Here is a 57671-nt window from a genome sequence, read left to right as displayed (position 1 = left end):
TTTGCTTTTGCTGTACTGAGAAGACTTTTCTGAATTTCTTCCTGTATAACATTAACCTCGGCTGTTTCTTTTGTAACATTAAGCAGTGTCAAATTATACTGAACTACTCTTTCATCGTGCAGGCTGACACTATCTAAGCGAATGCCTTCCTGAATTTTAAGCGGGCAGCTTTTATTATATTTTGCCACTAATTCTGTTACTTCAGTTTTTACCTCACTTGATTTTTCAGAAAGAAAAAATTGAAAAAAAACAGCCAGGAAAACCGCAGCTACAATTCCAATTAATAGTAAAATATTCTGTTTTCTCATACTTTGCTTTTTCTGCATTTAAAAAATTATTTTTCCTGATTTTTTTTCATTGCCTTAAAATACGCTGCACGGCTAAGCGGCTCATACTCTTCGGTTTCACCAAGCATTACCAGCTTATCATTATCGGTTTTTCTAAAGCTGTAATTGGCCAGGTTTCCGGTTCGTGTGCATACTGCGTGAACTTTTGTAACATATTCTGCTGTCGCCATAAGTGCCGGCATTGGACCAAAAGGATTTCCTTTAAAATCCATATCAAGTCCTGCAACGATTACACGAATTCCCTGATTGGCAAGATCATTACAAACCGTAACAATTTCATCATCAAAAAACTGAGCTTCATCTATCCCAATAACATCGCAGCCTTGTGCCAAAATAGCGATATTGGCTGCAGCCGGAACCGGCGTTGAACGAATTTCGTTAGCATCATGAGATACTACCAGTTCGTCATGATAACGGGTATCGATAGCGGGTTTAAAAATTTCGACTCTTTGTTTGGCAAACTGAGCGCGTTTTAATCTGCGGATTAATTCCTCGGTTTTACCCGAAAACATTGATCCACAAATAACTTCAATCCAACCAAATTGTTCTTTGTGATTTACTGTATTTTCGAGAAACATTTTGTATTTTTCTGCCTTTAAAAATGAATAGTTTTTATTACTTTGTACTGGTAATAAATCGACGTAAAAATGTGCTGTTTTACATTTTTTCAAAAGTAGAAAATTTTTATCAAATCGGAGATTGGCAGAAGCTTATTAACAGAAATAAAAAAATATCTGCCAGATTTCCTCAAGAATAAAGACATTCAGACATCAAATACACTAAAATACCTTATTCACTATAATTTCAACAGTTATGAAAAAAAAATTGGAAGCCGATTTAATCAGCATTGCACATCGAATTTTGAAGCTTAAAAATAAATCCGATATCAATCAATTATATCTTGAAACACAGAAATTATATGAGAAATTAGCTGTTTTAAAATTTGTAGAAGAAAATTTCGACGAGGTAAAACCAACAATCAGCCACAGCGACATCAGTTCTGAAATTGAAACTATTTTTGAGAAAGAAGAAACTCCGGAAGAAATTATTACAGAAACTCCTGCTGATACTGAAGAAGTAAAAGCGGTAGAAGAAACTCCTGAAGTTCCCGTTGAAAAAGAAGAAGCTGCTGAGATTCCACAAGTAACAATTACAGAAGCTCCGGAGGAAATAACAGAAACTCCTGTTGAAGCATTTGAAAAAGAAGAACCTGAAAACAAGCCAGAAGAACTTTCGTTTACGACTGTAAATGAATTAAAACCAATTCCCGATTTCAGGCCTGCTTTTGAATTAGACACAACAGAAATAAAAGAGGAAGTTAAAGAAGATCCTAAACCGGAATCCAAAGCTGCTCCAATTCCCATTTCATTTGAGGATTTTGGAATTAATTATGCTGATGCACAATTTGTAAAAGTAGACAGCTTCGACCCTGTTACCTCAGCAAATAAAGATTTGAATGAGAAAAAAGATATAGAAATTCCTGTTCTGGAAACATCAAAAGAGACAAAAGCTGTTTCTCTAAACGAGAAACTGGCAAAAGGTTTTCATATTGATCTGAATGACCGAATTGCTTTTACAAAAAATCTTTTCGGAAACAGCACTGAAGATTACAGCCGTGTTTTAAACCAATTATTGACTTTTGATTCTTTTGCAGAAGCAAACGATTTTATAGAAAATATGGTGAAACCGGATTACAACAACTGGGAAGGAAAAGACGATTACGCAGAACGTTTTCTTGGAATCATTGAGAAGAAATTTTCATAAAAATAAAATACCCATTATACGAATTAACGTACATTTTTCTCTGTGAAATTTGAAACACAAATTTCTGAAATTCGTGTTATAATATAAAAAATATGTCAAAATTATATATCGTTCCAACGCCAATTGGCAATCTTGAAGACATGACTTTTAGAGCCATTCGGGTTTTGAAAGAAGTCGATTTGATTTTGGCGGAAGATACGCGTACAAGCGGTAAATTGCTCAAGCATTTTGAAATTGGCACGCATATGCACAGTCATCATATGCACAACGAGCATAAAACGACTGAAAATTTAATTGCGCGTTTGAAAGCGGGCGAAACTATCGCTTTAATTTCAGACGCTGGAACTCCCGCAATTTCAGATCCCGGATTTTTATTGACCCGTGCCTGCGTTGAAAATAAAATTGAAGTAGAATGCCTTCCTGGCGCTACGGCATTTGTTCCGGCTTTGGTAAACAGTGGACTCCCAAATGATAAATTTGTTTTTGAAGGTTTTCTGCCTGATAAAAAAGGACGCCAGACTCGTTTTTTGGCTTTAGCCGAAGAAACCCGAACAATGATTTTATACGTTTCGCCTCATAAACTCGTTAAAACTTTGAGTGAGTTTGTGACGTATTTTGGAGAAGACAGACAAGTCTGCGTTTCAAGAGAATTATCAAAGTTACATGAAGAAAATGTCCGCGGAACTGCAAAAGAAGTTTTAGCTCACTTTGAAAAAACAGCACCAAGAGGAGAAATCGTCGTAGTCGTTGCCGGAAAAACAACCGAAAAAGAAGCTAAAAAAAGTAAATATTCGAAAGACGAAGAAGAATAAAAATATTTCAGCCACGACCAGAGCGATAGCGAACACGCGAAGCAATTTCACAAATTCCACTAATTAAAATTCGTGTAAATTCGTGTAATTCGCGGCAAAAAACAAATAAAAATTACCAAATAAAAGATCATGAGCATACAAGCCTTTTTAGAAAAACTAAGACAAAACCCAACTGAAAATACTTTCCCGGAAACAATTGCAGTAATTGAAGAAAATTACAACTTTACTCCAACTGCTTTTCAAAACGGAACACAACATAATGCTGCGGGCGAAAATTCTGGTTCTTGTAAATTATTTTCTTTCGCTAAATTGCAAAATTTAAGTAAAGAAGAAACTTTAGCTTGTTTTGGAGCTTTTTATTTTGAAGAAGTTTTGTGCGATCCAAACGGTACAAATCACCAGAATATTAGAAATTTCATCAACTCAGGCTGGGACGGAATTCAGTTTGAAGCAAATGCTTTGGAAGCAAAATAATTTTAGATTTCAGATTGTAGATTCTACATTATGAAACTAAATATTAAACCACGACCCGAGCGATAGCGAACAGGCGAAGCAATTTCACTAATTAAATTTGTGCTAATTCGTGAAATTAGCGGCAAAAAACACAGACTAAAAATCATTTTAATCCTTTTAGTCTGTGGCAAAAAAAAATATCAGTATAGATTAAACGATTTCCAAAATCTGAAATCTAAAATCTAAAATCTACAATTAAAAAATGCGTTGGACATTAAAACCAAAACCTTCTGAAGAGAAAGTCAAACATTTGGCACAAGCTTTAAATGTAGAAGATTTTGTAGCAGTACTTTTGATTCAGCGTGGCATTGAAACTTTTGAAGATGCCAGGAACTTCTTTCGTCCTTCTCTAGAACATCTTCATGATCCGTATTTAATGAAAGATATGGACAAGGCTGTTAATCGAATCGAAAAGGCAATTGAAAATCAGGAGAATATCCTGGTTTTTGGCGATTATGACGTCGACGGAACAACGGCAGTTTCCTTAGTTTCTTCTTATCTAAAATCACATTATCCGAATGTTGCGACTTATATTCCGGATCGTTATGACGAAGGTTACGGAATTTCATATAAAGGAATTGACTATGCAGACGATAATGGAATTTCATTAATTATTGCCCTGGATTGTGGTATTAAATCAATCGATCATATCGCTTATGCGAAAGCCAAAAACATTGATTTTATTGTTTGCGATCACCACCGTCCCGGAGAATTTCTTCCGGAAGCAGTTGCTGTTTTAGACCCAAAAAGAGAAGACTGTTCTTATCCTTATGATGAATTATGCGGCTGCGGTGTTGGTTTTAAACTGATTCAGGCTCTGGGCAAAAACAGAAATGAAACTATTGAGGATCTGATTCCATATCTGGATTTGGTTGCTACTGCAATTGCAGCAGACATTGTTCCCATAACGGGAGAAAACCGTGTTTTGGCTTATTTTGGTTTAAAAGTGATCAACAGCGAACCAAGACCGGGAATTAAGGCACTGGTGCCTCAGGTAAAAAAGAAAGTTTTAGATATTACAGATGTTGTTTTTATTATTTCTCCCCGAATTAATGCAGCAGGAAGAATCAAACACGGCAATCATGCTGTTGAATTATTGACGGAATTTGATTTTGAGCAGGCACAGCAATTTGCTTCAGAGATTGAACAATACAATGCCGACCGTAAAGATTTAGATAAAAAAATTACCAAAGAAGCGTTTCAGCAAATTCTGCAAAATAACGAAGAAGAGCGTTTTTCTACTGTTGTTTTTCAGGAAGACTGGCATAAAGGTGTTATCGGAATTGTAGCTTCAAGATTAATTGAAACTTATTACCGCCCTACTTTGGTTTTTACTAAAAGCGGCGATAAATATGCTGCTTCTGCCCGATCAGTAAAAGGATTTGATGTTTACAATGCACTCGATAACTGTTCAGAATATTTAGAACAATTTGGAGGTCATATGTATGCTGCCGGAATGACTCTGAAAGCCGAAAATTACCTGCTTTTTAAAGAAGCTTTTGAAAAATGCGTACAGGAAACCATTTCGCCCGAAATGCGAACTCCGGAAATCGAAATTGATGCAGAAATTAATTTTTCTGACATCACGCCAAAACTTATCCGGATTTTAAAACAATTCGAACCTTTTGGGCCGCAGAATATGACGCCTGTTTTTATGACTTCTGATATAAAAGACACCGGTTATGCTAAAACGCTGGGTGCAGAAGAAGAGCATTTAAGGCTTTTTGTCAAACAAGCTGACTCTGACGGAATAGCCGCAATTGGTTTCGGATTAGGAAAAAAATTAAACATAGCACAAAATCAAAATCTGTTTCAGCTGGCCTACACAATTGCCGAAAATGAATGGAACGGAACAGTTTCAACACAGCTTATGCTGAAAGACATTAGAACAAATGGAAGAAATTAAAGTAAATAAACGCGATCCTTATGAAGCGTTACGTTACAAAGAATTCAATGTATTTTTATTATTGCGTTTTGCCATGGTTTTTGCCTGGGCGATGCAGTTTATTGTAATCGAATGGGAAGTTTACAGTCTTACTAAAAATCCGCTTTCTCTTGGAATTATAGGTTTAATGGAAGTTATTCCGGCGGTTTCTATGGCATTATTTGCCGGACATATTGTCGATCAGAGAGAAAAGAAAGGTTTATTGGTAAAATGCATTTTAGGATTTTCTGTAATCAGTTTTGGACTGTTTTTATTGACCTGGCCTAAAATTGTCGGCGATTTATCTTCTAATGTAATCTTGTATTCTATTTATACTTTGGTATTTTTAGGCGGATTAGTTCGTGCTTTTCTTGGACCGACAATTTTCTCGCTGCTGTCCCTTATAATTCCGAAAAAAGTATATCCAAATGCTGCAACCTGGAGTAGTTCTGTATGGCAGATTGGTGCTGTAATGGGACCTGCGCTGGCTGGATTTTCAATTAACTGGATTGGAGTTCACTGGTCTATGTGTATCGTTTTTGGATTCTCAATTCTTTCTTTAATTGCATTATCACAAATCAGCACAAAACCAATTATAAATCCAAAAATTGGTGAATCTATAAAAGACAGTCTTACGGAAGGTTTAACATTTGTATTCAAAAACCAAATTGTTTTAGGAGCTTTATCTCTGGATATGATCGCCGTTCTTTTTGGAGGTGCAGTAGCGTTATTACCCGTTTTTGCGCAGGACATTTTAAAAGTGGGTGCAGAAGGATTTGGAATATTAAGAGCCGCTCCCGCAGTTGGATCCTTCATTACTATGATTGTTTCTGCTTATGTGCCTTTGTATAAAGATGCCGGAAAAAAGCTTTTAGTTGCCATATTTGTTTTTGGATTGTCTATTATTCTTTTTGGACTTTCAACATCGTTCTGGCTTTCTGTTTTTGCTTTATTTTTAAGCGGACTGGCAGACGGAATTTCCGTAGTAATCCGTCAGACTATTTTACAGCTTAAAACTCCGGATCATATGCGCGGACGCGTTGGCGCCGTAAATTCGATTTTTGTGGGATCTTCAAATGAATTAGGTGCTTTTGAAAGCGGTGCAACTGCCAAATTGATGGGAGCTGTAACGTCGGTTGTTTTTGGAGGAAGCGTCACACTTTTGACTGTTATTGTAACGGCATTAAAATCGCCGACTTTTAGAAATCTTGATCTTCATAAGGATATGGAAGATCATCAAAAATCAGAGTAATTCTATCGCAAACCGTATCAGTGATATAAGTTAATTTAATTGTTATTAAGCAAAAACTTAATTTTTTATATCACTGATAAGGGTTAAAATATTTTCTTTTTATGATTCTTTTATTTAGAATTAATATAAATAATATTTATATTTGTTGAAATAAAAGGATTTACAATGAGAGAAATAGAACAGATATACCATAATAATATTGGAATAGCCTTTTACTGGAAACAAAATAATCAAACTATTCTGAACAAAGTACAACTGGTTTTTAAAGAAACAGGTTTTTATTTTAGTGTTTCAGAGCTGAATCAGTTTTGTGATTTGATCGAAGACAGTTTAATCGAAAACGCTTGTTGTGAAGCCTGCGAAATGAAATATTCCTGCCACAAATTTTTATTGAAAACTCCCTGTTCTTCTATTGATCTGGCCGTTTCAATGAACGAATTAAAATCGATTAAAGATCTGATTGAAGGTTCATTATTCCGAATTGATTTAGACGAATATGTGTACGGAGCTGGATTAAACTAGAAGTCTTTTAAATATTTTAACACCATTTTTTCATTATTCAAATATATTTTGATTGTATTCAAAATAAAGTATATTTACAACAATGAAAAAAATTGGCTTTCTTTTTACTTTGGTTGTTTTAGCGGTTTGCTTTACAAACTGCAACAGCAAATCTGATGAATATATTGATCCGCGTGGTACAGATTACGCCGGTTCTGAAAGCTGCGTTCAGTGTCATCAGGTTCAGTATAATATGGCTTTACAAAGTTCTCATTTTAAAGCTACTGCTCCGGCAGTTCCGGGAAATGTTTTAGGTGATTTTGACGAAGATGACCATACTTTTATCTATGATAAAAATACCAGACTGGTCATGGAAAAACGAAACGACAGTCTTTATCAGGTCTTGTATAAAAACGGAAAAGAAGTCGAAGCGCACTGTTATGAGATTGTTTTTGGAATCAAACATGCCCAGACTTCTGTTTACTGGCGTGATAATAATACTTACGAATTACCTGTTTCTTTCTATAATTCTATAAATAACTGGGCCACAAGTCCCGGTTTTCCGGCAGACAAACCTTATTTTGACCGAATGGTGGTTAAGGATTGTTACTCCTGCCATGCATCAAACATTAGCAGCAGAAACGTTAACCAAAGTTCTGACCAGAAAAACTTCTTGTCTATGGAAGTAGAGGATATTATCGACAAAAAAACAATTGTTTACGGTATTGACTGCGAGCGCTGTCACGGCCCTGCAAAAAAACATGTCGAGTTTCATTTGAAAAATCCAAATGTAAAAACAGCAAACAGTATTACCAGTTTTAAAACTTTAAACAGACAGCAAAAACTAGATGCCTGTGCACTCTGCCATGCCGGAAATGACGGCATGAAAATGAAATCTCGTTTTGATTTTAAACCGGGAAATAATCTGAGTGATTTTTACAGAAATACCAGAAGTGTTACCGATACCGCTCAATTTGATGTTCACGGAAACCAATTTCGCTTAATGTCTCAAAGTAAATGTTTTATTAACAGCGAAAAAATGGACTGCATTACCTGCCATAATCCGCATGAAAATGCTTCAAAAAATATGGCGTCGTATTCTAAAATTTGCATGAGCTGTCATCAGGGCTTAAAACACAAAGAACAAACCCTCAAAATGATGCCGGAGAAATTAATGGCATCTAATTGCGTGGAATGTCACATGCCGAAAAAATCTTCAAACGCTATTAGTTTTCAGCTTTCGAACAGTAAACAGCTTTCAAATTATATTTTGCGAACACACAAAATTGGAATTTATCCGGCAAATAAAAAGTAATTACGATTCGAATTTCTGAAGCTCAAAAGTTTCGCCGTCAAAAACGCCGTACGTAAAATAGCCAATCCAGTCTCCAAGATTTACGTATTTTGAGTCCTCTCCTACCGGAATAATCATAGGCAGATGGCGGTGTCCAAAAATAAAATAATTATAATGTCTGGTTTCGAGTTTTCGTTTGGCATACAAAACCAGCCATTCGTTTTCTTCGCCTAGAAACTTAACATCTTCGTCTCCGGAAATTAATTTGTTTTTTACAGATAAATACTGCGCCAGACTCACTCCAACATCAGGATGCAGCCATCGGAAAAGCCATTTTGAAAACGGATTCGTAAATACCTTTTTCATTCTTTTATAGCCTTTATCTCCAGGGCCTTTTCCATCGCCGTGGCCAATTAAAAAAGTTTTTCCGTTAAAAGTAAATTCTTTATTGTCGTGATAGACCGGAATATTCAGTTCGGTCTGGAAATAATCATTCATCCATAAATCATGGTTTCCGACAAAAAAATGAATTGGGATTCCGCTGTCGCGAATTTCTGCCAGTTTTCCTAAAACGCGTACAAATCCTTTAGGTACAACCGTTTTATATTCAAACCAAAAGTCAAACAAATCACCCAATAAAAAAATCGCTTCGGCATCTTCTTTCACTTTATCCAGCCAGGCAACAAATTTTTGCTCACGAGGCAGGCTCAATTCAGGAGTTGGAGCACCAAAATGTTGATCTGAAGCAAAATATACTTTTTTCATAAGGAATTTTAGATTTTAGACTTTAGGTTTTAGATTCCCTGGAAAATTGGAATTTAAAAACTGAATTTTCCATTTAAAGATTATCACTCGCAAACCATTCTGCAAATGAAGATTCTGTTTCCTGTAGTTTAAGGGAGAAAAGTGAAATATCTTTTGGAAGTCTTGCTACAATTCTTTCTGCAAAATCGACTACCATGTTTTCGCTTGTTGGCTGATAATTTACTAAAATAACGTGATGCCCGCGGTTTTTTAATTCATTTGCCAATTCGATATGCGGCGTGGTTTCGTTAAAAACTGTTGCGTGGTCAAACTGATCGACGATTTCTTCTTTTACAATTTTCTTTAGGTCAGAAAAGTCAATTACCATTCCGAATTTCACATTAGACCGGTCTGTAATTGGCGAACCTATAACTGTTACCGATAATTTATAACTGTGCCCGTGAACGTTTTTACATTTTCCGTCGTAACCGTATAAAGCGTGTCCGGTTTCGAAACTAAATTGTTTTGTAATTCTGATTTTACTCATCGATATTAATTTTAGCTTGCAAATTTACAAATTAATAACCGTTTTCATCTCTTTTTTTAGCTCTGTTATACATCCAGTACGCAATTCCTATTAAAACGATAAATGGAATAAATGATCCAATGATTACACCTATTTGATAACTGCTGTCCGGCGCGTTTTTAATTTTCTCCGCTACATCGACTTTCTGAAGTAATGAAATGAGTTTCATTTTAAAATATTTAGTTGATTATTAGTCTGACAATTTTTGCCAAGGTTAAAACTTTGACAAAGGTGCATAAGCTTGGAGAGTTAAAATATGATATTTATTAGTTTAAAAGGCTGAAATTTAAACTCACAGAAACAGGTTTTCTGTTCTTCTAAAAGTTATTACAAAAATCTGCTTTCCTATAAATATATTGTTTGCCTTTACCACAGATTTCACAGATTAAAATGATTTTTAACTTCTTTGAATGTAAAATCTGCGGCAAAACTATTTTTTAAACTGCAGCAATGCCGATTTTGCAAAATCAGATAAAACCAGTTTTCCTGTAATGGCGGCTCTTTCAAAAAGCAGCGATTCCCAGGTTTCAGTACCTTCCCAGATGATTTTTTTCATTTCAGATAAAGCTTCGGGATTGTAGGAACTTAATTTTTGTGCAAAATTTAAAATAGCTGTATCCAGTTCTGCTGCACTATGAATTTCAGAATAAAGTCCGTTTTGGAGTGCCCACTCTGCAGATTTCCATTCGTGTGCTGCGAGGGTCATGCGGGTCATGGCGGTTTTACCAATTTTTCGTGAAACGGCCGGTTCAATTACAAAAGGCCCGATCCCAATGGCCAGTTCAGATAATTTTACAGCACTTTCCGGAGCTGCCAGAACATAATCGCAGGCAGCAATAATACCAACACCGCCGCCCACAGCTTTTCCCTGAACACGGCCTATTATAATTTTAGAACAGTTTCGCATCGCATTAAGCAAATGGGCAAAACCCGAGAAAAATTCTGTTCCCTGTTCTTCATTTTTTACTTCCAGAAGTTCATCAAACGAAGCACCTGCACAAAAAACTTTATTTCCTTCGCTTTGCAGAATAATAACCGAAACCGTTTCATTTCGGCTTAATGCATTGATTTCTGCGGTTAAGCGGTTGAGTAAATCCCTCGGAAAAGAATTCCCGGCCGAATGGCCAAATTGTACCGTTGCAATAGTATTGAAAAAAGAAGTTTCTAAACTTCCGTTTAAATTTTCTGAACTCATAAAATAGATTTTATCGTAAAGTTACGGTTTTGAAAAATAATTCTTTTGAAACTGTCAGAAATTTGTTTTTTGCCAATTAATTGACTTTATTTGCTAAACACTTTGGGGGATTAGCTCATTTGGCTAGAGTACTTGCCTGGCAGGCAAGGGGTGACCGGTTCGAATCCGGTATTCTCCACAAATTAAAAACCCTTGTAAAATATTTACAAGGGTTTTGTTTTTTTTATGCTCTGTCCTTATTTTATTTTGGAGCAAAAACTATATTCATATACGAATCGTAATTGGCATTTTTCAGTAATTTATACGTCATAACGCCATTTGCATCGATCCCGCTTATTTCTATTAAATCTGTATCGCAATAGGTTACATAATAACTAAGATCAGTAGGATTTGCAAAATACGGAATACTTGCAGGAGCTCCTGCGCTAGCCAGTTTTGGCGTACCAAACTCACTTACATATTGCGCATACAAATTTTTGGTTTGTGTTACGCCAATTAGAGCTGTGCTCGTTGGAATATTAATAGACGGCATGTAAAAAAACTTGCGGTTCAGTAATAAAGTACAGCCCCATGAAGGTGCAGCAGGCGTTCCGTTATTTACTGAGATGCAGTTTAAGTCTGTGTCGTATATCATTAAACCTGTGGCCGGAGTTGGCATGGTGTTTTTTTGTGCTGATGTAAGCTGCGGCATAAGCAGTCCTTTTGTTGTGCTGCTTATTTCTAGTGCTGCACTCGCATCTGGTGTCTGCGTACCGATACCTGTTTGTGCCTGAGCCGAAACAGCAGCCGCAAACAATACAACTGTCATTATACCTTTGCAGGCTGTTTTTAATAGTATTTTCATAATAATGATTTTTAAAATAAGTAGGTTATAAACCTAATGTATTTGTATTTTTCAAATCTACCCTAATCATCCTGTTTGTTTTTAACAAGCAGTCTACAGCTTCAGCCGAAAGTGTTGTAGGCGTTAAAGCAATATCTCCTGCTTTGAGCGGTGTGATTTTTACAGTATAAGTTCCCGGTAAGGCATAGGCGTGCGTAAAACTATAATCACTTTGTCCCGCTACAAGATTAATAACCTCAGTAGTGCTGTCTCCATAATCTACTGATAATTTTACAGGCACATCTGCACCTGCAGTTGTAACGGTTGTAGTAAATTTGTAATTATTTCCTGTACAGGCAAATGCGTGAGCAGTTGGCTTCATATCAAAAATAGACGCAGGAAAAGTTGGCAGACCCCATTTAGCAGTTCCACCCAAATAATTATTTAAAATATGTACTTTAACATTTGCCGCAACATCATTAGGATTTGGGATAATTCCTAAAGTTGTAGTACCATACTGAGATACATAAATTCTGCCGTCTGGCCCCAGCTGCATTGCCCCTCCAATATTATTTGATAGTAGTCTACCGGGTGCTGTCATAAAATCTGCAGTTGGCATTACCCATACTCCACTGCCCAGGTTCGATAAAAACAAATTTTTACCATCCGGAGAAAATTCTACACCATATAATTGTGCACCTGATATACTATAACTAAAAAATCGAATTTTCACATTATTTATTTTTCCGGTGGCATTGTCAAAATCTGCCAGCATTATTTCTTGTCCCCAAGCGTCGAGATTTGCATGACAGATAGTTTTACCATCCGAAGACATTTTCAAATATCCTTCGCTATAATCTCCTATTTTTTCTACAGCTCCTGGTATAGCGCTAACTACTGTTGGCGCACCATCTGCCGGAAATCCGTCTTTGGTAACCAGCCACGCCAACAAATAAGGGCCTGTACGATTTACCAGCCAATAGTCAATTCCGTTGGCATGACGCACAGCCATTGTATTCTCGTAAAGATTTGCTGTAGGCACATTTGTTCCACCATTTAAAGGAACATTTTTATTGGTAACAATTCCATTATTCCTATCCTCAAACACGCTGTAATATAATCCTCCATTATAATTTAAAAACTGACTATTTGAGATTATAAAGTAAAAATTAGGTTTTCCGGGCCAGGGCAGTAGGATTCCAGACTGTGCAGAGCTTGAATTACCATTAAGCCCAGTTGCGATTACGGCATTATTTTTATTATAAACTGCCATACCATCTGAATATACCATAGTTTCACCGGTAGTAGGATTAGAAAGCGCAAAACATCCCTCATTAGTACTCATCATACTTGTTATGTTTTTAGGAACATTAGGAACCGGAGTACCTGTCGCATCATTTACCGTTTGGGTTGCATTAAAAGTAAAACCAGCATAAGCGCCAAAATACCAGTTGTAGGCCTCTTTTTGTGCCTGAGCAGAAAAAGAGAATACCAGTATGGTTAAAAATAAAATAATTTTTTTCATGTCTTTTTTATTTTACTACAAAAACCACGTTCATAAATGAGCCATAGTCTGCTGCTTTAATAATATCATAATTTAAGATCCCGTCTGCCGTTATGCTGTTTACTTTAATTACAGTATCGTCGCAATTGGTTATATAGTAATACAAATCCGTCGCATTTGGAAAATAAGGAAGAGAAGCCGGTGCTCCGCTGCTTGCTTTTTTAGGAGTTAAAAACTGCGACTGGTACGTAGTATATAAATTAAGTGTTTTTCCTGTTGCCAATACCGAAGCATCTACCGCTACCGCAGGCATATAAAAGAAAGAAGTCAATAAGTCTTTACCCAGACAAATCCAGTTTGGTACAGCTGGTGTTCCTGCATTTTGAGAAACACATTTTTGTGTGGTATCATATACAATAAGTCCCGTTGCCGGAGTAGGAATTGCTGTTTTTTGAGCTGTTGTAACACGCGGAATCAACAATCCTTTTTTACCATCTGGAGATTTTACCTCGAGTGCAGCACTCACATCTGGTGTTTGTGTGTTGATCCCGGTTTGTGCATGCGTTTTACCTATACATGCAAAAAATAGTGCAGTACACAGTATTGTAATTAATTTTGATACTTTTTTCATGTCATGTTTAATTTATTTGTTAAGATTTTTCTGATATACATATAGCTGTTTAGAGCTAATAGAATTAACTAAACCAATACATTATCAGGATTTTGACAATTCGTAAAAAAGAATTGTATATAATTTTTATTTTATTCGGTTAGAGGGCGTTAAGTGGCTTTGCTCTCTGGTTTTTTTTAGAAACGCTATTGTGGTATTTGCGTCTTTCATTTCCAGCCTTAAAAGTCCGAATGATCAATGGTGAGATATTGAACAGGGCAGTAAATGAATATCTTTTGAAACTAATTAATGCTTGCTGCCTATAAGATTATTTTCTTTACAGAATTCTCTAATTATGTTATTAACAGCTTTCTCCATATTTTCATAATCTTTCTTAATATCGTCAGACTTAGGGCCGTGTGCATTTCCACTAAGGCACTTGCGTATGTAATATTTAGAAACCCGGTATTTCATAAACAAGGCTTCTAAAATATCCAGATTATAGGAGTTGTAAATATTTGTTTTTCTGGCGGCCATGATTACTTTGTTCTAAATTTGAAAGAATTACATGTCCCATTTTAGTCCCAAAACCTAAATTTTGGAAACTTACACTGACATTATTTGTTACTAAACAGCAATGGGCTTAATTTTTCTTCTTCATCTTCCTTTTTGTTTTTATTAAACATCATTTATCTATAATTTTAATGTCTTGTTCTTCAATTTTTTTTAACAAAGACAGCAATTTTTCATTTTTATGAAGCCTTTACAAAATATTCGCTTAAAAACATAGGTATTCATGCCCAGTTTGTATAATCTTTAGCACATATTGCTATAACTACACTAGGTTTTTCATATTTTTACCATCTTTTTCTTATAGGAAAATACGGCGCAAAGGTAGTAAGATATTTCTTAAATAAAAAATAAAAAGTAAGATTTTTTCTAAATAAAATGCTTTATGGCAGAGAATACAATACAGCGAATAAAAAAATACATTGACGCAAAGGGGATAAAGGTCAGTGTTTTGGAGCGGGAAGTGGGAATGTCGAATGGTTCTTTTGCCAGTCAGCTTAAAAACAATAAGACAATTGGTATTGATAAATTAGAAAATATTCTAAAAAAATATACCGATATTAATCTGGAATGGCTCTTAACCGGACAAGGAAGTATGTTAAAAATGAACACTTTGACCGAAAAAGACATCTCATATAAGCAGATCGAAAATTATAATCGCAATAAAACCTCAGAAAGTTTAGACATTCCGCTCTATGATATTAGCACAACGGAAGGAATTCAGGATTTATTTGGAGAAAATAAAAGCCAAAAACCGGTAGATTTTATCAGCATTTCTAAAATTTCCGATTATGACGGTGCTCTTTTTGTGGTTGGAGACAGTATGTACCCGTTATTGAGCAGCAGGGATATTGTAGTGTACAAAATAGTACATAATCCTGAAAATAATATTATTTGGGGCGAAATGTATTTAATTTATGTAAACAATGATGGAAATGAATTCTTTTTTACGCGTTTTTTAATACAGTCTAAGCGAAAATCTTACGTACAACTTGTTCCACACAACACGCATTACCAAATTATTGAGTTTCCTATAAGCAGTATAAAAGCATTGGCATTAGTAAAAGCGTCAGTACGGATTACTACGCAGTTTTAGGAGTTTAAATTTAATACAATTAAAAACCGCCAGCTCAAAAAATTTGAATTGAAAGGAAGCACAGCCCATTTGGTAATATAAAAACCTGTCATTGAGCCTCTGCGCAGAATGGCAGATGATATGGTTTTATCTGTATTTTTGATGGTTTCTTTCTTACATCCTGTTAATGCCAAAATGCAGATTATGAAAATACTGTACTTTATACTATTATTTTTAAGTTCCGTTTAATCCGTCATTTTTTACCGAATCGGTACAAAATTTTAATAAGCATTATTTTCTTTGTTATAAATTTCCTGCACAGAGACAGTAGATAAATACAAATAAATTTATTCTTTTGGAACCTTATAAGGATCAGGAGTTCCTGGTTTAATCAAAGGGTATTTCATAAGACTTTTTTCAAACTCTGCAATTATTTTCATCATAGACCCGGCTACCCAAGCGTTTGGGGTTAAACTTGAAGGATACTGCTCTTTAGGATCGGTATATAAATCGAATATCTGAGGCACACCAAGTTTAACCGGTGTGCTCCACCAATCTCTTTCTGACTGGTAAAAGGCAATCTTAAAATTTTTCCATTTAACTGCTTCCAGACGATCTGCAACAAATACCGGAAATCCATCACGGCCTGAAGGTTTTGTACCTAAGAAAAAATCTGTTTGATCTACACCATCAATCACGCGATCAGTAGGTTTCTGAGCACCGGCAATTCTTGCAAATGTTACAAAAGTATCTACCTCATGTATGATCTCATTGCTTACACGACCTGCAGGTATTTTTCCGGGCCATCGAATAATGAACGGTGTACGCAGTGACCCTTCCATATGAGTAAAATAGTAACCGCTCCAAGGACCAGATGAGCCTTGTGAAGGAGCTGTAGGATCAGGTCCGTTGTCACTGGTAAAAACAAAAATAGTGTTGTCCTGTATTCCCAGTCTGTCAACTGCATCAAGTATTTCACCTACATGGTTGTCCATTTCCGCCAGCGCATCGGGGAAATCGCCGTTTCCTGTTTTTCCGCTGAATACCGGATTTGGCAGAGCAGGAAAATGTACCAGTGTAAAAGGAACGTATGCATAAAATGGTTTCCCTGCCTGCACACTCCGCTGTATGAAATCAATAGTACGCTTCGTTATTTCAGCATCAATCAACCTGCGCTGCACGAGATCGTACACAGCCAGATTTTTACTTTTTTCTCCTTTACGGCCTTCCATTATCTGCATAAAATTTATTCCAGCCGCTTTTGCCCCCGCCTGTGAAGGAAACATTGACTCATCTGTAGTTCGCGGAATACCATACCACTCATCAAAACCCTGATTATTGGGCAGCCTTTCAGGATCGCTCCCTAAATGCCATTTACCAAAATGCGCGGTAGCATAACCTGCTGCTGATAATAATTCAGCAATCGTAATTTCCCATTGGGTAAGACCATCAGGAGAACCTGGCAGCGGCACGGAATGAGTTCCTGACCGTATAGCAAAACGACCTGTTAGTATAGCCGAACGGCTGGGTGTACATTGTGCCTCAACATTAAAATTTGTCAGGCGGGTACCCTCTGTTGCTAATTTATCTATACGTGGCGTTGGTGCTCCTCTTAATTCGCCTCCACCATAGCATCCTACTTCGCCGTAACCCAGATTGTCCATCAGGATAAAAATGATATTTGGTTTGTCATTAGATGAGGAAGATTTTTGCTGCGCACTGATTATTGAAAATCCTGCAAAAAATAAAATCAGGAAAATTTTAAAATCATTTTTATTTGTATTTGACATCTTAATTGATTTTAATTTAATGATGAATTGATTGTAAAAGCATTATATATAAATACTATTTTATTTTCTTAGGTTCAAAGAATTTTACACAAGGTGCCAGAGTAATAAAAAAAGAATTCCCCTGAGTGCGGTTTGAAGCTCCCAATTCACCAAGCCAGCGAAGTCCAATATTTGATTTTATAGAAGGTATGAATATATTTGCTTCTGCACCAAGAGCATAAATTTGATCCTTATTTGAGAGTTCAAACTGAGTATTGTTAATTTCGGGAAATGTCATTTTATCCTTAGTAGTTTTAAACTGCATATAATACACCATTCCTGCATTAATAATCATTGGCATGGCATTATCTTTTACCGTTTTCACCCAGGTTTTACCTATTCCTCCTTCAATGGTTAAAAGACTGCCCGGTTTTATTTCATTATTTCCCGTGTTCTTTTTTTTGCTATTAAGGGCATAGGAGAGTAATGCTGATGTGTTCCACTTTTTTTGTGCATCTAAATAATAAGTGCTCCCGGCTGAGAACTCATTTGAAAAAAGCCCTATTCCTGCATTGTTATCGCCTCCCAATTCATATTTCCCAGTTGGAAGATATATTGCATATCCAATCGTAAAGTCGGCTCTTTTTGTCTGCCATCCTAATTGCAAAGGCTGTATATACATGTCAGTAAAGGCAAGTGAGGATTTCGTCGAAATTAAATCGCCTTCAATTCTGCTCGATGCAAATGCAATTAAAACAGATCCCCCATAATTGGCACCAAGTATTTTGACATTAGTTACAAAATTTGCTCCAATACCCAAAAGAAACATATTAATATCAGGAATAGTAACTTTTTCTCCATCAGCCATAATAAGTTTTGAAGTTTGATAGTTATACAATGCAACAGCAGGCATAAAAGAGGGTGGCGGCTGGGTACCAGACTGAAGTCCCATATCTCCTAATAAATGGGTCCCTTTAAGCTGAGCATTTACTGAGTTAGTATATAATAAAAATCCGACACTCACACTAAAAAGAATTGCCTTACATTTTTTCAACCATGTTACAATATTAAGTGTGTTAGTACTATACAAAAGATATTTTTGTGCTTTTTTCATATTCATTTAATCTTAATATTTAACGTTATTTATTAACTGTCTTTAATATGACAATGCTAATGGGTTTTAATTCAAGATTTACTGTAAATTCATGTAATGATTTTAATAAACATTATTTATTACGCTGAAGTACTTAATTGAGCCTGAAAAGGAAACAAACCCAATGACTCTAAATTTTCAAATTAGAAATATAAGTGCTTATCAAATTTATTAAATCCATATTTTCTGATATTAATTTCGGGCACAAAGCGGTTGCATAATATAACTTGCAACAAGGTTTGTCGCAATACAGCCATTATTGAGGTGATGATAAAGACTTAAAAAACAAAAACCCTTGTAAATAATACAAGGGTTTTGTTTTTTTGAAATAAATTCAGCTTATTTTTCATTTGCTGCATCATCCGGAGCAGGTTCTTCTTCTTCGGCTTTCTTAAAATCATTATTCAGCAAATCTGTCAGTTTCTTTTTTTCTTTTTGATTTTTTCTAATTGTCAAAACAACTAAAATAATAACCAGCAGTGCCACAATTCCTATAACTGTCCAATTGATTTCCATAATTTTAATTTTAACTAAATTTAAAAATTATAAGTTTTTAACACATTATCAAAAGGTTAAGCTTTGCTTTCTTTAAATTTTATGAATTTAGTCCAATATTTCTTAAAAATGTTTTTTATTTTTGTGTGAGGCACAGCACTATTTTTCAATTTAAGAAATTAATATTACAGCCTCTTTTCGCTTGATGACATTACGATTTTCCAATTACAAATACTCACAATCCAAAAACTAGAAGATGTCTGAACTAAGTTCTTTATTATGTAAAGTAAAAATCACAAAACCGCAGCTGGAAAAGTTTTTAAACAGTCCGCTTGAAGAACCTCAGCTCAACAAAAATTGGCTTGAATGGTGGAACAGCCGCAAAATGTATTCTAAAATGGAATTAACGCCGGAACTCTTGCGTACCTATCATGATGACTGTAATGAAGAAGTTATTGAGGGCTGGATTGATTATCGCGAAGCCATGGCCTTTTCTGATTATGATGAAAGTACCGAAATATGGCATTGGGGCATGATGTTTTTCAGTCAGAATTTTACAGAAATGCTGCCCATGTTTGCGTTTATCATCAGCCTTGAAAAATTCGTAACCGAAAGCGAGGAGAACATGGCTATCGTTTTTCCTTTTTTCTGGGGAGATGATGCTGTTCATGCTTATATTACATTTGAAAATGGAAAAGGAATTTTGAGTACCGAAGCGCAAATCCTGAAAGACATAAACCCAAAGGTCATCGAAATGACAAAAAAATACCTCAATGAAAAATGGGAAGAACTGGCCAAAGAAATGAATATTGATAGTTTAGATTAATTCCTGAATGTTCAGGCTGAAAAAGATAAAGTTAAATATCCGGAGAAAATATTAAAGGGAAAACAACCTTTAAATTATAGATAATTAAAAAGCCATTTTTGAAAAGAAGTGGCTTTTTTTATGCAATAAGCCAATTCTTCTCACACTTTAAATTATAACTTATTTTAATGTAAGTATGTCTTTTGGCGGCTGTTACTGAGACAGCAAAGCTTTTATTTTGCAGAAATTTGCTATTAATCAGCAACTTAAAAAATATCATGCTAAAACAAAACTTTTATGTATCGCGAAAAAAAGTCCGAAGACATATAGCGCTCTGTCTTTTTTTCATTATTCCGCTTTTGTGGGCGATCTGGAGTACATCCGGTCATTTTTTTACAGAGGATAATTGTGAGTTTCCAATGACCGTTATAGTGCTGTTTTGCCTGATCGTGATTTCTGTAAAACTGCTGAAAGAAATACGATATTTAGCAAATCGTATGCCCTTTATTACAATTTCTAACGAAGGGATTGTTTTTGACGGAAAGTATTTTGACCAGATTGGACTTGTAGAATGGAAAAATATTGAAGGATGCGTTGATTGTGCAGAAAAGAATTTTTTCATGGAAAATTATTTACTGGTATTTGCAAGAAACCCTGAGTTTTACAATGAAAGAATTGAAGACGCCAAACAACGTGCCGCTTACTTAAAGGAAAGCAAAAATAAAGAATATGCCCTTTTATGGATGGAAATAAGCCGTCTGGATCTTGACATAGTTGAAGTAAAGAAAAGAATTTTTCAAATGATCGAAGCAAATAAAAAACACTAATAATACATTATCATGATTTACTATTATCAAATTGTAAGTAAGCCTATTGCACAAAAAATGCTGATTGGAGAAACCTGCCCCGTTTGTAACCAACAAAATACGTTACAGCTTACTTTATACATGAAGTATATTTCTGTTATAGTGCCAATTTTTGGAATGGGTCGTACTACTGGAGTGCACTGCACTGTCTGCAATCATATTGTAAAATCACAAGGTGCATCGGTTTTTGCAAAGAAAAATTATTCTCAAAATATTAAAAATGAGATTAAAAATTTGCGTGCCTCATACAAACGCACAATCTGGCAATTATTGTATCCATGGACAGGGACTTTATTATTTGCCGGACTTGTCGTTACCGGACTTATTATGACACGCGTAAAACAATTCCAAGACTCTAAAGTTGCAGAGATTTTAGCAAATCCGCAGGCTGGTGACACCTATAAAAGCGATTGGTATGTAAATAACACAAGAGACAAAGGCGCTTTGGTTAAAATTATCCGTATCAGCGGTGATACAATTGTTATTGTTCGCTCATCGCAGCTGCTTGATGGAGCTGATGTTTTCGGCAAAAGTCATTGGAACAAAATATCCGATGATGGATTTTCTCCTGAAGAATTTAAAATAAAATTATCGCGATTTTTAAAAGACAGGCAATTTGAAGAATTCCGTACCAGCGCAGAACATCCGTTGGGCAATGTTATGGGGTATGGAAATTCAAATTATGAATTTGATGTGGTAGAACGTAAATAAAATTTATTTAAGCAAAAAACCCAGTCTGATCGATCCAAAAAAATACCCCGTATTTGTATCGTTTACATCGCCTTCTAATTCTCGGCCTCTGTAAATAAAAGAATACGACATATTGAAATTGTTATGTCTGTATTTGAAACCAAACTCGGCATTAAAACGGAGCGGAACCAAATCAAAAGTAACCGGACTTGTATCATTAAACATACTGCCTTCTATTGTGGCATCATAAAACTGATAATTGACACTTGGCATGGCGTAGAAATAAAATTCCCGAATACCCGACTGCGCATTTGCACTTACAGAAGCATCATGAAGATTGGAATCGTAAACCGGAAGCAGTTTTTTAAACCCGATTCTCGTTAAAAATCCCGTTGAAACTCCTGTAAAAATAGTTCCCAAATTGGCTTCAGACTGAAAATGAAGATCAATAAAATCGTTGTGTCCGGACGGAAATAATTTCTTCGAATACATTACATGCGCCTGCACGGCAAAAGCATTATGAAGCTGATTTTCCCAGCCGTATACTTTTTTATAACCAATAAGGTTATGAAACCCAACTTGTGTTTCTTCTCCCAAGGCATTCGGCCCCATAAAACCCAATTGAAAATCAGTCTTTAAAACAGATTCACTTTGGTAAAAAAAGCTTCGGCCGGCTTCGGCAAAAAGATACGCCGTAAATGGGCGGTCGTTTACATCAACCGCTGCTTCATTAATAAATCTTGGGTTGTAAATATATTGTCCAATTCTAAATTCGGTAATTTTTTTATTGATTTTTTCGTTGTTATTTTTTGATAAAAAACGATAAAAAATCTCCAGGCCATTGGTGTAATACATATCGTTTTTAGACGAAGTGTATAAATCATTGTCTGTTATAAAACCTATTTCTTTTGTTTTTCCTTGTCCAAAAGTCAACGTTACAGTTAAAATCAGAAAAGCAAAAAGTGCTTTTTTACTTCCCATCATAATTTATTTTTCCAACGTAACGCATTTCACGAACAATTCTTTCTTTTCTTCTGTTAATATAACTTGACGAACCTGTAGCTTTAAATTTTCTCGGATTTGGCAGAATCGCCGCAATTCCCGCAGCCTGCATTGGCGTTAAGCTCGAAGCATCACGGCGGTACCAGTGTTCTGTCGCCGCATAAGCACCATAAACACCGTCGCCCATTTCGATACTATTGAGGTAGACTTCCATAATACGTTCCTTGCCCCAGATAATTTCAATTAAAACAGTAAAATATGCCTCAAGACCTTTACGGAAATAACTTTTCCCCTGCCATAAAAAAACGTTTTTGGCCGTTTGCTGCGAAATCGTACTTCCGCCGCGAATTCGGCGTCCGCGTTCATTACTTTTATAGGCTTTCTGAAGTGCTTTAAAATCAAAACCATTATGAGTTAAAAAAGTTCCGTCTTCACTGGCGATTACGGCTTTTTGCAAATTCATGGAAATTTTTTCAATTGGTTCCCAGTCATGGTCAAAATAAACTTCCTTCCCTCCCATTTTATTTTCGATTGCCCGAATAATCATTAAAGGGGTAAAAGGCACCGGAACATATTTAAAAACAATAACGGATCCTATTGAAAGTCCAAAAAACCACAACATTGTTTTTATTAAAAACCATTTTACTTTTTCGCCAAAAGAACGATTAGATTTCTTTGAAGACGTTTTGGCTTTTGGTTTACTTGCGGTTGTCTTTTTTGGTGCTGGTTTTTTGGGTGCTGCCATTATATTAAATCTGCTAATTCTGTTCCTACTAAACTGCCTATTGCGACGCCCATTCCGCCTAAACGCACTCCACAAAACACGTTTTCAGACAATTGGGACACAATAGGATTTTTACTGTTTCCGACTCCCATAATACCGCTCCATCGATGTGCGATCTGGAAATCCTGATTTGGTAAAATTACATTTTTCAGTAATTCTTCCAATTTATTTTGAACAATTTTCGTCTGACCAAATTCGGTTGTGGTTTCGGTTTCAAAATCAAGGTTTCGGCCTCCGCCAAATAAAATGCGGTCGCCAATATTTCTAAAATAATAATAACCCCGGTCTAAATGAAACGTTCCTTTTATGTCCAGATTTTTAATGGGTTCTGTAATTAAAACCTGAGCTCTGGCAGGTTTTACGGCGCCGCTTGTAAGAGTATTGGCAAAACCGTTTGTTGCAAAAAGTAATTTATGGGTTTTAAAACTAAAATCATTCACCACCACTTCGACATGATTCCCGGCATCTGAATAAGACGTTACCATTTGCTGATTGAGAATTAAAATATCTGCTGCAGCGGCCTGCTTTAGCAATTCCTGCATCATATTTCCGGTATCGATCTGGGCTTCAAACGGATTAAAAATTAAATAATCCTGAATATTGCCAAATCCGAACCGGTCTGTTTCTTTAGAAAAAACTTCGGCCCTAAAAAGCGGTTTTAAAATTTCATTTATAAAAGGAAGTTTCGAAATACATTCGTTAAACCCAAATTCATCATCTTTCAAAAACAATTCATATCCGCCGTGAGGTTTAAAATCGATTGCTGCATCTCCTAATCTTTTTCGAAGCAGCTGTAAACCTTTCCATCTTTTTTCAATAAGTGCCGCAACATCTTCTTCTGAATGCGTTTTTAAGTCGTCCATAATTTCAGATAAACTTCCGAAACAGGCAAAACCGGCATTTTTTGTACTCGCACCCTGCGGCAGCATTCCTCTTTCGAGAACCAGAATTTTTGCAGCAGGAAATCTTTCGCGTAAGCGTAAAGCTGTATGCAGACCCACAATTCCGCTGCCCACTATTGTGTAATCAACAGCTGTGAACCAGTTTTTTATTTCCCAATAACTTAATTCCATATCTTTATTAAATTCCAGTATTTAAATTCCAAATTCCAATCTTGGGTTAAATTACAAATTTTTAAATTCCAAATTCCAATTTTGGACTTCTTTTTGAATTTAAAATTATGTCAGGCTGAGCCAAGTCGAAGTCCTTGTTTCATTGGAGCGCCCTTCGACTTCGCTCAGCGTGACAAGCAGGATATTTAGCTTTGGAATTTGGAATTTTAACAATTATTGGGATTTGGAATTTCACTAATTGGAATTTAATTGTTGTATTTTTAGCGCACAAAAAAATAGAATTTTTATTATGAAAAAAGTATTATTAACAACCTTAATAATGATGAGTTTAAACGCTATCGGGCAGAATGTAATGTCACCGGAATTGTTATGGAAATTAGGAAGGGTAACTCCGCTTGGAATTTCTAAAGATGCAAAAAATGTGGTTTTTAAAGTTTCTACACCTTCTGTTGAAGAAAACAAATCGCATTCTAAATTTTATACCATTCCCGTAAACGGAGGAAATGCAGCTGAAATAAAAGACACCAAAGATATCCTGGCTGATAAAAATATTTCTCCCGATGGAAAATATGTTCTCTATAATGAAGAAGTAAAAATTGATAACGTTTTGGGTAAAGATTTTTATCAGAAATTAGATAAATCTGATGCTCAAATTTATGATGGTTTAGATTACCGTCATTGGGATACGTGGAACGAAGGAAAATTTAATCATGTTTTTTATAAAGAAAACAAAGACGGCGCAAAAGGTATTGACATTTTAAAAGGTGAAACTTTTGATTCTCCGCAAAAACCTTTTGGCGGCGACGAAGATTATATCTGGTCTCCTGACAGCAAAAGTATTTTTTATGTGTGCAAGAAAAAAGCAGGAACGGCGTATGCAATTTCTACTAACACCAACATTTATGAGTACAATTTAGAAACTCAAAAAACAACCAATAAAACCGAAGACAATTTAGGCTACGATACGGCACCGCAATTTTCTCCAACAGGAAATTTGTCCTGGCTGCAAATGAAACGCGACGGTTATGAGTCTGATAAAAACGATATTATTGTTGAGTTTAAAGGAATCAAAACAAACTTAACAGCAAACTGGGACGGAACGGTAGATAATTTTATCTGGAGCAAAGACGGAAAAACGGTTTTCTTCGTGGCTCCTGTTGATGGTACCAAACAACTTTTTTCTGTTAATTTTCCGGGCTTGACCAAAATTGCGATTACAGTACGCCAATTAACAAATGGTGATTTTGATGTGAATGACTTAGTTGGGTTTTCCGGTGATGATATTATCGTGACCAGAACGGACATGAACCATGCAGGAGAAATTTTTTCTTTTAATTTGAAGAAAAATACCTGGAAACAATTATCAAACATCAACACAGAAACCTACAAAACATTAGCATTAAGCAAAACAGAAAAACGCTACGTTACAACAACAGACGGTAAAAAAATGCTGGTTTGGGTAATTTTACCTCCAAACTTTGATGCTTCTAAAAAATATCCAACTTTACTATTTTGTCAGGGCGGACCTCAAAGTGCGCTTACACAATCGTATTCTTTCCGTTGGAATTTCTCTTTAATGGCCGCAAAAGGTTATGTAGTAGTAGCTCCAAACCGTCGCGGAATGCCGGGACATGGTGTTGAATGGAATGAACAAATCAGTAAAGACTGGGGCGGACAGGTAATGGACGATTACCTTTCTGCAATTGATGATGTTGCAAAAGAAAGCTATGTTGATAAAAGCCGCTTAGGCTGTGTTGGTGCAAGTTATGGAGGATATTCTGTGTTTTATTTAGCAGGAATCCACAAAAACCGTTTTAAAACTTTCATCGCCCATGATGGTGTTTTCAATACCGTGAGTATGCTGGGAACGACTGAAGAAGTTTTCTTTAATAACTGGGATTTTGGCGGACCATACTGGGAAAAAGATAATGCTGTGGCTCAAAAAGCTTACACTGTTTTTAATCCTGCATCTTTGGTTCAGAACTGGAACAAACCAATTTTAATTTTTCAGGGCGGAAAAGATTTCCGTGTGCCGATTGGGCAAGGACAAGAAGCTTTTCAGGCAGCTCAGTTAAGAGGAATCAAAAGCAGATTTGTTTATTTTCCAGATGAAAACCACTGGGTTTTAAAACCTCAAAACGCTCAGGTTTGGCAGGGAGAATTCTTTAAATGGTTAGAAGAGACACTTTAAATTCTAAACCTTAATAACAAAATCAGCCACAGTATTATTATATAATCTGTGGCTGATTTATTTTAAAAACTTTGAATTATATAAATTTTTGATTTGCTTTTCCTTTTCTTAAATGGAAATTTTAAATAAATTGCAGTGGATTCTAATATATAAAACTTTCTCAACGCCAAATAATACTCGAATAAAACACTATGGAAAGCAAAAAAAGTTACACAGCACTCAAAGTTTTATTAAGCTATGTAGCATTACTTGCCTTAGTTGTTACCGTAGGATGGTTTTTGTACTCTGAAAATGTTGTGTATAATAAGCTGGAAGATAAAATTGCTTATGAAAAAACTAAAATTCTGCGTGTAAGCAAATTGTTTTCGAATGTTTATAAAACAGAAAGTTTAGCGAGAAAAACAATTCAGACCAACTCAGAAAACGATTTTAAAAGTTACCTTATTGAAACCGATTCTTTGAAGGCAAGAATTGACACTTTGAAACAAATCGTGACAACAGAATACCAAAAAACGCTTTTGGACAGCGTGAATTATTTATTGTCTGAAAAAACAGAAAACATCAGACAATTAAAAACCATAAAAAACAAAGCCGAAGATGAAGTTTCTGTTAACAACGCTATTGACGAAATCACCAAAATGGAGTTTAACCTCCGAAAACTGGAACTTCAGGATTTTACCAAAAATCCAAATGAATTAGGGAATTACCAGCGAAATGTACTGCAAAAATATGTTGATTATCTAAACCAGAATATTCCGGATGACAGCACCAATACACTTAGTAAAAAAGCATCTGATTCTATTTTAGCCAATTCAAAAAAACTGCTCAGCAATGTAAAACTGAAAGCGGAGAAGAAAAAAGAAACACTGAATTTTGAAGAAAATAAACTGCTGAAGAATGAAATTGCCATTTCTGAGCAGCTGCGAAAAGTACTTCGAATTATCGAAAGGGAAATCATAATTAATTCGATAAAAAACAATTCACTAAAAGAAAAATCCCTTAAAAAAGTAAATGAAATTGTAACGGCATCGGCAATTACAGGTTTGATTTTAACCATCTTTTTTTCGATTTTAATTGTAAGTGATTATTCGAAATCGCAGCTTTATAAAAAACAACTAGAAATTGCCAATTTCAAGACCAAGAATTTATTAAAAAGCCGTGAGCAGTTGATCTCAACGGTAAGCCACGATTTAAAAACGCCTTTAAGTACGATTGTGGGATATTCAGAACTTTTGGGAAATTCTGAGATTAACACCAAACAGTCTTACTTCGTTAAAAACATTAAAAACTCATCCGAATATATTTCGCAGCTCGTTCAGGATTTACTGGATTTCTCCCGAATTGAAGCCGGGAAAATTACAGTAGAAAAAGTTCCGTTTTTTCTGCCTGAAATTATTGAAGACACTGCCAGAAACATTCAGACCGTTTACAAACAGAAAAATATTGATCTTATTATTAATGTTGACGACAAACTGAACACAAGAATTGTTGGAGATCCTTTCCGATTGAAACAAATTCTGACCAACATTATCGGAAACGCTTATAAATTTACTGAAGAAGGCCATATTAAAATCAGTTCGTACGTAACCGAAAATGAAAACTTTTTTATCATTACAATTGAAGATACCGGAATTGGTATTGAAAAAGGAAATCAAAAATTAGTTTTTGAAGAGTTTACCCAAGCCAATGAAGGTATCGAAAAAAAATACGGAGGAACTGGTTTAGGTCTCGCTATCTGCCAAAAAATAGTTTCCTTTTTGGGTGGCAGAATAACTCTGGAAAGTACTTTTGGTAAAGGAAGCACATTTGAAATTAAAATTCCACTGATCTTTGACCACAGCGAAATTACGGTTGAAGAAATAAAAAGAAATATTGCCCGAAATACCCAAAAACAAACTTTTATTGTAATTGATGACGATATTAACCTGCTGAATTTAACCAGCGGAGTTTTAAGACAGGAAGAACATCAGGTGCTTTCTTTTAATAGTGCCGTTAAAGCTTTGGAAGCACTCCCAAACACCAATTTTGATTTTGTGATTACTGATATCCAAATGCCGGAAATGGATGGTTTTATGTTTTTGAAAAACCTTAGAAATTCAGAAAAAGGAATTTATAAAAATCAGCCCGTAATCGCCCTGACCGGAAGAACTGATTTAGATCCTTCTGTCTATACGGAAGCCGGTTTTACAACTGTAGTCAACAAACCTTATTCGCCAAAAATTTTATTAGAAACCATTCAGCATATTCTGGATCATGATGCTATTCCGCAAGTTCAGATCAACGAAGTAGAAGAAACTGTTTCTACTCAATTATATACTTTAGAAACTTTAAAAGAGTTTTTGGGAAATGATAAAGATGCACTCAATGATGTATTAAAAGCATTTATAATCAGCAGTAACGAAAATTTAGTCTTGCTTGAAAATGCTATTAATGAAGAAAATATAGCGGAAATAAATTCTATTGCACACCGTATTGCGCCAATGTTTAAACAAATTGAAGCGCGTGATATTGGCACAATATTAAAAACGCTGGAACAAAATAATCTTGAAATTACAGATTTGAAAGATACTTATACTGCACTGAAGGCAAAAACAACTAAGCTTTTTGCTGCTTTAGAACAAGAAATTATTTAGTCGATATTGTATTGCTTTAATTTATTATAAAGCGTTTTTCTGGTAATTTTAAGCAACTTGGCTGCTTCAGATTTATTGTTCTGGGTTCTGTGCAATGCCTGAATAATAGCCTCTTTTTCGTTCTCAGACAAAGAAAAACTGCCGCTGAAGCCTTGTTGTTTCTGAGACTGAAAAAATTCGATTGGCAAAACATCACTTTCAATAAAATCGCCCTGAGTTAAAAGTGTAGCGCGTTTTACACAGTTTTGTAATTCGCGTAAATTTCCGGGCCAATTATAATTTTGGAAAATAGAAACCACTTCTGGCGAAAATCCTATTACATTTTTATTTAACTGCTGATTTGCTTTTTCTAGAAAATAATCGGCGAAAACCATTAAATCTTCATCACGATCTTTTAAAGATGGAGACTGAATAGAGAATTCGTTAATTCTATGGTACAAATCTTCTCTAAAATCGCCATTTTTTACTGCCTCACGCAAATCTTCATTTGTTGCTGTAATAATGCGTATATCGACGTTTATTTCTTTATTGCTCCCAACAGGTTTAATTTTTCTTTCCTGAAGGGCACGCAGTAACTGAATTTGGTTTTCATAAGAAAGATTTCCTATTTCGTCCAAAAAAAGAGTTCCGCCGTTTGCAGCTTCAAAATAACCCATTTTATCGCTTATGGCTCCGGTAAAAGATCCTTTTAAATGCCCGAAAAATTCACTTGCAGCTAATTCTTTTGGAATAGCACCGCAATCGACTGCAATAAAGTTATTGTTTTTTCTCTGACTCTGCTGATGAATGCTTTTGGCAATGATTTCTTTTCCTGTTCCGCTTTCGCCGATAATTAAAACCGACATATCCGTAGGACTTACCAATTGAATATGATCTAAAAGCTTTTTGGAAGCGACAGAAATTCCGCGTACAAATTCATTTTCAACAGCTACAGATTTCTTTACGGTTTTTTTTTGTTTAACGGGCGCATCATTTTCTTCTTCTTCAATTTTAGTAACCTGTAATGCATTGGTTATAACAAGCAGAACTTCATCGGGGTTGAATGGTTTCGAAATATAATCGGATGCACCGTTTTTAATAGCCTTAACGGCCGTATTTACATCAGAGTATCCGGTCATTAAAATCACCGGGATTTCAGGATAAGCATTTTTAAATTCCGTCATAAGTACAATACCGTCAGAATCAGGCAGACGAAGATCTGTCAAAATCAAATCAAATGATTCATTTTTGACTGCTGCTCTGGCTTCTAAAGCAGAAAATGCGACGCTTACTTCGTAACTGTTTTTTATTAGAAATTTCTCCAATAATTTACAAAACGAAATATCATCTTCTATAACTAATATCTTTGGCATTGCTGTGAGGGACTTTTTTGCTAAAATAATACTATTAAAGTTATAATTTCTTAAAATTATGCGAAAAAAAAAGAGATTGCACAATGCAATCTCTTTTTCACCAAAAACATAAATCTAATTTCACCTAATTATATCTTTAACCAGTTGCCATTGACATCTGAGTACACAGTAGCCTTTTGGTCGCCAACTGATATTTCAAGTTTGTATTCTTTTTTATCATTAACATAAGCTTTCTCCAGTTTTGCATTTGGATAAGCAGTTTGCAGAGCAGTCTTTACAGCTGCCGGGACAACATCTGTGCTAATTTCAGTATATTCTGATTGTACAGAAATAGATGTATTTACTTCTTCATTTGGAGTTATCTCCGCGATAGCCGGAATAGATAAACTTCCTAAAAAAATAGCTGCTGAGAGGGCTAACTTTTTCATAATGCTCTGTGTTTAATTATTTTTTAATGATATTTCCTGAAGCATCAGCAAAAAAAGTATATTTCTTACCTTCTTTTGAAATTTCAAGTTTGTACTCGTCTTTAGCATTTTTCCATGCTTTTTCAAGTTTTGAACCTACAAACGATTTTTCAATTGTAGATTTTACAGCTGCCGGTACGGCATCTGCAGTAATCTCAGTATATTCATCCTGAATGTTTACTGATTTAATTACTGAATTTGATTGTGATGGAACTGCTGCCTGAAGAGACAAACCTCCCAAAATAATCGCTGCTGATAAGATTAACTTTTTCATAATGCTTAAGATTTATAGTTATTTTTTAAGAATGTTTCCTGTGCCATCAGTATAAACGATTGATTTTTCACCTCTTACAGTGATTTCAATTTTATACTCTTTTTTGGAATTCACATATGCTTTATCCAGTTTTACACCCGGATAAGCATCATCAAGAGATTTTTTGATCGCTGCCGGTACAGCATCGACTTCTTTATAATCATCCTGATAATTAATTGAATTTACTGTTGTGGTGGTTAAAACAGTATTTCCTGCCTGCATTGACAGCCCTCCTAACAGGATTGCTGCCGATAATATTAGCTTTTTCATAATAATAGTTTTTTGAGGGTTAGTTTTTTATTTTTTTACCCAAGATCCATCTGCATTAGCATAAAGAGAACCTACTTTGTCTCCAACTGTTACTTCTAATTTGTATTGAGAAGCACTGTTTTTGTATGCTTTATTTAGAACTGCGTCAGGATACGCTTTTTTAAGTGCATCTGTTACCGCTGCCGGTACTTCTGTCACATTAATTTCAGTATAATCATCTTGAAATGATACTGTTTTTACGATTGTATTTGAGATTGGCGAAGTTGAAGCAAATGATGTTAAACCTCCCAAAACGATTGCGGCTGATAAAAATAAATTTTTCATGATAATTATTTTTTAATAGTGTTAACTTAATCTTAGTATTTTTAATTTGAATTTTCACGGTCCTGGAGATTATTTTTTAATCCATGTTCCGTCAGCATTAGCGAAAAGGTTCCCTACTTTCTCTCCTACTGTTACATCCAATTTATATTCTGACTTTTCATTTTTGTAAGCTTTAGTAATTACTGCGTCAGGATAAGCTTTTTTCAAAGCTTCAGTAATTGGAGCTGGTAATTCTTCTAATTTAATTTCAACGTAATCATCTGCTATTGTAACAACTTTTACAATAGAATTTGTAATTGGCGAAGTTGAAGCAAATGATGTTAAACCTCCTAAAACAATTGCGGCTGATAAGAATAAATTTTTCATAACGTGTATATTTTAATAGTTAATAGTTTGTTTTACACTTTAGATAAAGAAACTATTGTGCCGAAAACCAAACATTCTACTCAAAACCTTCTTGAAGCCTGTAAATAAAGGAATTGCTTTAAATGTGCCAAAAATTGAAATAGTATAAAAGTGTGTACTTTGTGGCAGAAGTGTATAAAAAGTATACACTTTTTGTGTATACCTCGCTATTTTAATCCTTATATTTAAACTGGACTGAAGTCCAGCTCTACAATACAATATGTTCCTTCGGAAATTTAATGAGCCATTGGCTCGAATTATATTGYAGGGCCGGATTTTAATCCGGTTTAATGTATTTATAAAAAGAAAAYTGAAGTTCAGCTCTATATAAATATATATTTCTTCGGAAATTTGAATGAGCCATTGGCTCGAATTATATTGYAGGRCCGGATTTTTTAATCCGGTTTAATGTATATAAAAAGAAAACCCGACAGATTTTAAAAAACTGTCGGGTTGAAATTTGATTATAAAAAAGCTGTCGAAAAATCGACAGCTTTCATATTTATTATTCTTCAACAGGTTTCATTTTGAAAGTATCCATAAATGCAGTTGTATAATCTCCTGCAATATATTTTGGATCATCCATTAACTGCCTGTGGAAAGGAATTGTAGTTTTCACACCCTCGATAACAAATTCGTCAAGAGCTCTTCTCATTTTACTGATAGCTTCTTCACGAGACTGCGCAGTAGTAATTAGCTTTGCAATCATAGAATCGTAATTTGGCGGAATGCTGTATCCTGAGTATACGTGAGTATCTAAACGAACTCCGTGACCTCCCGGCATATGAAGCGTAGTAATTTTTCCAGGTGAAGGACGAAAATCATTATACGGATCTTCTGCATTAATACGACATTCTATAGCGTGTAATTCAGGCAGGTAATTTTTTCCCGAAATTGGAATACCGGCAGCAACCATAATTTGCTCACGAATTAAATCGTAATCAATTACCTGTTCAGTAATTGGGTGCTCTACCTGAATACGGGTATTCATTTCCATGAAATAGAAGTTTCTGTGCTTGTCTACTAAGAATTCAACAGTTCCGGCTCCTTCATATTTAATAAATTCAGCTGCTTTTACAGCTGCTTCACCCATTCTTGTACGTAATTCATCTGTCATGAACGGAGAAGGTGTTTCTTCTGTAAGTTTTTGGTGACGACGTTGTACTGAACAGTCTCTTTCAGAAAGGTGACATGCTTTTCCATAAGAATCTCCAACAACCTGAATTTCGATATGACGTGGTTCTTCAATAAGTTTTTCCATGTACATTCCGTCATTTCCAAATGCTGCGGCAGCTTCCTGACGTGCGCTTTCCCAAGCTTTTAACAGCTCTTCTTCTTTCCAGATAGCACGCATTCCTTTTCCGCCGCCACCAGCTGTAGCCTTCATCATAACCGGATAACCAATTTCTGCAGCTGTTTTTTTTGCGTGTTCGAAAGATTCTAATAATCCGTCTGAACCTGGTACACAAGGTACTCCTGCCGCTTTCATTGTAGCTTTTGCAGAAGCTTTATCTCCCATACGGTCGATCATTTCAGGAGCTGCACCAATAAATTTGATTCCGTGCTCCTGGCATATTTTCGAGAATTTAGCATTCTCAGAAAGGAAACCGTATCCTGGGTGTATTGCGTCTGCATTTGTAATTTCAGCAGCAGCAATAATATTTGACATTTTTAAATACGATAAGTTACTTGGAGGAGGACCAATACAAACCGCTTCGTCTGCAAATTTAACATGCAGACTTTCTGCATCGGCTGTAGAATAAACTGCTACAGTTTTAATTCCCATCTCCTTGCATGTACGAATTACACGAAGTGCAATTTCTCCTCTATTCGCAATTAATATTTTTTTAAACATCTTATTTTAATTAGATAATTAGACAATTCGATAATTAGATAATTCTAGATGGTTAACAATATTCGATGCGAACCATTCTAAAATCTAAAATCTAAAATCTAAATTTATTTATGATGGATCAACTAAGAATAAAGGCTGGTCAAATTCTACAGGAGACATATCGTCTACAAGAATTTTTACAATTTTACCTGAAACTTCTGATTCGATTTCGTTGAATAATTTCATTGCTTCAATTACACAAAGAACATCTCCTTTAGATACAGTGCTTCCAACTTCTGTGAAAACTGGTTTGTCCGGAGATGGCTTTCTATAAAAAGTACCAATGATAGGAGATTTTATAGTAACATATTTAGAATCGTTAGCAGCTGGTGCTTCTGGAGTTACACTTACAACTACAGGAGCTGTAACTTGTGGAACTGCTGCCTGAGGTAAAGCTTGCTGAGCAGGTAATTGCTGTACGTAAGTAGCTTCTGTTACATTTGTTTCAAGGGTAGTTCTGATAGTGATTTTTACATCGTCCATTTCCAGCTTCACCTCTGCAACACCCGAATTTGCAACAAATTTAATTAGGTTTTGAATTTCTTTTAAATCCATAATGATTCGTTTTTAGTTTTAATTTATTTCTTATCGTAAGCCCATTTTAAATAGATAGATCCCCAAGTGAATCCACCACCAAAAGCGGCAAAAATAACATTATCTCCTTTTTTAAGCTTATCTTCAAAGTCAGCTAAGACTAATGGCAAAGTACCCGAAGTAGTATTACCATATCTTTCAATGTTTACTAACACTTTAGAATCTTCCAATTCTAATCTTCCTGCAGTAGCATCAATAATACGTTTATTAGCCTGATGTGGTACTAACCAGTCAACATCCTGATTTGTCAGGTTATTTCTTTGTAAGATCAATTCACTTGCATCAGCCATATTGGTCACAGCATATTTGAAAACAGTTTTCCCATCCTGCATAATATTATGCTGTCTGTTTCTAATAGTTTCTTCACTAGGCGGAATCAAAGAACCTCCTGCAGGAATTTTAAGAAAATCGCGTCCTACGCCATCACTTCTTAAATATTCATCCTGCAAACCAAGACCTTCATGATTTGGTTCAAAAAGAACTGCACCGGCTCCGTCACCAAAAATAATACAAGTTGCTCTGTCTGTATAATCTACAATCGATGACATTTTATCTGCACCAATTAATAATACTTTTTTATATCTTCCAGATTGTACATAAGCCGCAGCTGTAGACATTCCGTATAAAAAACTTGAACATGCCGCCTGCAAATCGTATGCAAATGCATTTACTGCTCCAATTTCTGTTGCAACAAAAACTCCTGTAGAAGCCACCATCATATCCGGTGTTGCCGTTGCCATGATAACCATGTCAATTTCAAGAGGATCAATATTTGCTTTTGCAATTAAATCCTGTGCTGCTTTTATGGCAAGGTAAGATGTTCCTTTATCAGCATCTTTAAGAATTCTTCTCTCTTTAATTCCTGTACGAGTGGTAATCCATTCATCATTGGTATCTACCATTGTTTCCAATACTTTGTTAGAAAGAACAAAGTCCGGAACGTATCCTCCAACAGCGGTAATTGCGGCTGTGATTGTATTCATTATATTCTATTATTTCCTTTCAAATATTATTATTTGAAAAATTTTTAAAAGACTCGAAAATTACAAAAAAAATTGAAACGAATTTGCCTGTATTTTCTTAAAAAACAAAAATTATAACCAACAAAAAAAACTCTCACTATGTGAGAGTTCTAGTATAATTTACAAAAACGTATTAAGCAACCGCTTCAGATTTATCGATAACAACTTGCCCTCTGTAGTACATTTTACCTTCATGCCAGTAAGCTCTGTGGTATAAATGTGCTTCACCAGTAATAGGACATGTAGCGATTTGAGCTACAGTAGCTTTATAATGTGTTCTTCTCTTATCTCTTCTTGTTTTCGAGGTTTTTCTCTTAGGATGTGCCATTTTACTATATTATTTATCCGTTAATAGTTTCTTTAATTTTTCCCAACGCGGGTCAATATCTTCTTCTTGTTTACTCTCTTCCTTTTGTTCTTTTACGCTTAATTCATTCAGTTTTGTCAAAGCTTCGGTTTGTAATGTTCCGTCTTTAACACCGGGATGAATTCTTTTTTGGGGCACTGAAAGTGCAATCATTTCATAAATGTATTGTGACACATCTAATTCATGTTCTCCATGTGGCAAAATCAACAATTCTTCATTATCATTATTGAATTCATCTCCAAAGCGAACAATCAATTTCATTTTCCCTTTAATTGGTAAATCAAAATCTTCGCCGGTTAAATCACAAGGTACGTTTACGGTTCCTTTGTGCTTGAATTCTAACTCTAACATGTTGTTTTTCTTTTCGAAAACCAAACTCACTTTAATATCTGAACTTTGAAACTCATCATAGTCAAAGTCCTTAAAGAACGTGTTATTTATTTGATACTCAAAATGGTGTTTTCCCAGCTTTAACCCTATAAAAGGAATTAAAAATTCTTTTGATTTGCTCATTTCAACATCAATTTGTTTAATTCAAATACGAAACTACATATCTGAATTGGGGTGCAAAGATATAAAATTATTATAAATCTAATAATCTTATTCACCTTTTTTTGTTTATATCTGTTTTTCTTTTATTTTAAGAGGTTTTTCGCTAATCTCCTCATACTGATTACGAGAGCGAAAAATATCCAGGGCAAGATAAACGGCTTCTTTAAATGAATTAAAATCTGCCATGTCTTTTCCCGCAATATCATAGCCTGTACCATGATCCGGCGATGTTCTTACCTTACTTAATCCCGCCGTATAATTTACACCTTTACCAAAAGACAATGTTTTAAACGGAATTAATCCCTGATCGTGGTAGGTAGCAACAATGGCATCATATTTTTCATATTGTCCGCTTCCAAAAAATCCATCGGCAGAAAAAGGCCCAAAAACCAAAGTTCCGCTGTCAAATATTTTTTTCAATACCGGTTTTAATATCAAATCATCTTCTTTGCCTATCACTCCGCCATCCCCACAATGCGGATTTAATCCTAAAACTGCAATTTTTGGCTTAACAATACTAAAATCCTGAATTAAAGATTTTTTTACTGTTTCGATTTTTCTTATTATTAATTCTTCTGTCAAATGTGATGAAACTTCACTTAAAGGCACATGATCTGTCAGCAGGCCCACTCTTAAATTATCCTGAACCATCATCATAAGTGCATTTCCTTCTAACTCCTGATCTAAATAATCTGTATGTCCCGGAAATTTAAAATCTTCTGACTGAATATTATATTTATTGATTGGTGCCGTAACCAAAACATCTATAGAACCTTCTTTTAAAGCTTTAGTAGCCGCAACAAAAGATTTCACAGCGTATTCGCCAATTTTTTCATCGTTTACTCCTAAATTAATATCAACTCCTTCTCTCCAAAGATTATATACATTTACTTTTCCCGGAATAACCTGATCTAGTTTGTCTACACCATGAAATTGTACTGTCGAAGTAAAACTTTTTTTAACGAAAGAAAGTATTTTAGCATTTGCAAAAATAACCGGCGTACACAATTCCAGCATTCGTGAATCTTCGAATGTTTTTAATATAACTTCGCTTCCAATACCGTTTAAATCTCCAACTGAAATTCCAACAATTATATTTTCTGCTTTTTTATTCATGAGCTCAGCTTATTTATTACTAATTTTGATGTGCAAATTTAGTAAAATAAAACTACAATGTTTACAGGAATTATTGAAACACTTGGAAGAATCCACGAAATACAAAAAGACAAAAACAACTTACACGTTACGGTCGACTCCTCAATTACCAATGAATTGAAAATTGACCAAAGTGTTTCTCATAACGGAATATGCCTTACAGTTGTTGCTGTAAAAGATTCCTTTTATACGGTTACTGCTATCGAAGAGACGATTTTGAAAACCAATATTGGAGACTGGAAAGTAAACGATATCGTAAACCTTGAAAGAGGGATGAAACTGGGAGACCGCCTTGACGGACATATTGTTCAGGGACACGTAGACCAGACAGGAGTATGTACCAAAATTGAAGAAGCAAACGGAAGCTGGAATTATACTTTTGAATACGACAGCAATCTTAACAATATTACAATCGAAAAAGGCTCGATTACAGTTAATGGCGTAAGCTTAACGGTTGTAAATTCTAAAACAAATGAATTCAGCGTTTCGATTATCCCTTATACTTTTGAAAACACTAATTTCAAAGATTTTAAAGTGGGTACAAAAATCAATTTGGAATTTGATGTTGTTGGAAAATACATTTCGCGGCTTTATTCTATTAATAAGTAAGAAGAAAATTTACTTTACAAAAAAAGCTTCAATTTACATTGAAGCTTTTTTTATTCTATTTCTATAAATAATTGTCATTCCTAAAATTAGTCCTGCACCAATTAAAAATGGTAAATCTTCATTTATTGGCAATCCAGGCGGAGGCGGCGTATCATCATCCAAAGTAGCATTTGTAGATGCATTTTTTGCCGTTGGAGCCGGAGGCGGTGGTGTATTGGCTAAAACACCTGGCACATTTGATATAATTAAAAGTGCGAATAAAATAATCCTTATTATTTTCATAGGTTAAACTTGCTGAAATTCGATATAATAATACTAGGGGCAAATATTTTTATAGATATCCATCATAAAAATGTTGTCTACAAGGAAATTCTTTGGCAAAAGTATACGATTTTTACAAAAAAACAACTTTATAAACAATAAAGTGATGTAAAAATAATATACGAACTGCAATCTAATTTAGATTTAAAAACAGCACAATTTAGTCAAAAAATACTAAAGTTCCTATTTATCCATTAAATATATGCTGCTCAAAGAACACATATTAAACTCTGAAAACCAGTTATTTATTATATAAAATTAAAAAAACAAACCCTAAAAAGCATTTTGAATCAGATCTTTAAATTTGATAAAAATCAAAACAAAATTATTTCTTTAAAAAAAGACATGAATTTTCAATAAGTCAGAAAGAACTGTAATTTAAAAATTCGAAAAAACTTGCTGGTCTTATTTTTTCAATTTTGAAGCACAATTAAATATTATATGAATTAAATATATTTGCATCCAGCAAAGTTAAAGCAGCAAATCTTCAGAATTTATTTTAGGTCAAACAGCAATTAATAAATGGAAAATAAATATACCGTTGGAAGTTTATATGCAGGCGTAGGCGGAATATGCCTAGGTTTTGAAAAAGCCGGGTTTGAATTAAAATGGGCCAATGAACTCGACAAAAAAGCCTGTGTTACCTATAGAAACAACTTCGGGCACAAACTTATTGAGGGCAATGTAATGGAATTAGAGGTTACTGCTCTCGACAAAATTGACATCTTAACTGCCGGATTTCCCTGTCAGCCATTTTCTCTTGCCGGGTATAGAAAAGGTTTTGATGACAGCCGTGGAAACCATTTTTTCAAAATTTTAGATTTCATTGATGAAATGAGACCAAAAGTTGTATTTCTTGAAAATGTGAAAAACTTAAAAAGCCATGACAAAGGAAACACATTAAAAGTTATAAGAAGCGAAATAAAAAAACGCAATTACACTTTTCATAGTTCAATTTTGAACACAAAAGATTTTGGAAATACTCCTCACAACAGAGAAAGACTTTTCATGATTGCCTTTGACAAAAACTTTATAAACAATAAAAATTTCAAATTTGAATTCCCCGAAAAAGAGCGGCTAACCCGATCTCTTAAAGATTTAATTATAACAGAAAAAGTTTCTGATAAATTTTATTATGGAGAAGACAAGTATATGTACAGCAAACTCAAAGAAGCAGTTGTAGACAAAAACCGAATATATCAATTTAGAAGACAATACGTTAGAGAAAACAAAGCCGGCTTATGCCCTACTCTTACGGCCAACATGGGAACCGGCGGACATAACGTTCCGATCATTACAACCGATTTTGGTTTTAGAAAACTTACTCCAAGAGAATGTTTCAGACTTCAGGGTTTTCCTGATGACTATAAACTGCCTCCAATTTCAAATTCGAGTTTATACAAACAAGCAGGAAATTCGGTCAGCATGCCAGTAATCCAAAGATTGGCAGAGGAAATTTTTAAAGTGATTAAAAAAGTAGAAGCGAAACAAAAGAAAAAAGAAAAAGCATAAATTTCAATTGCTCTTTTGTTCTGTTTTGGTTTTTGAAAGTTCAATTTCTTCCTGAATTTTCAAAATACAAAGATCCAATTGTTTCTGAACTTCTTTACTCCAAAACCGAATCACTTTCCATTTTTTAGAAATCAAATACGTATTGACTTCTATATCACGTTTCATATTGCGTTCGATTTTCGGAATCCAGTATTCGCGATTTGATTTGATTCTTAATTGCTGCGTTTCCCAATCCTTACCATGAAAAAATTCACTGTCGATAAAAATGGCTATTTTATATTTTGCAAAAGTCAAATCAGGTTTGCCAAATACTTTTTTATTGTTTTTTCGATACCGATAACCCAATTCCCACAACGCCTTTGCAAGTTTTACCTCCTGCGTAGTTGCCGTGCTTTTTATGGCCTGCATGTTTTTTCTCCGTTGTTCGGGAGTTAAATTATCCATCTTCTTGAAATTAAAATCGGTCTTTGAAACATAAAGTTACTTTATTTTCTTCTGAAGAAGAATTAAATCGAAAACAAAAAAGCCTTTACATTTCTGTAAAGGCTTTCTATTCTAAAGAAGTGGTCCCACCTGGGCTCGAACCAGGGACCACCTGATTATGAGTCAGGTGCTCTAACCAGCTGAGCTATAGGACCGGTTTAGAGGATGCAATATTACTACTATTTTTCGTTCACTCCAAATATTTTAAGACATGATTTGCATTTAATTTCAATTCAAAGTCCCAGTTTTAAAAACAAGATTGATTTTCAATACCTTATTTAAAATCAAAAACTGATATTTTTTATTTTATTTCCTGACAAAGCTCAACTAAAACGCCATTTGTATTCTTCGGATGCAGAAAAACTACCAGTTTATTGTCGGCGCCTTTCTTCGGAGTTTCGTTTATCAATACAAAGCCTTCATTTTTCAGGCGGGAAATCTCGGCATGAATATCTTCAACATCAAAAGCGATATGATGAATTCCTTCTCCTTTTTTCTCTAAAAACTTTGCAATAGGACTTTCCGGATTTGTCGCCGTCAAAAGTTCAATTTTATTCGTTCCGGTCTGAAAAAAAGAAGTCAAGACACCTTCACTTTCTACCGTTTCTTCTTTATAAGACGGAACTCCCAATAATTTTTCAAACAATTCATTGGCATCGTTCATGTTTTTTACCGCAATTCCGATATGTTCTATTTTATTAACCATGGTTTATTTTGATTGATTAACATAAGTATTAAAGTAACCGCACTCAGCAATTACATCCTGATAATATTTTGTATCCGAATATTCTTTTTGCAATGTTTTAAAGCCGTTCCATGCGATAAAATTAATTTTATCATCTTCAACAGCCCACCAATTTCGAACATTATTGTATTTGTTATTATAGTATTCGTTTCGTTCGCATTTCGAAATCAAATAAACACATTTTGCTTTTTGTTCTTTTGTTGCGGCGGCCTGCAATGCTTTTTGATAATACGATTTCGAAACATCACAATTCGTAATCATCTTTTTCATCGCGTCTCTAAAAGAATACGGACTTGAGCCGTAACCCACAATATTTATTTCGTAGAAAGTTCTTCCGTTTCCAAAATGAGAAATATTATAAAAGGCATTTCCTAAAAGCAGGCTGTTTGTATACACATCTTCCTTATTGGCCAGTTTATCCTGCATCTCTTTTATGGTATTCAGGAAATCAATAAAGGTGTATTTTTTCTTTTGATATGCAGCATGATCACAATCGTGGCAGTCTTTTATACTTCCGTTAAACGGATTTCCCAAAAACTTATAATATTGAACAGAATCGGTTTGCTGCATAAAGGCGATCGCTTCAGGAATTTTATTTTTAAAAGTTGACTGAACAGCCTGGAAATTATTAATATCTTTTAATTTTAAATTATAAATTCCCGCACCGGTATTTTCGATTTCGGTTTTATTTGTCTTAGCCAAAAATGATTTCATATCTAACAAATCCTTTTCATTGTCATAAAATGAATTTCCATCATTCCAGTAACCGTAAGGAGATTGGCTAAACAATTCAGCCATAACTCTATTGCCTTGTGCTTTATAAAGTGCCGATAAATAATTCTGGCTCCATTGTGCGGCATTTTGGTAACGAAACTCTCGTCCTTTGTATGTTTTTGGAAGCTCCTGATAAAGCCAGTTTAAATCGGCCAGAATGGTTTTCTCATTTTTATCTGTCAATTTATCGATTTTGCTCAGATTATTCACAAAACGAAGTAAACGAAGCTGCATTCCTGCCAGTTCTGTTTTAGGAAGCGTTTTTGCTGCTTTGTCAAAACTTTTGTCAGCATTTGTATAATCTCCTTTTAGCGTTTGCAGATAACCCTGTGACAAATCCCATAAATAGGGTCTTGCAGTGTTTCCTGCAGCAGCAATTTTTGCCACTAAATCTAAAGCTGATTTATCAACCTTAACCTGATTTTCTGCTTTATTTTCGGCAACGCTTTGAACTTTCATTGGCTGGTTTTCTCCAGCATTTTGCTGAAACGAATTATTAATGGCCTGTTCCTGTTTATTTACCAATCTGGTTGCCAGATAATTTAAATGTTCACTTTTTGGATCTAATTCATAAATTTTTTCAATGGCTTGTTTTTCATCTTTATAATAGCCGTGAATTGCCCAAAGTGCCGCTTTTTCGTTGTTATTTTTAGCCATTGCAAGTGCTTTTGTCCAGTCAGATTCATTTTTTGGACTAAAACTATAAGCCGTCACAACGCGTAGTTCAGGACATTTATCAAAAACCTGAGCGTACAAATAATTTGAAACTGCATATTTTTTCTGCTTATAATTGATTCCGGCCACATACGAAAGCGCGCGGTAATACAATACATTTTTAGGAACCGAACTTTCTGTTTTATTAAAAAACTCAATTGCTTTCTTTTTGTCATCGCTGTAAAAACGAGCTTTCATGGTTAAAAACCAATATCGGTTCTTTAAAAAAGGATCTGAAATTGTATTGTAAACATTTTCAATTGACTGAATCATTTTTGCATCGTCAAAAGTTTTAACCGGAACCGGATCGTAACTCCAGTAATCTTCTCCAATTGAAACCGTTTCGATTTTTTGTGCCAAATACAAAAATTCAACAAAGCTTTTTACTTTTTCATCTTTCAGAGGCATCTTTTTTCCCCATTTTAAAGAAGTCGAATTCTCTTTTTTATTTTTATAATAAACGTGAAGATTGGTAATTTCTTCTTTATTTTTAATGGTACTTTTTTCATCAGAATAATACCTCGGCTTTTCATCACCAATCAAAAAGTAATTTACAGTTGTTGTGTCTGCTTTCCCTTTCAGATAAGTTCCCCAATCTGATTTTATATTTTCGTTGAAACGAGAATTGTGCTGGGTATCAAATCCAATTCCGTAGAAAATATCTCCCGACAAAAACAACGGAGAATAGGATTTATCTGCAAATGTTTCGGGCGTAAAATTTGAATTGTACTGAAAAAGATCCCAATCGTCGCCTCCTGCACAGGCATAAATAATTCCGTAAGCAGAAAGTACAACAACACTAGAAACAAGAAATAACCTGCTCAAAAATATTTTTTTCATAATTGTTTAAATTGAATTCGTCTAAATCGTAAAATATAATTTCTTTTGGAGTCTGCGCTGAATATTCGCTTAAATCCTCCGCCATTTCCTTTAAATTTTCAGAAGAAATTGTCTCTGTTTTCAGCAGATCATTTTCTTCATAATAAACACCGTTTTTATAATTAGATTGTTTCACCCTGAAAAATATCGGGCTTATCTGTTCAAAATTTTTATCTTTTTTAAGTTCGCTGAAATTTAATTTAGAACGAAGTCCCAGCACTTTTTGATTTCTGATATGAATTGCCCACGAATAAATTGGTAAGGCATAATCCAGATGAAGCGGATATTTCTTTAAACTTTCAAGATATTTCTCTGAGATTTTTTTGTCGTAAATTGAATTCAGAGAATCTGCAGCAATAGTTCCCATATTATAAAACATTAAAATGCCATGATCAACATTTGGGATTTTTGTCTTTTTAAAATATTTTACCTGATGAAGTCTAATTGTTGCTGAAAGTTTTTTTTGCGAAAGTTTCTTAAACTGCTCAATAAATTTAAGATAATGATCTTTGCTTTTTAATGTCCAGTCGCAGTCGATTTGAATTTCTGAACAAACTATTTTATTTTTTTTATTGATTTCGTCAATTAAATGAATGGTCTTTTGCGCCAGATCTTCAATATCAGGATTTTGTTCCAGCATTACTCTGTTCTGGATAAAAACCACAGGAACAATTTCAAATTGCTGCATGTTTTCCTGAAAATGAATTGGACTGATTGGAATTGGGAGTTTTGTTTCCGGATGAAGTCCAATGTCAAAATAACGAACATACAGTTTACGGACATTATTTTGTTCTAAAACTTCTTTTTCAGTTTCAGAAAATTTCAAATTGGTTTTCCAATAATAAAAAGAAATTATTGGCTGTTCTTTTTTGCTGCAGGACAGCAGAGAAAGAAATAACAAAACCCAAAAAAATCTTTTAATCAAAACAAAGTGCTATTATATTTACCCCAAAAGTAAGAAATTATATCTACTTATAGTTTTTTTGATTCTTAAAAAATTAAAAAAAGACAAAAATTTCAAATCCTAATAAATGCCCAAAAAATTTCAATTAAAGCAAATATAATTGTTATTTTGTGCAATCAAATTTAAAAACCGCTATGTTTAAAAGCAAACTCAAATACGTTTCATTTTTACTTGTATTATTAATGATGAGCTGCGCCAAAAGAGGCAGCATAACCGGCGGATTAAAAGACACTTTGGCACCGGTTTTAGTGTCGAGTGCTCCTAAAAATTACAACACCAATTTTAAAGGAAATAAAATTACATTGGTTTTTGATGAGTATGTAAAATTAAAAAACCTCAACAAACAGCTTATTATTTCACCTCCAATGAAAAATGAGCCTTTAATTTCGCCAACCGGAGTCAGCAAGTTTTTAAATATAGAAATCAAAGACACTTTACAGCCCAATACGACTTACAGTTTTAATTTTGGAGAAAGCATTGCAGACAATAATGAAGGAAATGCGATCAATCAATTTAAATATGTTTTTTCGACCGGTCCTTATATTGATTCGCTTACACTTGGCGGCTCTATAAAAGATGCTTACGAAAAGAAAGTAGACAACTTTGTATCGGTAATGTTATATGAAGCAAATGACAAATACAAAGATTCTGTTATTTATAAAGAATTTCCACGATATGTAACCAACACTTTGGACAGCTTACGAACTTTTAAATTTGAGAATTTAAAGGCCGGAAAATATCTTTTAATTGCCTTAAAAGACAAGTCAAACAATAATAAATTTAATCCGAAAGATGATAAAATAGGTTTTATAAAACACTTTATCACGGTGCCAAATGACACACTTTTTGAATTGAATTTATTTAAAGAAGTGCTTCCGCTAAAAGCTGTAAAACCAATTCAGGCTTCAGGTAACAGAATATTGCTTCCTTATGAAGGAAAACAGAATTTTAAAATCAACAAACCGGCAATTGTACTTAAAAATAACGGAGAAACACTCCAGACAATTGTAACGCAGTTTCCTAAAAAAGATTCCCTGCAGGTTTGGTATAAACCATTAAAAGTCGATTCGTTGCAACTGGAAATAAGCCGGGATACTTATAAGAAGAGATTCAATATAAGGATTAAAGACCAGAAAAAAGACACTTTGAGTATTAGAGCGGTTCAAAATGGCATTATTAATTTTAGGGAAAGATTTACTTTAGAAACAGAAACGCCTTTGGTTAAATTTGATAAAACAAAAATCAGATTGGTCAATAAAGATTCTGCAGCTGTTGATTTTACAACAGAATACGATGAGTTTCATCAGAAATTGTATCTTGATTTCAAAAAAGAACCTTTGGAAAAATACAATTTTACATTTTTCCCGGGCGCGCTAACTGATTTCTATGAAAAAACAAACGATACTTTATCGTATAAACTAACCACAAAAGAAGCCGCCGATTATGGAAATCTGGTTTTGAATCTGAAAAACGTAAAACGCTTTCCGATCATTGTTGAAATAACAAATAAAAAAGGCGATGAAGTATTAGCCAGTGAATATTCTGAAGGAAATACCAAAATTGAATTCAATTTATTGGCACCCACTCAATTTACAGTAAGAATTATTTACGACGATAATAAAAATAAAATGTATGATGCCGGAAGTTTTATGGACAAAAGGTATGCCGAGGAAGTTTTTTATTATCAGCAGGAAATTGATGTTCGAAGCAATTGGGATGTTGATCAAAACATAGATTTAAGCGTTCCTTACAGCCCTGAAATAGAGAAAAAAGAAGACGAGAAAAAGAAGAAGAAAGAAGAAAAACAGCGAAAAGCTTTTTAAATTTTAATTTCAAAAATATCTTTATCGCTTAGAAAATCAAGTTTTTTTCTGGTTTCAAGCATTTCATTTTTATCCAAATCAACCACAAAAACACCATCTGTTTCTTGTGGTTGTAAAATATAATTTCCCAAGAAATCAACAACCTGCGAATGTCCGGTATGTTCGTAGTTGTTGGCGTCCAGTCCAATTCTGTTTACGCCCGCCACATAACTTAAATTTTCAATTGCGCGCGCTTTTAGTAAAGCGTCCCACGCGTTAGTGCGTACTTTTGGCCAATTGGCAACATATAGAAGTAAATCGTAATTTTCGACATTTCGTACAAAAACGGGAAATCGTAAATCATAACAAACCTGAAGACAAATCTTCCAGCCCAGATAATCAACAATTACTTTTTGAGTTCCGGCAGTGTAGAATTTATCTTCGCCCGCCAATGTAAATAAATGACGCTTGTCATAATACTGAACTTCTCCCGAAGGAAAAACAAAAAACATTCTATTATAATAGTTTTCCTTTTCAGTAATAACCACACTTCCTGTAACGGCACTGTTTTTTTGTTCGGCAACAGTTTTCATCCACAACAAAGTTTCACCTTCCATAGTTTCTGCAACAGCAGCCGGATTCATTGTAAAACCGGTCGAAAACATTTCCGGCAAAACGATCAGATTAACCTGTTGATCGAGCTGATTTATTTTCGATTCGAAGTTTTTTCTGTTTGCCGAAACATCTTCCCAAATGAGTTCTGATTGAATTAATGCGATTTTCATTTTTCAAAAATACGAATTTTAAGATTAAAATAGATTTTCGTAAAAAAAGCATATTCTGCAAAATTTTTTCAAAATGCCTTTTAAAATCAACTGTTTTTTAAGATTATAAAAATACTTCCACAAAACTTATTGCAAAAAAAATGCAGTTATTGCAAAAAAAATGCAAAAGTGAAAAATAAATATCTATATTTGATTTGCCAATAAAAAACCAAAAAAAACATGAAAACCAAACTATTATGAAAACAAAGCTTATTTCATTAGTGTTTATTGGAGGAATCATCTTCTCCACAAGCGCCAAAGAGACTGCAATAAAAAAGCATCTTTTTGAACAACAAAGCAATCAGATTGAAATTTCGGGCCAAATATTGGGTCAGGATGACGGAATGCCAATTGCCGGAGCTTCTATTTATGCCGAAAGCAATAATAAAATAGCAGCAGTATCTGATGAAAATGGAAAATTTAAATTAAAAGTTCCGGAAAACGAAGTTCATATTATTGTAAGTTATATGGGCTACGAAACTTTATCTTTTGCCCTGCTCAAAACTTCAGATTTAGTTATAAGATTAAAACCTGCAGAAAATGTTTTGGAACAAGTTTTAGTTACCGCACTTGGAGTTAAAAAAAGTACTAAAGCAGTAGCATATGCAGTAACCGAACTTAAAGGGACTGAATTTACAAAAGCAAAAGAAACGAATATTGCTAATGCCTTGGTTGGAAAAATTGCCGGTGTAAATGTAAGCAGCACGGCAACCGGAGCAAATGGTTCTACCAGAGTTATTATTCGCGGAAACGGATCTTTAAACGGAAACAACCAGCCTATGTATGTAGTCAACGATTTACCAATTGACAATACACAGCTTAATTTACCGGGAATTGGAAACGGTGCAGGATCAACAAGAATAAATGTTGACCGTGGCGACGGAACTTCTGTAATTAATGCCGACGATATTAAAACCATTACAGTTTTAAAAGGAGGAACAGCAGCTGCACTTTACGGAGCAAATGCTGCAAACGGGGTTATTTTAATTCAGACAAAAAGAGGTTCTGCCCAAAAAGGCATTGGAGTTGAATATAATTCTTCCTTTACATTTGAAACCCCTTCTATTATTCCGGACTGGCAGTATGAATATGGTTCCGGAGCAAATGGAAAAAAATCAACTACACAGGCAGAAGCTGTTGCTGCAGGCCGCTGGTCATGGGGTGCCAAAATTGACGGAAGTAACGTAGTGCAGTTTGACGGTGTTGCAAGACCATATGTTGCGCAAAAAAATAATATTAAAAATTTCTACGAAACGGGAACAACTTTTATTAACTCTCTGGCTTTATCAGGAGGAAATGAAAAAGCTACAGGTCGTCTTTCGTTCTCGAATATGGATAATGAAAGCGTTGTTCCTAATTCCGGTTTCAACAGAAAAAGCATCAATGTGGCGAGTAATCTTAACCTGACCAATTGGTTAAAATTTGATGTCGTAGCACAATACAATCTGGAAAAATCAAATAACAGAGTCACGGTTTCTGATGCCGAGGCAAACCCAAACTGGGGAACTTACATGATTGGAAATACTGTTGACATTAGAAATCTTGCCCCGGGTTATGATGAAAACGGAGTTGAAGAAGCGTGGAACCCTGTTGCTGTTGCTACAAATCCATATTTTGTTGTCAATAAAATTAAAAACAGCGATACTAAAAATCGTTTTATCGGAATGCTGAATGTCAAAGTAAATTTCACTCCGGAATTATTCCTTCAGGGTAGAATTGGACAAGATTACACCGATTATGATTTCTTCGGATACATTCCAAAAACAACTTTAAACAATCCGGTTGGATATGCGCAGGGTTCAAAAATGAAATTATCAAACATAAATTCCGAAGCTATTCTTAATTATTCAAAGAAAAACATCTATAATGATTTCTCTTTAAATGCTTTAGTTGGAGTAAACTCCCGTACTACTTTGAGAGATGAAACAAGAGTCGAAGGTTCTAACTTTGTATTGGATAATTTTTATGCTTTAAGCAATTTGTCTACTCTGACATATAGTTATCCTTACGGAAAAACAAAAACAAATTCTGTTTACGGTGCCGCCGATTTCGATTATAAAAATATTGTATTCCTGAATTTAACCGGACGTCAGGATTGGTTTTCTACTCTTTCAAAAGAAAACAATACCGTGTTTTATCCTTCTGTTGGAACAAGTATAATTCTTTCAGACATTTTTACAATGCCGGAATTTGTTTCGTTTGCCAAACTAAGAAGTTCATGGGCACAAGTTGGAGGAGCAACACCGGATCCTTATGCGCTAAACCAATCATACTCCATGATTCAGGGCGGACACAACGGACAGCAGGTACAAGGACCAACAAGTTCACGAGTTCCAAATGCTACTTTAAGTCCGTTGACTTCCACAACATTTGAAGTGGGAACCGATTTAGGATTTTTTAACAATCGCCTGAATCTTGATTTTGCGTGGTACAACCGCGCTACTACAAATGATATTGTTGAAACTACTATTTCGACTGCTTCAGGAGCTAATACGGCTTTGTTGAATTTAGGAAAAATGAGAAACAAAGGAGTTGAATTTTTATTAAGTGGAAAAATCATTAATTCTGGCAACTTCTCCTGGGATGCCAGTTTAAACGGATCTTATAATGAAAACAAAGTAGAAGCACTTACAGATCAGCTAAATTCTATTACAATGGCAACCTCTGTAAACGGCTACGTAACAATAACCAGTGATGTTGGACGTCCTTACAGTATTATAAAAGGGTATAAACCACGAAAAGATGCCAATGGAAACACCGTTTATAATGTAAGCGGCGGATCTGCCACTATTGCACAGGGACCTCTTCAGGAATTAGGTCAGGGCGTTCATCCCTGGTCAGCAGGAATTAGCAATGAATTCAAATATAAAAACATTTCATTGAGTTTCCTGATCGATGGTAAATTTGGAGGAAGTTTATACTCCGGAACCAATTTATACGGAACTCGTATGGGATTGACCAAATTAACGCTTGAAGGCCGTGAAACCGGTTTGCCTATTAAAGGTGTAGACACAAACGGAAATCCGGTTGATATGGTTATTGCTCCGGAAAACCTAAGAACATACTACGATGGTTTAAGAAACATTTCATCTGAATTTGTTTATGATGCGAGTTTTATCAAATTAAGACAAATTATTTTAGGTTACGATTTACCTCTCGAGAAAATAAAAGGATTATCAAAACTTCAGGGCGCTTCGGTTTCATTTGTGGCAAGAAACTTATTCATTCTTTATAAGAAAACACCAAACGTAGATCCGGAATCAGTATTTAGTGCCGGAAATGCACAAGGTGTAGAACAATTTGGAGTACCAAAAACCAGAAGTTTTGGTCTAAACTTAAATGTCAAATTTTAAGCTTGCTTTATTTCTAATTTTTAAATTAAAAGACATGAAAAAGATAACCCTTTTATATATTACAGGTGTACTTTTAGGAAGTATGACATCCTGTACCGATGGTTTTGAAGAAATTAATACAAATCCAAACGTGGTTGAAAAACCAACAGCAAATTATATTTTCAGTAAAGCACAACTTGACGGACTAAACAATAATTATTTTTTCACTAATATACTGGAATGCGGAGGATTAGTGCAGCATTATGCAACATACAAAGAAGCTTCTGGCGTGGGAGATAAATATTTAAGCAACGAAGTTTATTTTTCTGCTTATTTCAATCAGGCTTATCCAACAGCTTTAAACGAAACTGAAATTGTAATTAATGAAGTAAAAAACAATCCAAACGACAGCAACAAACTGAATATTGCCAGAATCTGGAAAGCTTATTTATACCACAGGATTACAGATCTATATGGAGATATTCCTTATTCTGAAGCCGCAAAAGCAAACAGTACGCAAATCTTTCTTCCAAAATACGATACTCAGGAATTTATTTATAAAGATTTATTAAAAGAGCTGGAAGAAGCGGCAGCGGCATTAGACCCTGCAAAACCAAGTTTTGGCAAATCTGATTTTATTTATGACGGAGATGTAGCAAAATGGAAAAAGTTCTCTTATTCTTTAATGCTTCGTTTAGGATTAAGATTGACAAAAGTAGATCCTGCACTGGCACAAACATGGGTTACAAAAGCCATTGCCGGGGGTGTAATCCTGAATACTGCAGATAATGCTATCATGAAATACACAGATGGGCCAAATGATTTTAACAGAAATCCGGTTAGTCTGGATTCGAGAAGACAGGATTTTACAGCAGGTTCTTACGGAACAAAAAATGTGGAAGGCGGAAAATTAGCCAAAACATTTATCGATTTATTAAAATCAACTGCAGATCCAAGAATAAGCGTTTATGCAGGAGTTTGGCAGGGAACTGTTCAAAACACTTCACCTGCTGTTCAGAAAGGTTTTCCTAACGGAACAAAAATTGCCCCAACGCCGACAGAACAAGCTGCGTATTCTGAGCCTAACCAAAGTACGGTTTTCAGATATGATGCGCCGCTTGTATTGATCAGCAATGCTGAAACGAATTTATATTTAGCCGAAGCCGCTGCGAGAGGATGGTATGCTGCATCAGATAAAGATTTATATGAAAAAGGTGTTCAGGCTTCTTTCTTAAATATGGGAATCTATGGCGCGGCTTATACTATTCCGGATGCAGCACCGTATTTAACAGCGAATCCCTATAACGCAGCAGGATCTTTTGAAGCCAAAATGAATCAGATCCATACCCAAATTTATATCGCTTTATTTGTTGACGAACAGGAAGTTTATGCCAACTGGCGAAGAACAGGTTATCCCGTTTTAATTCCGGTAAATTTTCCGGGCAACGTTACAAATGGCACAATACCAAGACGTTTCAAATATCCAACCAGTGAATATTCAGTGAATTCAACTAACTTAGCAGAAGCAGTTAAACGTCAGGGCGAAGACGTTTTTACAACAAAAATCTGGTGGGATAAATAAACGAATCAAGAATTGAAATGTGCCTTTAGGCACTTAATATCGGTAGAAAATTAGTTTCAAATCCATTGGCGTGCCGTAGGTACGCAACAAAACAACAACAATTGTGTACCTACGGCACGCTCTAGATATTCTAATTCCTGTTTCTACCGATATTAAGTGCCTAACGGCACAAATTGAAGAGTTTTAATCCTTAGCTAGGGATAAAAATAATATTATACAAAAAGATAAATGAGCATTTTAATTCTTACGGCATGCATTGCATTTTTAATCATACAAATTGCTTGGCTTAAAATCAATCCGTTTATTGCCTTTATCATAACAGCTTTATTAGCAGGTCTGTTTTTAGGCCTGCCTATAAGCACTTTGTCGCAAACTGTTCAAAAGGGTTTGGGCGAAATGTTAGGGTCTGTTACGCTGATTATTGTTTTTGGAACCTGTATTGGTAAACTTACCGTTTCATCAGGTGCTGCCAATGTTATTGCCAAAACAGTTATGGGATGGACGGGCAGAAAATATGTACGTCTTGGGTTAATGATTACCGGATTTATTGTTGGGATACCTCTATTTTATAGTGTTGGATTTGTTTTGTTAGTACCTCTAATCTTTTCAGTAGCCCATCAATTTAAACTATCAAAAGTATATCTGGGAATTCCAATGCTGGCGTCGCTTTCAGTAGCACACGGTTTTTTGCCTCCACATCCGTCTCCTATGGCTTTAAGCAGTATTTTAAATTCTGATATTGGACTGGTTTTAGTTTACGGAATTATAATTGCTGTTCCAACCATATTTATTGCAGGTTTGCTATTTTCTAATTTGCTTAAAAACATTAAAACCGAATCAGACCATGAGATTTTAAATGTCGAAGAAGTTGTAACCGAAGGCAGACTTCCCGGTTTTGGCTTGAGTTTATTCTCCGCTTTATTTCCGGTTTTTGGCCTAACCATTACTTCATTACTTCCTTTAATTTCGAACAATGAAACTCTGATTGATATTTGCAAAACAATTGGAGAACCAAGTATGATTATGCTCATTTCTTTACTTCTCTGTACCTACACGTTAGGAATCAGAATGAACCGAAGTATTACTTCTGTTATGGACGATTATGCCATTGCGATAAAAGATGTCGCTTTGATTGTGTTAATCGTAGGCGGCGCCGGAAGCCTGAAAGAAGTTATGATTGTAAGCGGTGTAAATGAAACTATTGTAGCAGCTTTAACTCAAATAAACATTCATCCTTATTTATTGGCGTGGATAATGGCGGCGATTATTCGCATTTGTGTTGGTTCTGCAACAGCAGCCGGATTAATGACTGCCAGTGTTTTATTACCTTTGTTACAAACTACCGACCTCGACCCCAACCTATTAGTACTTTCTGTTGGCGCCGGAAGCTTAATGTGTTCACATGTAAACGATCCAAGTTTTTGGATGTTTAAAGAATATTTTAACATCAGTCTCAAAGACACATTCAAATCATGGACCGTTATGGAATCATTAGTATCTGTTCTGGGAATTGTTTTCGTTTTTATTTTAAACTCAATTATACATTAATATCATGAATTTACTGCCTCAGGAAAAATTCGAAGCTCTTGGCTTATCGTTACCGCCTGCACCTCAGCCTCTGGGCATATATAAACCTTATTTAGTCGACGGAAAATATTTATATCTTTCTGGTCACGGTCCTGTTCGCGACGATAAATCTTTAATCATTGGACGTATTGGAGATGATATGGATATCGAAGAAGGCAAATTGGCCGCAAGACAAGTTGGCCTGACCATGCTTTCTACCATTGTAACCAATTTTGAAAGCCTGAACAAAGTAAAAAGAGTTATAAAAGTACTTGGAATGGTAAATTGCAATGGCGATTTTTTAAGACACCCCTACGTAATAAACGGCTGTAGTGAATTGTTTGCAGAAGTTTGGGGACAGGAAAACGGAATTGGCGTAAGAAGCGCAGTAGGAATGGGTTCTTTACCGGATAATATTCCTGTTGAGGTCGAAGCTATTTTCGAATTATGGTAATAAAAATATAGGCCGCAGAAAATAAAGATTAAAGAGCAATCTGAATTGGTTAAGGAAAATAATTTAATCCGAAAGTCTGTGGCTGATTTTTAAATTATAGGCCGCAGATTTCACAGATTAAAATGATTTTTTTTTGATTACGCTTAAATCTTTTGCCACGAATTGCACTAATTTCTCGAATTATTTAAGCGCAATGATTTGTGTTAATTCGTGCAATTCGTGGCAAAAAAATCTTTTTAATCTGTGAAATCTGTGGCAAAAAAATAAAACAACATGAATACAAATACCTCACAAACACGAATAGCGACATTTGGAGAATTATTACTCCGGATGAATGCTGCCAATGGAAACCGGTTTACGCAGACAGATGAAATAAAAGTTCATGTAGGCGGTGCCGAAGCCAATGTTTGTGTTTTACTTTCTCAATTAGGGATTCAAACCGATTATATCAGCCGATTGCCTCAAAATGATTTAGCCCAGCTGGCTTTAAACGAGCTTCAGAAATACAAAGTAAATACTTCAAAGTGTGTTTACGGCGGAGAACGCTTAGGTTTATATTTTGTTGAAGCAGGAAATCAAATAAGGCAGTCGCAGGTTATTTACGATCGCAGTAATTCTTCATTTGCAACGATTCAAAAAGATCAGATTAACTGGGACGAGGCCTTAAAAGATGTTACCCATTTTCATTGGTCAGGAATAAGTCCGGGAGTTTCAGATCAGGCTGGTTTGGCTTGTAAAGAAGCCATTTTAACCGCGCATAAAAAAGGCCTTTCCATTTCATCTGATTTTAATTACCGTTCCAAATTATGGCAGTACGGCAAACATCCGTCTGAAATAATGCCGGATTTATTGCAATACAGCACTATAACTGTTGCCGATTTAGATGCCGTCGAAATTTATTTCGGAATTAAAACCGACAGCTCAGCATCTGATTCAGATCGTTTTCAAAAAACATTTGAATTGTTAAAACAAAAAATGCCTTTCCTGAAAACACTTGCCATGAGTTTTAGAAAATCAGATGGTCCGGCGCATTTATACAAAGGATTATTAATACATGAAAATAATTTTTACCAGACACAAGAACATAAAATACATGTTGTAACAGACCAGATTGGTTCCGGTGATGCCTTCAATGCAGGATTATTATACGGGCTATCCAATAAATTAACACCTCAGGAATGTATCGAATGGGCAACAGCATGCGGTGTTATCAAACAAAGTATTCATGGGGATTTTGCTATAACAAGTCCCGATGAAATAAGCCATTTTATTAAAAACGGTTCAAGTAACAGAATTAACAGATAAAGAATATGTACAGCATTTTAAAAACGCAGGGAGTACTTCCGCTGGTGACTCAAATCAAAATAGAAACAGCCCAAATCATATTGCAGTCAGCGGCTGATGCCGGCATAAAAATTATAGAGTTTGCCGCTCGTGCAAATGATGCTAAAGAAGTTTTTACTCAAATGACAGCTTTTAAAAAGGCAAATAATCTAGATGTAAAAATAGCAGTTGGATCTATTTTATCTGTTGATGAAGCAGCAGTATATCATCAATTAGGAGCCGACTGTATTGTTTGTCCGCATACTGATCCGGAAATTGGTGCTTACTGTCTTAAAAATAATATTTACTGGATTCCGGGAGCCGCTACATTAAACGAAATATTACAAGCCAATAAATTAGGAGCTGAAATTGTTAAGCTTTTCCCTGCCGACAAAATTGGCGGTCCCGGATATGTAAAAGCGATAAGAGCGCCTTTTCCTGATTTGAAAATAATGCCAACCGGAGGCGTGACCCTTGAAGAAAGCAATTTAAAATCGTGGTTTAAATCTGGTGTTGTCTGTGTTGGAATTGGCTCTAATTTATTTTCGAAAGAGATACTTTTGAATTTAACTTATGAGCGATCATTAAAAGCTTTTCAAAATTTAATTGAAGTTGTCGAAAAAACAAGAAACTAAGTTATGGAAGAAAACTGGTGGAAAATTAAATCTGATATCTTAATCGATACGCCTTTTTTAGCTGTTTACGAAGATCGGATACGGTTTAATCTCGAACGTCTTATCGGGTCAGTAAATGGTGATACTCAAAAGTTAAGACCTCATATTAAAACCCATAAAATTGGCGAAATCCTGGAGTTGTTTAAAATTTACAACATCAAGAAAATAAAATGCGCTACAATTGCCGAAGCCGAACTTGCCGCAATTCATGAAGTTCCGGATGTTCTGCTCGCCTATCAGCCAGTTGGAATTAAAAAAGAAAGATGGATTTTGTTGATTCAGAAATATCCAAATATTCACTTTTCGACTATTGTTGACAATCTTGATTCGGCGAAAGCCTTAAATGAAATTGGAAAAGAAAACAATTTAAAACTGAATATTTATCTGGATTTAAATACCGGAATGAACAGGACCGGATTTTCGATTTTGGAAGACTGGACCACTTTGGCAGATAAAATCATGAAGTTAAAAAATCTTCATTTTGCGGGAATCCATATTTACGACGGCCATTTGAAAGGAAGTGCTGAAGAAAGAACGGCAAATGCCTCAGAAGCATTTTTTAAAATAAAAGATAAAACAGGAATTCTTAACCAAAAACTGGGTTACGAATTAAAAATTGTTGCCGGAGGTTCTAATACATTTCCGTTTTATGCCTCGCAGGAAAATGTAGAATGCAGTCCCGGAACTTTTGTTTTTTGGGATTCAAATTACCAGATTCACTTACCCGAACAAAAATTCAAACCGGCTTTGGTTATTGTTGGAACCATAATTTCAAAACCAACAAATTCAACTCTTTGTATTGATATTGGATACAAAGCTGTTTCTTCTGAAAATCCAATTGATAAAAGATTAGTGATTTTAAATGACGCCAGTCTGATTCCAACAGCACATTCGGAAGAACATCTGATTTTAGAAAATAAAGGAAAAAACACATATACTATTGGCGATACTATTTATGCACTTCCTTATCACGTCTGTCCCACCTGCGCTTTGTATGACAGTGTTCAGGTTATCAATAAAGGACATCAAATTTGTGATGAATGGAAAGTTGCCGCCAGAAACAGAGAAATTAATATATAAATTTAAGTCAAAAATATGTTTATAATAGACGCCCATTTAGATCTGAGCATGAATGCAATGGAATGGAACCGTGATTTAAGAAATGATGTTCCTACGCTGCGAAGTTTAGAAAAAGGAATGACCGACAAACCGGATCGTGAGCGCGCAACGGTTTCATTTCCTGATTTACGACGCGGCAATATCGGAATTGTCGTAGCAACTCAAATCGCAAGGTTTGTAAAACCCGACAGTTTAATTCCGGGCTGGAATTCTCCAGAGCAGGCCTGGGCGCAAACACAGGGACAGCTTGCGTGGTACAAAGCCATGGAAGAAGCGGGAGAAATTACGCAGATTACAGATAAAA

General features: G+C 35.0%; 58 protein-coding genes and 2 tRNA genes (2 of these 60 running past the window's edge). 25 read left to right on the top strand and 35 right to left on the bottom strand.

All coding sequences use genetic code 11. The annotated features are described in order from the left end of the window. Nucleotides 1-308, bottom strand: partial view of a hypothetical protein gene (locus ASE21_RS08815; RefSeq protein ID WP_242410240.1) — the 5' portion only. 112 nt of this gene lie to the left of the window's left edge; the window shows 308 of its 420 coding nt (coding positions 1-308); the start codon lies at nucleotides 306-308; the stop codon falls past the left edge of the window. Nucleotides 309-334: 26 nt separating this feature from the next. Next, the gene (locus ASE21_RS08810; RefSeq protein ID WP_053473446.1) at nucleotides 335-925 is read right to left on the bottom strand and encodes a thymidine kinase; all 591 of its coding nucleotides are present in this window, start codon (nucleotides 923-925) and stop codon (nucleotides 335-337) included. A 235-nt stretch (nucleotides 926-1160) separates the two neighbouring features. On the opposite strand from ASE21_RS08810, the gene ASE21_RS08805 reads away from it, so the two are divergent. The 7 genes from ASE21_RS08805 to ASE21_RS08775 all read left to right on the top strand — a co-directional run bounded on the left by ASE21_RS08805 (nucleotide 1161) and on the right by ASE21_RS08775 (nucleotide 8428). Beyond that, the gene (locus tag ASE21_RS08805) at nucleotides 1161-2111 is read left to right on the top strand and encodes a hypothetical protein (RefSeq protein ID WP_057122220.1); all 951 of its coding nucleotides are present in this window, start codon (nucleotides 1161-1163) and stop codon (nucleotides 2109-2111) included. A gap of 92 nt (nucleotides 2112-2203) precedes the next feature. Continuing rightward, the gene (gene rsmI, locus ASE21_RS08800) at nucleotides 2204-2923 is read left to right on the top strand and encodes a 16S rRNA (cytidine(1402)-2'-O)-methyltransferase (protein WP_057122219.1); all 720 of its coding nucleotides are present in this window, start codon (nucleotides 2204-2206) and stop codon (nucleotides 2921-2923) included. Between the two features lie 129 nt (nucleotides 2924-3052). After that, on the top strand, nucleotides 3053-3397 hold the full coding sequence (locus tag ASE21_RS08795; protein ID WP_057122218.1) for a HopJ type III effector protein: 345 nt from the start codon (nucleotides 3053-3055) through the stop codon (nucleotides 3395-3397). A 241-nt stretch (nucleotides 3398-3638) separates the two neighbouring features. Continuing rightward, nucleotides 3639-5342 carry a single-stranded-DNA-specific exonuclease RecJ gene (recJ, locus tag ASE21_RS08790; RefSeq protein WP_057122217.1) on the top strand — a complete coding sequence of 568 codons (1704 nt, stop codon included), beginning with the start codon at nucleotides 3639-3641 and terminating at the stop codon, nucleotides 5340-5342. After that, nucleotides 5329-6612, top strand: a complete 1284-nt coding sequence (locus ASE21_RS08785; RefSeq protein ID WP_057122216.1) for an MFS transporter — start codon at nucleotides 5329-5331, stop codon at nucleotides 6610-6612. Before recJ ends, ASE21_RS08785 begins: the two co-directional genes overlap by 14 nt. A gap of 165 nt (nucleotides 6613-6777) precedes the next feature. Next, nucleotides 6778-7134: a hypothetical protein gene (locus tag ASE21_RS08780; RefSeq protein WP_057122215.1), complete on the top strand. Its 357-nt coding sequence runs from the start codon at nucleotides 6778-6780 to the stop codon at nucleotides 7132-7134. An 82-nt stretch (nucleotides 7135-7216) separates the two neighbouring features. Next, entirely contained in the window at nucleotides 7217-8428 is a 1212-nt protein-coding gene (locus ASE21_RS08775) for a cytochrome c3 family protein (protein WP_057122214.1), read from the top strand. On the opposite strand, the gene ASE21_RS08770 is transcribed toward ASE21_RS08775, so the two are convergent. The 4 genes from ASE21_RS08770 to ASE21_RS08760 form a co-directional block, all read right to left on the bottom strand. Beyond that, nucleotides 8429-9172 (bottom strand): UDP-2,3-diacylglucosamine diphosphatase, encoded by a 744-nt coding sequence (locus ASE21_RS08770; protein WP_057122213.1) that lies wholly within the window; start codon nucleotides 9170-9172, stop codon nucleotides 8429-8431. It lies immediately after the preceding gene. Nucleotides 9173-9245: 73 nt separating this feature from the next. After that, nucleotides 9246-9698, bottom strand: a complete 453-nt coding sequence (locus tag ASE21_RS08765) for a 6-pyruvoyl trahydropterin synthase family protein (RefSeq protein ID WP_057122212.1) — start codon at nucleotides 9696-9698, stop codon at nucleotides 9246-9248. A gap of 31 nt (nucleotides 9699-9729) precedes the next feature. Beyond that, nucleotides 9730-9906: a hypothetical protein gene (locus ASE21_RS21940; protein WP_165871933.1), complete on the bottom strand. Its 177-nt coding sequence runs from the start codon at nucleotides 9904-9906 to the stop codon at nucleotides 9730-9732. Between the two features lie 261 nt (nucleotides 9907-10167). Continuing rightward, nucleotides 10168-10932, bottom strand: a complete 765-nt coding sequence (locus ASE21_RS08760) for an enoyl-CoA hydratase/isomerase family protein (RefSeq protein WP_057122211.1) — start codon at nucleotides 10930-10932, stop codon at nucleotides 10168-10170. Nucleotides 10933-11036: 104 nt separating this feature from the next. On the opposite strand from ASE21_RS08760, the gene ASE21_RS08755 reads away from it, so the two are divergent. After that, nucleotides 11037-11110, top strand: a tRNA-Ala gene (locus tag ASE21_RS08755). Between the two features lie 63 nt (nucleotides 11111-11173). Here the strand turns inward: ASE21_RS08755 and ASE21_RS08750 are convergent. The 4 genes from ASE21_RS08750 to ASE21_RS08735 form a co-directional block, all read right to left on the bottom strand. Further along, entirely contained in the window at nucleotides 11174-11776 is a 603-nt protein-coding gene (locus ASE21_RS08750) for a hypothetical protein (RefSeq protein ID WP_057122210.1), read from the bottom strand. A 25-nt stretch (nucleotides 11777-11801) separates the two neighbouring features. Next, the gene (locus ASE21_RS08745) at nucleotides 11802-13280 is read right to left on the bottom strand and encodes a hypothetical protein (RefSeq protein WP_057122209.1); all 1479 of its coding nucleotides are present in this window, start codon (nucleotides 13278-13280) and stop codon (nucleotides 11802-11804) included. Nucleotides 13281-13287: 7 nt separating this feature from the next. After that, nucleotides 13288-13890, bottom strand: a complete 603-nt coding sequence (locus ASE21_RS08740; protein ID WP_057122208.1) for a hypothetical protein — start codon at nucleotides 13888-13890, stop codon at nucleotides 13288-13290. 285 nt (nucleotides 13891-14175) lie between these two features. Beyond that, entirely contained in the window at nucleotides 14176-14406 is a 231-nt protein-coding gene (locus tag ASE21_RS08735) for a hypothetical protein (RefSeq protein WP_057122207.1), read from the bottom strand. Nucleotides 14407-14824: 418 nt separating this feature from the next. Here ASE21_RS08735 and ASE21_RS08730 point away from each other — a divergent pair, with 418 nt between their 5' ends. Next, nucleotides 14825-15535 carry a S24 family peptidase gene (locus ASE21_RS08730; RefSeq protein ID WP_057122206.1) on the top strand — a complete coding sequence of 237 codons (711 nt, stop codon included), beginning with the start codon at nucleotides 14825-14827 and terminating at the stop codon, nucleotides 15533-15535. Nucleotides 15536-15861: 326 nt separating this feature from the next. Here ASE21_RS08730 and ASE21_RS08725 read toward each other — a convergent pair whose 3' ends face one another. From ASE21_RS08725 to ASE21_RS21935, 3 genes are all read right to left on the bottom strand, one after another. Further along, on the bottom strand, nucleotides 15862-17304 hold the full coding sequence (locus ASE21_RS08725) for an arylsulfatase (protein ID WP_082603452.1): 1443 nt from the start codon (nucleotides 17302-17304) through the stop codon (nucleotides 15862-15864). Between the two features lie 55 nt (nucleotides 17305-17359). Next, nucleotides 17360-18397 carry a transporter gene (locus ASE21_RS08720; RefSeq protein ID WP_157848775.1) on the bottom strand — a complete coding sequence of 346 codons (1038 nt, stop codon included), beginning with the start codon at nucleotides 18395-18397 and terminating at the stop codon, nucleotides 17360-17362. Nucleotides 18398-18775: 378 nt separating this feature from the next. Continuing rightward, nucleotides 18776-18952, bottom strand: a complete 177-nt coding sequence (locus tag ASE21_RS21935; protein ID WP_165871934.1) for a FeoB-associated Cys-rich membrane protein — start codon at nucleotides 18950-18952, stop codon at nucleotides 18776-18778. Nucleotides 18953-19187: 235 nt separating this feature from the next. Between ASE21_RS21935 and ASE21_RS08715 the strand changes: the two genes are divergently transcribed. The 3 genes from ASE21_RS08715 (at nucleotide 19188) to ASE21_RS08705 (ending at nucleotide 21313) form a co-directional block, all read left to right on the top strand. Further along, the gene (locus ASE21_RS08715) at nucleotides 19188-19757 is read left to right on the top strand and encodes a hypothetical protein (protein ID WP_057122204.1); all 570 of its coding nucleotides are present in this window, start codon (nucleotides 19188-19190) and stop codon (nucleotides 19755-19757) included. A 257-nt stretch (nucleotides 19758-20014) separates the two neighbouring features. Further along, nucleotides 20015-20563 carry a hypothetical protein gene (locus ASE21_RS08710; RefSeq protein ID WP_057122203.1) on the top strand — a complete coding sequence of 183 codons (549 nt, stop codon included), beginning with the start codon at nucleotides 20015-20017 and terminating at the stop codon, nucleotides 20561-20563. A gap of 12 nt (nucleotides 20564-20575) precedes the next feature. Beyond that, a complete protein-coding gene (locus tag ASE21_RS08705; protein WP_128414673.1) occupies nucleotides 20576-21313 on the top strand; it encodes a hypothetical protein in 738 nt (245 codons plus the stop codon). Nucleotides 21314-21316: 3 nt separating this feature from the next. Here the strand turns inward: ASE21_RS08705 and ASE21_RS08700 are convergent, their stop codons facing one another. Genes ASE21_RS08700 through ASE21_RS08690 form a run of 3 tightly spaced genes read right to left on the bottom strand, consistent with a single transcriptional unit; the run spans nucleotide 21317 to nucleotide 24151 of the window. Then, a complete protein-coding gene (locus ASE21_RS08700; protein ID WP_057122201.1) occupies nucleotides 21317-22273 on the bottom strand; it encodes a lipid A deacylase LpxR family protein in 957 nt (318 codons plus the stop codon). Next, nucleotides 22263-23039: a monofunctional biosynthetic peptidoglycan transglycosylase gene (mtgA, locus tag ASE21_RS08695; RefSeq protein ID WP_057122200.1), complete on the bottom strand. Its 777-nt coding sequence runs from the start codon at nucleotides 23037-23039 to the stop codon at nucleotides 22263-22265. The genes ASE21_RS08700 and mtgA overlap by 11 nt, the downstream gene beginning before the upstream one ends. Further along, entirely contained in the window at nucleotides 23039-24151 is a 1113-nt protein-coding gene (locus ASE21_RS08690; RefSeq protein ID WP_057122199.1) for an NAD(P)/FAD-dependent oxidoreductase, read from the bottom strand. The genes mtgA and ASE21_RS08690 overlap by 1 nt, the downstream gene beginning before the upstream one ends. A 289-nt stretch (nucleotides 24152-24440) precedes the next feature. On the opposite strand from ASE21_RS08690, the gene ASE21_RS08685 reads away from it, so the two are divergent. Further along, nucleotides 24441-26342: a S9 family peptidase gene (locus ASE21_RS08685; RefSeq protein ID WP_057122198.1), complete on the top strand. Its 1902-nt coding sequence runs from the start codon at nucleotides 24441-24443 to the stop codon at nucleotides 26340-26342. Between the two features lie 191 nt (nucleotides 26343-26533). Further along, complete coding sequence (locus tag ASE21_RS08680; RefSeq protein ID WP_057122197.1) at nucleotides 26534-28975, top strand: ATP-binding protein; 2442 nt, start codon at nucleotides 26534-26536, stop codon at nucleotides 28973-28975. Here the strand turns inward: ASE21_RS08680 and ASE21_RS08675 are convergent. The 12 genes from ASE21_RS08675 to pdxA form a co-directional block, all read right to left on the bottom strand. After that, a complete protein-coding gene (locus ASE21_RS08675; RefSeq protein ID WP_057122196.1) occupies nucleotides 28972-30327 on the bottom strand; it encodes a sigma-54-dependent transcriptional regulator in 1356 nt (451 codons plus the stop codon). The genes ASE21_RS08680 and ASE21_RS08675 overlap by 4 nt on opposite strands. 128 nt (nucleotides 30328-30455) lie before the next feature. Beyond that, entirely contained in the window at nucleotides 30456-30755 is a 300-nt protein-coding gene (locus tag ASE21_RS08670; protein WP_057122195.1) for a hypothetical protein, read from the bottom strand. Nucleotides 30756-30771: 16 nt separating this feature from the next. Next, the gene (locus tag ASE21_RS08665) at nucleotides 30772-31068 is read right to left on the bottom strand and encodes a hypothetical protein (protein ID WP_057122194.1); all 297 of its coding nucleotides are present in this window, start codon (nucleotides 31066-31068) and stop codon (nucleotides 30772-30774) included. An 18-nt stretch (nucleotides 31069-31086) separates the two neighbouring features. After that, complete coding sequence (locus tag ASE21_RS08660) at nucleotides 31087-31377, bottom strand: hypothetical protein (protein WP_057122193.1); 291 nt, start codon at nucleotides 31375-31377, stop codon at nucleotides 31087-31089. Between the two features lie 27 nt (nucleotides 31378-31404). After that, on the bottom strand, nucleotides 31405-31701 hold the full coding sequence (locus ASE21_RS08655; protein ID WP_057122192.1) for a hypothetical protein: 297 nt from the start codon (nucleotides 31699-31701) through the stop codon (nucleotides 31405-31407). A 69-nt stretch (nucleotides 31702-31770) separates the two neighbouring features. Next, the gene (locus tag ASE21_RS08650; protein WP_057122191.1) at nucleotides 31771-32067 is read right to left on the bottom strand and encodes a hypothetical protein; all 297 of its coding nucleotides are present in this window, start codon (nucleotides 32065-32067) and stop codon (nucleotides 31771-31773) included. A gap of 544 nt (nucleotides 32068-32611) precedes the next feature. Beyond that, nucleotides 32612-33961 (bottom strand): acetyl-CoA carboxylase biotin carboxylase subunit, encoded by a 1350-nt coding sequence (accC, locus tag ASE21_RS08645; RefSeq protein ID WP_057122190.1) that lies wholly within the window; start codon nucleotides 33959-33961, stop codon nucleotides 32612-32614. Between the two features lie 108 nt (nucleotides 33962-34069). After that, a complete protein-coding gene (gene accB / locus ASE21_RS08640; RefSeq protein WP_057122189.1) occupies nucleotides 34070-34555 on the bottom strand; it encodes an acetyl-CoA carboxylase biotin carboxyl carrier protein in 486 nt (161 codons plus the stop codon). A gap of 23 nt (nucleotides 34556-34578) precedes the next feature. Further along, nucleotides 34579-35577: a beta-ketoacyl-ACP synthase III gene (locus ASE21_RS08635; RefSeq protein WP_057122188.1), complete on the bottom strand. Its 999-nt coding sequence runs from the start codon at nucleotides 35575-35577 to the stop codon at nucleotides 34579-34581. Between the two features lie 172 nt (nucleotides 35578-35749). Then, on the bottom strand, nucleotides 35750-35944 hold the full coding sequence (gene rpmF / locus ASE21_RS08630; protein WP_008465217.1) for a 50S ribosomal protein L32: 195 nt from the start codon (nucleotides 35942-35944) through the stop codon (nucleotides 35750-35752). Between the two features lie 9 nt (nucleotides 35945-35953). Beyond that, nucleotides 35954-36496 carry a YceD family protein gene (locus ASE21_RS08625; RefSeq protein ID WP_057122187.1) on the bottom strand — a complete coding sequence of 181 codons (543 nt, stop codon included), beginning with the start codon at nucleotides 36494-36496 and terminating at the stop codon, nucleotides 35954-35956. A gap of 105 nt (nucleotides 36497-36601) precedes the next feature. Next, the gene (pdxA, locus tag ASE21_RS08620; RefSeq protein ID WP_057122186.1) at nucleotides 36602-37651 is read right to left on the bottom strand and encodes a 4-hydroxythreonine-4-phosphate dehydrogenase PdxA; all 1050 of its coding nucleotides are present in this window, start codon (nucleotides 37649-37651) and stop codon (nucleotides 36602-36604) included. A 57-nt stretch (nucleotides 37652-37708) separates the two neighbouring features. Here pdxA and ASE21_RS08615 point away from each other — a divergent pair, with 57 nt between their 5' ends. Beyond that, a complete protein-coding gene (locus ASE21_RS08615; RefSeq protein WP_057122185.1) occupies nucleotides 37709-38299 on the top strand; it encodes a riboflavin synthase in 591 nt (196 codons plus the stop codon). 33 nt (nucleotides 38300-38332) lie between these two features. On the opposite strand, the gene ASE21_RS08610 is transcribed toward ASE21_RS08615, so the two are convergent. Beyond that, a complete protein-coding gene (locus ASE21_RS08610; RefSeq protein ID WP_057122184.1) occupies nucleotides 38333-38581 on the bottom strand; it encodes a hypothetical protein in 249 nt (82 codons plus the stop codon). A 561-nt stretch (nucleotides 38582-39142) separates the two neighbouring features. Between ASE21_RS08610 and dcm the strand changes: the two genes are divergently transcribed. Further along, nucleotides 39143-40132, top strand: a complete 990-nt coding sequence (gene dcm / locus ASE21_RS08605) for a DNA (cytosine-5-)-methyltransferase (RefSeq protein ID WP_057122183.1) — start codon at nucleotides 39143-39145, stop codon at nucleotides 40130-40132. Nucleotides 40133-40135: 3 nt separating this feature from the next. Here dcm and ASE21_RS08600 read toward each other — a convergent pair whose 3' ends face one another. The 5 genes from ASE21_RS08600 to ASE21_RS08580 all read right to left on the bottom strand — a co-directional run bounded on the left by ASE21_RS08600 (nucleotide 40136) and on the right by ASE21_RS08580 (nucleotide 44628). After that, nucleotides 40136-40576 (bottom strand): very short patch repair endonuclease, encoded by a 441-nt coding sequence (locus tag ASE21_RS08600; RefSeq protein ID WP_057122182.1) that lies wholly within the window; start codon nucleotides 40574-40576, stop codon nucleotides 40136-40138. A gap of 120 nt (nucleotides 40577-40696) precedes the next feature. Next, nucleotides 40697-40770, bottom strand: a tRNA-Ile gene (locus tag ASE21_RS08595). 146 nt (nucleotides 40771-40916) lie between these two features. Beyond that, the gene (gene mce / locus ASE21_RS08590; RefSeq protein ID WP_057122181.1) at nucleotides 40917-41321 is read right to left on the bottom strand and encodes a methylmalonyl-CoA epimerase; all 405 of its coding nucleotides are present in this window, start codon (nucleotides 41319-41321) and stop codon (nucleotides 40917-40919) included. A gap of 3 nt (nucleotides 41322-41324) precedes the next feature. After that, nucleotides 41325-43688, bottom strand: a complete 2364-nt coding sequence (locus ASE21_RS08585) for a hypothetical protein (RefSeq protein WP_057122180.1) — start codon at nucleotides 43686-43688, stop codon at nucleotides 41325-41327. Further along, complete coding sequence (locus tag ASE21_RS08580; RefSeq protein WP_242410239.1) at nucleotides 43648-44628, bottom strand: hypothetical protein; 981 nt, start codon at nucleotides 44626-44628, stop codon at nucleotides 43648-43650. Before ASE21_RS08580 ends, ASE21_RS08585 begins: the two co-directional genes overlap by 41 nt. A gap of 197 nt (nucleotides 44629-44825) precedes the next feature. On the opposite strand from ASE21_RS08580, the gene ASE21_RS08575 reads away from it, so the two are divergent. After that, entirely contained in the window at nucleotides 44826-46514 is a 1689-nt protein-coding gene (locus ASE21_RS08575) for an Ig-like domain-containing protein (RefSeq protein WP_057122178.1), read from the top strand. Here the strand turns inward: ASE21_RS08575 and ASE21_RS08570 are convergent. Beyond that, entirely contained in the window at nucleotides 46511-47278 is a 768-nt protein-coding gene (locus tag ASE21_RS08570) for an amidohydrolase (RefSeq protein ID WP_057122177.1), read from the bottom strand. The genes ASE21_RS08575 and ASE21_RS08570 overlap by 4 nt on opposite strands. A gap of 236 nt (nucleotides 47279-47514) precedes the next feature. Here ASE21_RS08570 and ASE21_RS08565 point away from each other — a divergent pair, with 236 nt between their 5' ends. From ASE21_RS08565 to ASE21_RS08530, 8 genes are all read left to right on the top strand, one after another. Then, the gene (locus ASE21_RS08565; protein ID WP_057122373.1) at nucleotides 47515-50670 is read left to right on the top strand and encodes a SusC/RagA family TonB-linked outer membrane protein; all 3156 of its coding nucleotides are present in this window, start codon (nucleotides 47515-47517) and stop codon (nucleotides 50668-50670) included. A 34-nt stretch (nucleotides 50671-50704) separates the two neighbouring features. Then, entirely contained in the window at nucleotides 50705-52231 is a 1527-nt protein-coding gene (locus ASE21_RS08560) for a SusD/RagB family nutrient-binding outer membrane lipoprotein (protein WP_057122372.1), read from the top strand. Between the two features lie 228 nt (nucleotides 52232-52459). Then, the gene (locus ASE21_RS08555) at nucleotides 52460-53779 is read left to right on the top strand and encodes a GntP family permease (protein WP_057122176.1); all 1320 of its coding nucleotides are present in this window, start codon (nucleotides 52460-52462) and stop codon (nucleotides 53777-53779) included. A 4-nt stretch (nucleotides 53780-53783) separates the two neighbouring features. Then, nucleotides 53784-54251 (top strand): RidA family protein, encoded by a 468-nt coding sequence (locus ASE21_RS08550; RefSeq protein ID WP_057122175.1) that lies wholly within the window; start codon nucleotides 53784-53786, stop codon nucleotides 54249-54251. Between the two features lie 273 nt (nucleotides 54252-54524). Beyond that, nucleotides 54525-55556, top strand: coding sequence for a sugar kinase (locus ASE21_RS08545; RefSeq protein WP_057122174.1), 1032 nt, complete (start codon nucleotides 54525-54527; stop codon nucleotides 55554-55556). A gap of 5 nt (nucleotides 55557-55561) precedes the next feature. Then, nucleotides 55562-56209: an aldolase gene (locus tag ASE21_RS08540; RefSeq protein ID WP_057122173.1), complete on the top strand. Its 648-nt coding sequence runs from the start codon at nucleotides 55562-55564 to the stop codon at nucleotides 56207-56209. A 3-nt stretch (nucleotides 56210-56212) separates the two neighbouring features. Further along, nucleotides 56213-57328 (top strand): D-TA family PLP-dependent enzyme, encoded by a 1116-nt coding sequence (locus ASE21_RS08535; protein WP_057122172.1) that lies wholly within the window; start codon nucleotides 56213-56215, stop codon nucleotides 57326-57328. 15 nt (nucleotides 57329-57343) lie between these two features. After that, nucleotides 57344-57671 carry the 5' portion of a dipeptidase gene (locus ASE21_RS08530; protein ID WP_057122171.1) on the top strand. Its footprint extends 743 nt past the window's final position, so only the first 328 of its 1071 coding nucleotides appear in the window; its start codon is at nucleotides 57344-57346; its stop codon lies beyond the right edge, outside the window.

Origin of the sequence: Flavobacterium sp. Root901, assembly GCF_001429765.1 — a bacterium.
GTDB lineage: Bacteria > Bacteroidota > Bacteroidia > Flavobacteriales > Flavobacteriaceae > Flavobacterium.
The sequence above is the reverse complement of the archived record's forward strand: the minus strand, read 5'-3'. Positions and strand labels throughout refer to the sequence as shown.

Coding starts and splice junctions, on each gene's coding strand:
- ASE21_RS08575 (WP_057122178.1), top strand. CDS start 44,826: ATGTTTAAAAGCAAACTCAAATACGTTTCATTTTTACTTGTATTATTA.
- ASE21_RS08555 (WP_057122176.1), top strand. CDS start 52,460: ATGAGCATTTTAATTCTTACGGCATGCATTGCATTTTTAATCATACAA.
- ASE21_RS08690 (WP_057122199.1), bottom strand. CDS start 24,151: ATGGAATTAAGTTATTGGGAAATAAAAAACTGGTTCACAGCTGTTGAT.
- ASE21_RS08775 (WP_057122214.1), top strand. CDS start 7,217: ATGAAAAAAATTGGCTTTCTTTTTACTTTGGTTGTTTTAGCGGTTTGC.
- ASE21_RS08635 (WP_057122188.1), bottom strand. CDS start 35,577: ATGAATACAATCACAGCCGCAATTACCGCTGTTGGAGGATACGTTCCG.
- ASE21_RS08570 (WP_057122177.1), bottom strand. CDS start 47,278: ATGAAAATCGCATTAATTCAATCAGAACTCATTTGGGAAGATGTTTCG.
- ASE21_RS08740 (WP_057122208.1), bottom strand. CDS start 13,890: ATGAAAAAAGTATCAAAATTAATTACAATACTGTGTACTGCACTATTT.
- ASE21_RS08680 (WP_057122197.1), top strand. CDS start 26,534: ATGGAAAGCAAAAAAAGTTACACAGCACTCAAAGTTTTATTAAGCTAT.
- ASE21_RS08725 (WP_082603452.1), bottom strand. CDS start 17,304: ATGTCAAATACAAATAAAAATGATTTTAAAATTTTCCTGATTTTATTT.
- pdxA (WP_057122186.1), bottom strand. CDS start 37,651: ATGAATAAAAAAGCAGAAAATATAATTGTTGGAATTTCAGTTGGAGAT.
- ASE21_RS08670 (WP_057122195.1), bottom strand. CDS start 30,755: ATGAAAAAGTTAGCCCTCTCAGCAGCTATTTTTTTAGGAAGTTTATCT.
- ASE21_RS08735 (WP_057122207.1), bottom strand. CDS start 14,406: ATGGCCGCCAGAAAAACAAATATTTACAACTCCTATAATCTGGATATT.
- ASE21_RS08625 (WP_057122187.1), bottom strand. CDS start 36,496: ATGAGCAAATCAAAAGAATTTTTAATTCCTTTTATAGGGTTAAAGCTG.
- ASE21_RS08660 (WP_057122193.1), bottom strand. CDS start 31,377: ATGAAAAAGCTAATATTATCGGCAGCAATCCTGTTAGGAGGGCTGTCA.
- ASE21_RS08745 (WP_057122209.1), bottom strand. CDS start 13,280: ATGAAAAAAATTATTTTATTTTTAACCATACTGGTATTCTCTTTTTCT.
- ASE21_RS08780 (WP_057122215.1), top strand. CDS start 6,778: ATGAGAGAAATAGAACAGATATACCATAATAATATTGGAATAGCCTTT.
- ASE21_RS08705 (WP_128414673.1), top strand. CDS start 20,576: ATGATTTACTATTATCAAATTGTAAGTAAGCCTATTGCACAAAAAATG.
- ASE21_RS08600 (WP_057122182.1), bottom strand. CDS start 40,576: ATGGATAATTTAACTCCCGAACAACGGAGAAAAAACATGCAGGCCATA.
- ASE21_RS08685 (WP_057122198.1), top strand. CDS start 24,441: ATGAAAAAAGTATTATTAACAACCTTAATAATGATGAGTTTAAACGCT.
- dcm (WP_057122183.1), top strand. CDS start 39,143: ATGGAAAATAAATATACCGTTGGAAGTTTATATGCAGGCGTAGGCGGA.
- ASE21_RS08550 (WP_057122175.1), top strand. CDS start 53,784: ATGAATTTACTGCCTCAGGAAAAATTCGAAGCTCTTGGCTTATCGTTA.
- ASE21_RS08650 (WP_057122191.1), bottom strand. CDS start 32,067: ATGAAAAATTTATTCTTATCAGCCGCAATTGTTTTAGGAGGTTTAACA.
- ASE21_RS08720 (WP_157848775.1), bottom strand. CDS start 18,397: ATGAAAAAAGCACAAAAATATCTTTTGTATAGTACTAACACACTTAAT.
- ASE21_RS08710 (WP_057122203.1), top strand. CDS start 20,015: ATGCTAAAACAAAACTTTTATGTATCGCGAAAAAAAGTCCGAAGACAT.
- ASE21_RS08560 (WP_057122372.1), top strand. CDS start 50,705: ATGAAAAAGATAACCCTTTTATATATTACAGGTGTACTTTTAGGAAGT.
- ASE21_RS08535 (WP_057122172.1), top strand. CDS start 56,213: ATGGAAGAAAACTGGTGGAAAATTAAATCTGATATCTTAATCGATACG.
- ASE21_RS08750 (WP_057122210.1), bottom strand. CDS start 11,776: ATGAAAATACTATTAAAAACAGCCTGCAAAGGTATAATGACAGTTGTA.
- ASE21_RS08675 (WP_057122196.1), bottom strand. CDS start 30,327: ATGCCAAAGATATTAGTTATAGAAGATGATATTTCGTTTTGTAAATTA.
- ASE21_RS08715 (WP_057122204.1), top strand. CDS start 19,188: ATGTCTGAACTAAGTTCTTTATTATGTAAAGTAAAAATCACAAAACCG.
- ASE21_RS08810 (WP_053473446.1), bottom strand. CDS start 925: ATGTTTCTCGAAAATACAGTAAATCACAAAGAACAATTTGGTTGGATT.
- ASE21_RS08805 (WP_057122220.1), top strand. CDS start 1,161: ATGAAAAAAAAATTGGAAGCCGATTTAATCAGCATTGCACATCGAATT.
- recJ (WP_057122217.1), top strand. CDS start 3,639: ATGCGTTGGACATTAAAACCAAAACCTTCTGAAGAGAAAGTCAAACAT.
- ASE21_RS08545 (WP_057122174.1), top strand. CDS start 54,525: ATGAATACAAATACCTCACAAACACGAATAGCGACATTTGGAGAATTA.
- mce (WP_057122181.1), bottom strand. CDS start 41,321: ATGGTTAATAAAATAGAACATATCGGAATTGCGGTAAAAAACATGAAC.
- ASE21_RS08770 (WP_057122213.1), bottom strand. CDS start 9,172: ATGAAAAAAGTATATTTTGCTTCAGATCAACATTTTGGTGCTCCAACT.
- accC (WP_057122190.1), bottom strand. CDS start 33,961: ATGTTTAAAAAAATATTAATTGCGAATAGAGGAGAAATTGCACTTCGT.
- mtgA (WP_057122200.1), bottom strand. CDS start 23,039: ATGGCAGCACCCAAAAAACCAGCACCAAAAAAGACAACCGCAAGTAAA.
- ASE21_RS08760 (WP_057122211.1), bottom strand. CDS start 10,932: ATGAGTTCAGAAAATTTAAACGGAAGTTTAGAAACTTCTTTTTTCAAT.
- ASE21_RS21935 (WP_165871934.1), bottom strand. CDS start 18,952: ATGGAAATCAATTGGACAGTTATAGGAATTGTGGCACTGCTGGTTATT.
- ASE21_RS08540 (WP_057122173.1), top strand. CDS start 55,562: ATGTACAGCATTTTAAAAACGCAGGGAGTACTTCCGCTGGTGACTCAA.
- ASE21_RS08615 (WP_057122185.1), top strand. CDS start 37,709: ATGTTTACAGGAATTATTGAAACACTTGGAAGAATCCACGAAATACAA.
- ASE21_RS08610 (WP_057122184.1), bottom strand. CDS start 38,581: ATGAAAATAATAAGGATTATTTTATTCGCACTTTTAATTATATCAAAT.
- ASE21_RS08655 (WP_057122192.1), bottom strand. CDS start 31,701: ATGAAAAATTTATTTTTATCAGCCGCAATCGTTTTGGGAGGTTTAACA.
- ASE21_RS21940 (WP_165871933.1), bottom strand. CDS start 9,906: ATGAAACTCATTTCATTACTTCAGAAAGTCGATGTAGCGGAGAAAATT.
- ASE21_RS08730 (WP_057122206.1), top strand. CDS start 14,825: ATGGCAGAGAATACAATACAGCGAATAAAAAAATACATTGACGCAAAG.
- ASE21_RS08700 (WP_057122201.1), bottom strand. CDS start 22,273: ATGGGAAGTAAAAAAGCACTTTTTGCTTTTCTGATTTTAACTGTAACG.
- ASE21_RS08795 (WP_057122218.1), top strand. CDS start 3,053: ATGAGCATACAAGCCTTTTTAGAAAAACTAAGACAAAACCCAACTGAA.
- accB (WP_057122189.1), bottom strand. CDS start 34,555: ATGGATTTAAAAGAAATTCAAAACCTAATTAAATTTGTTGCAAATTCG.
- ASE21_RS08585 (WP_057122180.1), bottom strand. CDS start 43,688: ATGAAAAAAATATTTTTGAGCAGGTTATTTCTTGTTTCTAGTGTTGTT.
- ASE21_RS08785 (WP_057122216.1), top strand. CDS start 5,329: ATGGAAGAAATTAAAGTAAATAAACGCGATCCTTATGAAGCGTTACGT.
- ASE21_RS08665 (WP_057122194.1), bottom strand. CDS start 31,068: ATGAAAAAGTTAATCTTATCAGCAGCGATTATTTTGGGAGGTTTGTCT.
- ASE21_RS08565 (WP_057122373.1), top strand. CDS start 47,515: ATGAAAACAAAGCTTATTTCATTAGTGTTTATTGGAGGAATCATCTTC.
- ASE21_RS08765 (WP_057122212.1), bottom strand. CDS start 9,698: ATGAGTAAAATCAGAATTACAAAACAATTTAGTTTCGAAACCGGACAC.
- rpmF (WP_008465217.1), bottom strand. CDS start 35,944: ATGGCACATCCTAAGAGAAAAACCTCGAAAACAAGAAGAGATAAGAGA.
- rsmI (WP_057122219.1), top strand. CDS start 2,204: ATGTCAAAATTATATATCGTTCCAACGCCAATTGGCAATCTTGAAGAC.